The sequence below is a fragment of the Bradyrhizobium sp. IC3123 genome (assembly GCF_020193625.1).
Classification (GTDB): Bacteria; Pseudomonadota; Alphaproteobacteria; order Rhizobiales; family Xanthobacteraceae; genus Bradyrhizobium; species Bradyrhizobium yuanmingense.
Genome location: NZ_JADYVF010000017.1, coordinates 57,672 through 115,342, shown reverse-complemented (window position 1 = coordinate 115,342; position 57,671 = coordinate 57,672). Strand labels below are relative to the sequence as shown.

Annotated in this window: 39 protein-coding genes and 4 pseudogenes (2 of these 43 cut by a window edge); 20 read left to right on the top strand and 23 right to left on the bottom strand. The window is 59.9% G+C overall.

The features are described from left to right. From I6F20_RS33535 to I6F20_RS33525, 3 genes are all read left to right on the top strand, one after another. A protein-coding gene (locus I6F20_RS33535; RefSeq protein WP_225130118.1) for a Glu/Leu/Phe/Val family dehydrogenase crosses the window boundary here: on the top strand, positions 1 to 577 show its 3' portion. The gene continues 683 nt to the left of window position 1, outside the view; 577 of the gene's 1,260 nt are visible here — the last part of the coding sequence; its start codon lies beyond the left edge, outside the window; the stop codon is at positions 575 to 577. A gap of 297 nt (positions 578 to 874) precedes the next feature. Beyond that, entirely contained in the window at positions 875 to 2,908 is a 2,034-nt protein-coding gene (locus tag I6F20_RS33530) for a methyl-accepting chemotaxis protein (RefSeq protein ID WP_225130117.1), read from the top strand. Positions 2,909 to 3,048: 140 nt separating this feature from the next. After that, positions 3,049 to 3,711 carry an aquaporin gene (locus I6F20_RS33525; protein WP_225130131.1) on the top strand — a complete coding sequence of 221 codons (663 nt, stop codon included), beginning with the start codon at positions 3,049 to 3,051 and terminating at the stop codon, positions 3,709 to 3,711. 150 nt (positions 3,712 to 3,861) lie between these two features. On the opposite strand, the gene I6F20_RS33520 is transcribed toward I6F20_RS33525, so the two are convergent. Together I6F20_RS33520 and glmS are read right to left on the bottom strand one after the other, a co-directional pair. After that, positions 3,862 to 4,290: a hypothetical protein gene (locus tag I6F20_RS33520; RefSeq protein WP_225130115.1), complete on the bottom strand. Its 429-nt coding sequence runs from the start codon at positions 4,288 to 4,290 to the stop codon at positions 3,862 to 3,864. Positions 4,291 to 4,296: 6 nt separating this feature from the next. Next, positions 4,297 to 6,129, bottom strand: a complete 1,833-nt coding sequence (gene glmS / locus I6F20_RS33515; protein ID WP_225130113.1) for a glutamine--fructose-6-phosphate transaminase (isomerizing) — start codon at positions 6,127 to 6,129, stop codon at positions 4,297 to 4,299. A gap of 1,078 nt (positions 6,130 to 7,207) precedes the next feature. Between glmS and I6F20_RS33510 the strand changes: the two genes are divergently transcribed. The 4 genes from I6F20_RS33510 to I6F20_RS33495 all read left to right on the top strand — a co-directional run bounded on the left by I6F20_RS33510 (position 7,208) and on the right by I6F20_RS33495 (position 10,436). Next, positions 7,208 to 7,531: a RedY/HapK family protein gene (locus tag I6F20_RS33510; protein WP_225130111.1), complete on the top strand. Its 324-nt coding sequence runs from the start codon at positions 7,208 to 7,210 to the stop codon at positions 7,529 to 7,531. Between the two features lie 119 nt (positions 7,532 to 7,650). After that, complete coding sequence (locus tag I6F20_RS33505) at positions 7,651 to 8,424, top strand: class I SAM-dependent methyltransferase (RefSeq protein ID WP_225130109.1); 774 nt, start codon at positions 7,651 to 7,653, stop codon at positions 8,422 to 8,424. Then, positions 8,421 to 9,593: a peptidogalycan biosysnthesis protein gene (locus I6F20_RS33500; RefSeq protein WP_225130107.1), complete on the top strand. Its 1,173-nt coding sequence runs from the start codon at positions 8,421 to 8,423 to the stop codon at positions 9,591 to 9,593. The genes I6F20_RS33505 and I6F20_RS33500 overlap by 4 nt, the downstream gene beginning before the upstream one ends. Before the next feature lie 456 nt (positions 9,594 to 10,049). Continuing rightward, positions 10,050 to 10,436 (top strand): tetraacyldisaccharide 4'-kinase, encoded by a 387-nt coding sequence (locus I6F20_RS33495; RefSeq protein ID WP_225130129.1) that lies wholly within the window; start codon positions 10,050 to 10,052, stop codon positions 10,434 to 10,436. A 238-nt stretch (positions 10,437 to 10,674) separates the two neighbouring features. Here I6F20_RS33495 and I6F20_RS33490 read toward each other — a convergent pair whose 3' ends face one another. Further along, a complete protein-coding gene (locus I6F20_RS33490) occupies positions 10,675 to 10,902 on the bottom strand; it encodes a hypothetical protein (RefSeq protein ID WP_225130106.1) in 228 nt (75 codons plus the stop codon). A gap of 926 nt (positions 10,903 to 11,828) precedes the next feature. On the opposite strand from I6F20_RS33490, the gene I6F20_RS33485 reads away from it, so the two are divergent. Continuing rightward, positions 11,829 to 12,089, top strand: a complete 261-nt coding sequence (locus I6F20_RS33485) for a hypothetical protein (protein ID WP_225130135.1) — start codon at positions 11,829 to 11,831, stop codon at positions 12,087 to 12,089. A gap of 667 nt (positions 12,090 to 12,756) precedes the next feature. On the opposite strand, the gene I6F20_RS33480 is transcribed toward I6F20_RS33485, so the two are convergent. Then, complete coding sequence (locus I6F20_RS33480) at positions 12,757 to 13,182, bottom strand: SET domain-containing protein (protein WP_225130104.1); 426 nt, start codon at positions 13,180 to 13,182, stop codon at positions 12,757 to 12,759. Between the two features lie 191 nt (positions 13,183 to 13,373). Between I6F20_RS33480 and I6F20_RS33475 the strand changes: the two are divergent. Next, positions 13,374 to 13,734 (top strand): annotated as a pseudogene (locus I6F20_RS33475) (integrase core domain-containing protein); the annotation flags it as partial. 534 nt (positions 13,735 to 14,268) lie between these two features. On the opposite strand, the gene I6F20_RS33470 reads toward I6F20_RS33475, so the two are convergent. Next, positions 14,269 to 14,463 (bottom strand): hypothetical protein, encoded by a 195-nt coding sequence (locus I6F20_RS33470; RefSeq protein ID WP_225130102.1) that lies wholly within the window; start codon positions 14,461 to 14,463, stop codon positions 14,269 to 14,271. Between the two features lie 529 nt (positions 14,464 to 14,992). Between I6F20_RS33470 and I6F20_RS33465 the strand changes: the two are divergent. Next, a pseudogene (locus I6F20_RS33465) lies at positions 14,993 to 15,661 on the top strand (transposase); the annotation flags it as partial. A 309-nt stretch (positions 15,662 to 15,970) separates the two neighbouring features. On the opposite strand, the gene I6F20_RS33460 reads toward I6F20_RS33465, so the two are convergent. Then, a complete protein-coding gene (locus tag I6F20_RS33460) occupies positions 15,971 to 17,329 on the bottom strand; it encodes a hypothetical protein (RefSeq protein ID WP_225130101.1) in 1,359 nt (452 codons plus the stop codon). Between the two features lie 324 nt (positions 17,330 to 17,653). Here I6F20_RS33460 and I6F20_RS33455 point away from each other — a divergent pair, with 324 nt between their 5' ends. From I6F20_RS33455 to I6F20_RS33415, 9 genes and pseudogenes are all read left to right on the top strand, one after another. Next, positions 17,654 to 18,952, top strand: coding sequence for an AAA family ATPase (locus I6F20_RS33455; RefSeq protein WP_225130099.1), 1,299 nt, complete (start codon positions 17,654 to 17,656; stop codon positions 18,950 to 18,952). 97 nt (positions 18,953 to 19,049) lie between these two features. Continuing rightward, positions 19,050 to 19,712: a hypothetical protein gene (locus I6F20_RS33450; RefSeq protein ID WP_225130098.1), complete on the top strand. Its 663-nt coding sequence runs from the start codon at positions 19,050 to 19,052 to the stop codon at positions 19,710 to 19,712. Positions 19,713 to 20,333: 621 nt separating this feature from the next. Further along, positions 20,334 to 21,710, top strand: a complete 1,377-nt coding sequence (locus I6F20_RS33445) for a hypothetical protein (protein WP_225130096.1) — start codon at positions 20,334 to 20,336, stop codon at positions 21,708 to 21,710. A 24-nt stretch (positions 21,711 to 21,734) separates the two neighbouring features. Further along, the gene (locus I6F20_RS33440; RefSeq protein ID WP_225130094.1) at positions 21,735 to 22,208 is read left to right on the top strand and encodes a hypothetical protein; all 474 of its coding nucleotides are present in this window, start codon (positions 21,735 to 21,737) and stop codon (positions 22,206 to 22,208) included. Between the two features lie 41 nt (positions 22,209 to 22,249). Continuing rightward, positions 22,250 to 22,576, top strand: a complete 327-nt coding sequence (locus tag I6F20_RS33435) for a hypothetical protein (RefSeq protein ID WP_225130092.1) — start codon at positions 22,250 to 22,252, stop codon at positions 22,574 to 22,576. 1,389 nt (positions 22,577 to 23,965) lie between these two features. After that, positions 23,966 to 24,352, top strand: a complete 387-nt coding sequence (locus I6F20_RS33430; protein WP_225130090.1) for a hypothetical protein — start codon at positions 23,966 to 23,968, stop codon at positions 24,350 to 24,352. Beyond that, the gene (locus I6F20_RS33425) at positions 24,349 to 24,984 is read left to right on the top strand and encodes a DUF6036 family nucleotidyltransferase (RefSeq protein ID WP_225130089.1); all 636 of its coding nucleotides are present in this window, start codon (positions 24,349 to 24,351) and stop codon (positions 24,982 to 24,984) included. Before I6F20_RS33430 ends, I6F20_RS33425 begins: the two co-directional genes overlap by 4 nt. A 472-nt stretch (positions 24,985 to 25,456) precedes the next feature. Continuing rightward, positions 25,457 to 26,048, top strand: a pseudogene (locus tag I6F20_RS33420) (DUF6088 family protein). Further along, positions 26,038 to 26,253 (top strand): annotated as a pseudogene (locus tag I6F20_RS33415) (nucleotidyl transferase AbiEii/AbiGii toxin family protein); the annotation flags it as partial. The pseudogenes I6F20_RS33420 and I6F20_RS33415, both read left to right, overlap by 11 nt. Positions 26,254 to 26,332: 79 nt before the next feature. On the opposite strand, the gene I6F20_RS33410 reads toward I6F20_RS33415, so the two are convergent. The 5 genes from I6F20_RS33410 to I6F20_RS33390 form a co-directional block, all read right to left on the bottom strand. After that, the gene (locus I6F20_RS33410; RefSeq protein WP_225130087.1) at positions 26,333 to 26,644 is read right to left on the bottom strand and encodes a hypothetical protein; all 312 of its coding nucleotides are present in this window, start codon (positions 26,642 to 26,644) and stop codon (positions 26,333 to 26,335) included. A gap of 73 nt (positions 26,645 to 26,717) precedes the next feature. Further along, positions 26,718 to 27,365, bottom strand: coding sequence for a hypothetical protein (locus I6F20_RS33405; RefSeq protein WP_225130085.1), 648 nt, complete (start codon positions 27,363 to 27,365; stop codon positions 26,718 to 26,720). Between the two features lie 23 nt (positions 27,366 to 27,388). Continuing rightward, positions 27,389 to 29,224, bottom strand: coding sequence for a hypothetical protein (locus I6F20_RS33400; protein WP_225130083.1), 1,836 nt, complete (start codon positions 29,222 to 29,224; stop codon positions 27,389 to 27,391). An 83-nt stretch (positions 29,225 to 29,307) separates the two neighbouring features. After that, positions 29,308 to 35,970 carry a hypothetical protein gene (locus I6F20_RS33395; RefSeq protein WP_225130081.1) on the bottom strand — a complete coding sequence of 2,221 codons (6,663 nt, stop codon included), beginning with the start codon at positions 35,968 to 35,970 and terminating at the stop codon, positions 29,308 to 29,310. 27 nt (positions 35,971 to 35,997) lie between these two features. Next, complete coding sequence (locus I6F20_RS33390; RefSeq protein WP_225130080.1) at positions 35,998 to 43,110, bottom strand: methyl-accepting chemotaxis protein; 7,113 nt, start codon at positions 43,108 to 43,110, stop codon at positions 35,998 to 36,000. 156 nt (positions 43,111 to 43,266) lie between these two features. Here I6F20_RS33390 and I6F20_RS33385 point away from each other — a divergent pair, with 156 nt between their 5' ends. Further along, a complete protein-coding gene (locus I6F20_RS33385) occupies positions 43,267 to 45,072 on the top strand; it encodes a S8 family serine peptidase (protein ID WP_225130077.1) in 1,806 nt (601 codons plus the stop codon). Positions 45,073 to 45,525: 453 nt separating this feature from the next. On the opposite strand, the gene I6F20_RS33380 is transcribed toward I6F20_RS33385, so the two are convergent. From I6F20_RS33380 to I6F20_RS33325, 12 genes are all read right to left on the bottom strand, one after another. Further along, a complete protein-coding gene (locus I6F20_RS33380) occupies positions 45,526 to 45,795 on the bottom strand; it encodes a T6SS phospholipase effector Tle1-like catalytic domain-containing protein (protein WP_225130076.1) in 270 nt (89 codons plus the stop codon). Positions 45,796 to 45,824: 29 nt separating this feature from the next. Then, positions 45,825 to 45,998, bottom strand: a complete 174-nt coding sequence (locus tag I6F20_RS33375) for a hypothetical protein (protein WP_225130074.1) — start codon at positions 45,996 to 45,998, stop codon at positions 45,825 to 45,827. Positions 45,999 to 46,057: 59 nt separating this feature from the next. Further along, positions 46,058 to 47,614, bottom strand: coding sequence for a phospholipase effector Tle1 domain-containing protein (locus tag I6F20_RS33370; RefSeq protein ID WP_225130072.1), 1,557 nt, complete (start codon positions 47,612 to 47,614; stop codon positions 46,058 to 46,060). Further along, the gene (gene qatD / locus I6F20_RS33365; protein ID WP_225130070.1) at positions 47,614 to 48,402 is read right to left on the bottom strand and encodes a Qat anti-phage system TatD family nuclease QatD; all 789 of its coding nucleotides are present in this window, start codon (positions 48,400 to 48,402) and stop codon (positions 47,614 to 47,616) included. The genes I6F20_RS33370 and qatD overlap by 1 nt, the downstream gene beginning before the upstream one ends. After that, a complete protein-coding gene (qatC, locus tag I6F20_RS33360; protein WP_225130068.1) occupies positions 48,399 to 49,673 on the bottom strand; it encodes a Qat anti-phage system QueC-like protein QatC in 1,275 nt (424 codons plus the stop codon). The genes qatD and qatC overlap by 4 nt, the downstream gene beginning before the upstream one ends. Then, the gene (gene qatB / locus I6F20_RS33355) at positions 49,670 to 50,308 is read right to left on the bottom strand and encodes a Qat anti-phage system associated protein QatB (protein WP_225130066.1); all 639 of its coding nucleotides are present in this window, start codon (positions 50,306 to 50,308) and stop codon (positions 49,670 to 49,672) included. The genes qatC and qatB overlap by 4 nt, the downstream gene beginning before the upstream one ends. Positions 50,309 to 50,516: 208 nt before the next feature. Further along, the gene (locus tag I6F20_RS33350; RefSeq protein WP_225130064.1) at positions 50,517 to 52,379 is read right to left on the bottom strand and encodes a KAP family P-loop NTPase fold protein; all 1,863 of its coding nucleotides are present in this window, start codon (positions 52,377 to 52,379) and stop codon (positions 50,517 to 50,519) included. 598 nt (positions 52,380 to 52,977) lie between these two features. Then, positions 52,978 to 53,361 (bottom strand): hypothetical protein, encoded by a 384-nt coding sequence (locus I6F20_RS33345; protein ID WP_225130062.1) that lies wholly within the window; start codon positions 53,359 to 53,361, stop codon positions 52,978 to 52,980. Positions 53,362 to 54,217: 856 nt separating this feature from the next. Further along, positions 54,218 to 56,350 carry a hypothetical protein gene (locus I6F20_RS33340; RefSeq protein ID WP_225130059.1) on the bottom strand — a complete coding sequence of 711 codons (2,133 nt, stop codon included), beginning with the start codon at positions 56,348 to 56,350 and terminating at the stop codon, positions 54,218 to 54,220. Positions 56,351 to 56,438: 88 nt separating this feature from the next. Continuing rightward, entirely contained in the window at positions 56,439 to 56,933 is a 495-nt protein-coding gene (locus tag I6F20_RS33335; protein ID WP_225130057.1) for a hypothetical protein, read from the bottom strand. Between the two features lie 245 nt (positions 56,934 to 57,178). Next, positions 57,179 to 57,442 carry a class I SAM-dependent methyltransferase gene (locus I6F20_RS33330; protein ID WP_225130056.1) on the bottom strand — a complete coding sequence of 88 codons (264 nt, stop codon included), beginning with the start codon at positions 57,440 to 57,442 and terminating at the stop codon, positions 57,179 to 57,181. A gap of 57 nt (positions 57,443 to 57,499) precedes the next feature. Continuing rightward, positions 57,500 to 57,671: the 3' portion of a hypothetical protein gene (locus tag I6F20_RS33325; RefSeq protein ID WP_225130054.1), read on the bottom strand. 26 nt of this gene lie beyond the right edge of the window; only the last 172 of its 198 coding nucleotides appear in the window; the start codon falls outside the window, past its right edge — the gene reads right to left on this strand; it ends in the stop codon at positions 57,500 to 57,502.

Below are 57,671 nucleotides of genomic sequence, written 5' to 3'. Positions count from 1 at the left end.
GCTTGAGCTGCATAACATGGGAGTGAAAGTGATCGCGGTCAGCGATCACACCGGCGCGCTCTACCGCCCTCGTGGGCTCGACATACCACAACTGGTCCGGCACGCAGCCTCGCAAGGAAGCCTTGATGGCTACTCCAATGAGCTCGCTCTGGATCCTGCAGAGATCCTGACCGTGCCGTGCGACGTGCTTGTTCCGGCTGCCGTCGAACGGGTCATCGACGCTGGAATGGCCGCTAAACTGCGCTGCCGGATCCTTGCCGAAGGCGCCAACGGACCGACCACGCCGGAAGCTGACCGAATTCTGGAAGGACGCCAGGACGAGGTGTTCGTCATTCCCGATATTCTCTGCAATTCGGGAGGTGTTGTCGTCAGTTACTTTGAATGGGTGCAGGACCTTCAGCGATTGTTCTGGGAGGAGGAGGAAGTCATGCGCCGGGAGTATCAACTCCTGGATCGTGCTTTCGAGCGTGTCCTGGCGCGAAGCAAAGGCGAAAATCTGTTCAATCGCACCGCGGCCATGGCAATAGGCGTCGAGCGTGTTCGCGGTGCCAAGGAAACACGCGGCCTGTTCCCGTAAAAACCTAGTTCTTCCCTCGCGTGGAGCCGCCGTAGGCCCCCTATGCTGCCGCTAACGAGCCACTTGAATGATGAGCCCCAACTGACCTGTGCGCTCGTCCTGATGGTCTCCTTGGCGAGCACAAATGCACCCAATCCACTGGCAGATCGGTCTGTCTGCCAGTTCGCCCTAGACTTAGCTGGGCCGTCGCCGACAAACGGCAGCGGCATGTTTAGCGTTGAGTGATAGTCTCACGTCTTACAGTTTTTCATCGGCCGCAGGATTGGCAAGCCATGCGCCATTTAAGGAAAGAAAGCATTGTTCTCAGCTCTCACACTTCGCGCGCTCTCGTTCAAACGCACCCCATTGTGGCGCTTGCTCAAGCTGCAGATTCCGGCCAGCCGAACATTCAGTGCCTCCTTGCGATTAAAGATCGGCCTGCTTGGCATCATCGCGGTCATTGCGACCGGCGCGATCTGCCTGGTCGGGTTGAACCACGCGGCGCAGGTCCAGGGTGATGCGGACGAGGCCGCTCGCGTTCGTGACCGGTTTGCGGCGCTCTCCCAGAGCTTTCTGGAATCGCAACATGTGACGACCGAATTCCTGCGTCGGCGCGACGAGGCAATGATTGAGCGCCATGCCGAGCTGCTCAAGCACGAAATGGCGATGCTCGGCGACATCGAAGGCATTGCGGCGCGATTGCCTGAGGGCGATCCTCTCAAGAGCTCTTCCGGACTGCGGAGCGGGATCGACCTCTACGCCGCTCGCTTTCAGAACATCGTCTCGGCCGAGCGCGCGCTTGGTTTTAACGCCGAGGAGGGGCTCCAGGGCGGGCTGCGCACGGCCGAGCTTCAGCTGGAAGGGCGGCTTGCCGAGCTCGACCAGCCAAGGTTGACCGTTCTCATGGAGAGGATGCGCGGGTATGAAAAGGATTTCATGCTGCACGGCGAAGAAAAATACGGCCAGGATTTTGACAAGTCTGGCGCCGAATTCGCCGGGCTGCTGGCCACCTCAGATCTCTCACCGGGTATTCGCCCCGAACTTGAGAGGCTTCTCAAGTCCTATCAAGCCGCATTTTCTGCCTTCATGTTGGTCCAGCAGTCGCTGAACGAGGAGATGGAGGATATTGCCAAGGTTTATGGCAGCCATCGACCGGCATTGGCACAGGCAATTGCAGAAGCCGATCGCCGAAGCGCCGCGGCTGGCTTGCGCGCGGCAAATGCCCGCGATCTCCTGTTTTGGCTGGTGGTTGGGGCGATGGGCCTGGTCGCGACGTTTGCGCTGCTGTTCGGCCGTCGCATTGGCGGTGCCATTTCACGTATGACGGTGGCGATGCGTCAGCTTGGTGCCGGTCAGTTCGAGATTGTTCTGCCGGGTCTTGATCGTAAAGATGAGATCGGGGACATGGGACGGGCGGTCGAGGACTTCAAGCAGGGCATGCGCCTGAAGGCTGAGCGCGACCTTGCCGAACAGTTGGAACGCGACCGCCTGCAGGGCGAGCGAAGCCGCGCGGAGCTAGAGCGGCTTGCTGATGCGTTCGAGGCGGCCGTCGGTAACGTCATTCAGACGGTGGCTAACGCCTCCCGCCAGCTTGAAAGTGCGGCTCTTGGCCTCACTCAGTCGGCCAAGCACACGACCGGCGTTTCGAGCCACGTCTCGGCAGCATCCGACAGCGCCTCTTCCAATATCCAGCTCATTGCTGCCGCGACGGAACAGATGATGACCTCTGCCTCCGAAATTGGGCGGCAGGTGCAGGAATCCTCGAAGATTGCGCTGGAGGCGGTCCGCCAGGCGGCGCAGACTGACAGGCAGATCTCCGAGCTCACTGATGCGGCCGAACGGATCGGCGACGTCGTTCGGCTCATTGCGCAAGTGGCACGCCAGACCAACTTGCTTGCGCTCAACGCCACGATTGAAGCCGCACGTGCGGGCGAATACGGCACCGGCTTTGCGGTGGTCGCGCAGGAAGTCAAGGCTTTGGCGGATCAGACTTCTGATGCCACCTCGCAGATTGCTGCGCAAATCGGCGCGATGCAGTCGGTCGCCCGCAAATCGGTGATTGAAATCGTTTCCATTAGCGCAACGATCGACCGCATCTCGCAGATTTCGGGTGCTGTGTCGGAGTCTGTTGAACAGCAGCTGTTGGCAACGCGCGAGATTGCGCACAACATCCAGCAGACCGCCGCGCGAACCTCGGAGGTTGCGAGCGGAATGAGCCAGGTCGCCCATGGCGCCGCAACCACGGATACAGCGGCAGGCGGCGTCCTGCAGTCGGCGCAGGCGCTGTCCAAGAGCAGTTCTGAGTTGACCGCTGAATTGAGCCGCTTCATTGCATCCTTGCGACGAGCGTGAGCGGCCCAAGCGGTCGAGCAGCCAAAATGTCCCTTGTGCAGGAACACTCAATGCAACCCGATGACCGGCGAGATGAAATGGCGCGAAAGAGCGGACTTGAGGAGATCGGTCCTACGAAATGCGCCGCTCGGACAATTCTGATGCCGTCCATGGGACGACGCATTGTGTCGGAGGGGCTCGGCACGGCGTTCCTTCTCGCTGCCGTGGTCGGGTCCGGTATCATGGCGCAGCGGCTCGCCGGCGGCAACGTCGCGCTCGCGCTTCTCTGCAACACCATCTCCACTGGTGCGATCCTGGTCGTCCTGATCCTGGTCTTCGGGCCGCTGTCGGGAGCGCACTTCAATCCCGCGCTGAGTCTGGCCTTGACCTTGCGAGGCGAACTGACGTGGCGAGCCCTGTGGGCCTATATTCTCGCGCAGATTGCCGGTTCGCTCACGGGGGTCTTTGCGGCACATTTGATGTTCGATATTCCGCTCTGGCAAGTCTCGCTCACACAACGAACCGGAGCAGGACAGTGGATCGCAGAAGCCGCCGCAACGTTCGGTTTGCTCGTCACGATCTTCGGCTGCGCGAGCCGAACTCCCGCTGTGGTTCCTTACGCCGTTGGCTTGTACGTAACGTCCGCCTACTGGTTCACCGCATCCACTTCGTTCGCCAATCCCGCGGTGACGATCGCACGATCGCTGTCCGACACCTTTGCCGGTATCGCTCCGAGTAGCGTTGTTCCCTTCATCATCGCGCAACTGATTGGGGCCCTTGCGGCCACAACGCTCGCTGCATGGTTATTTAGGAACACCGCCTGAAAGGGCGATGAGATTAGGAAGAAATCGTCATTGCGCTTTAGGTAATTGTTTGAGCATGATCTTTTCGCAAAACACTGCACACGCAGAATGAAGCGAAAGGGTCCGGCGCAGCTGACGTGATCGACAATCTCATTGACGTCAGTCGGCACGTCAATTCTGTCTTCTTGAACTTGCGCTCTGGCTGCTCCTCACACTTACCAACAGGTCGATCGTGCAGCCAATGAATGACGGGGAGGTCGTCGCCGCCCAGATGAGCACGCCACAGCCGCGGCGCCGGCAAGTTCCTGCATTTGGGAAGAAAACCGGAAGATCTTGAGCGCCGTTTGAAAGACGGCGCCCCGATGCCATGAAGCGTTGGTCGTTATGCGGGATGGTCACGCCAAGAAGGGTTGGCGCGATGCTGATTGCGTCACGTAAAGTGCTGAGCGGGGTATCGCCCAAGGCCGGCGTCTTGCAGTTCAGCTTAGGTTCAAAGGGAGAGTCAAGCTGCGGCGCGCTCGACGCAACTTGACCGATGTCACCAACCCGCTCGAAGTACGCCGATATTCTGGTGGTGAGCGTCGGGTCGGCGATAATCAAGGCAACCTATTCGACAATGACCGACTTAGACCTAGCGAGATTGCGTGGCTGGTCAACATCTGTGCCCATCAGCAACCCAGTATGATACGCCAAGAGCTGCATCGGAATGTCATAAACTATCGGAGTAAAGCTTGCCCCCATGTCAGGCAATACGATGGTCGCGAGCGAGTTCACAGAGGCCGCCTCGGCTCCCTTTGGATCGGTTATTAGGATGATGTTGCCACCTCTTGCTGCAACTTCCTGCATGTTTGAGACCGTCTTTTGGAACAGCGAGTCGGAAGGGGCGATCACCACGACAGGCACACCATCGCTTATCAACGCAAGCGGACCGTGTTTAAGCTCGCCCGCAGCATAGCCGTCGGCGTGGATATAGGCGATTTCTTTCAGCTTCAGCGCTCCTTCCAGCGCCAGCGGAAAGGAGCTGCCGCGACCGAGACATAGCACGCCACGCGACTTGGCGACCTCCCGCGCGAGCTTCTCGATTTGCGGTTCGGTTGCAAGTGCAGCTGTCATCAGGCGAGGAACTTCGAGCAACTCCTGTACGAGCGTGGCCTCGGTGGCCCGGGATAATTCACCACGCGCTCTCCCGTTGGCGATCGCAAGAGCCGCGAGCACGATCAACTGGCACGAGAAGGCTTTGGTCGAGGGGACGCCCATTTCGGGGCCGGCCAGCGTCTGCAGCACGGTCTCGCTCTCTCGCGCAATTGTCGAGCTCGGCACGTTGACTACGGAGAGCGTGCGCAGTCCCTGAGATTTGGCAAAACGCAGCGCAGCCAGCGTATCAGCCGTCTCGCCGGATTGCGAAATGAGGATGGCGAGATCGCGCTCGCGCAAGGGCGGTTCCCGGTAGCGTAATTCGGAAGCGACATCGACCTCGACGGGGATGCGGGCCAGCCGCTCGAACCAGTATTTGCCGATGTGGCCGGCATGGCGTGCGGTGCCGCAGCCGGTGATCAATATTCGGCCAATGTCATTGAAGTCGAATGGCAGCGTCTGAGGGAATGCGACGCGATCGGCCGACGCGTCGACATAGCGCGCCAGCGTATGGCCGGCGACTTTCGGTTGCCTGTGGATCTCCTTGAGCATGAAAGGACGATAATTTGCCTTTCGGATGAGAGCCGGCGAGGCTCTGCATTTCAGTACCTCGCGATGGGCAATGACGCCTTGCATGTCGTAGATCGTGAAGGAGTTGCGGGTCAGAACGGCCCAGTCGCCGTCTTCCAAATGGGTAATGCGCTCCGTGAAAGGCGCAAGTGCAATCTCATCCGACGCCAGATACATTTCTCCGTCGCCATGGCCGATAGCAAGCGGCGACCCATTGCAGGCCCCGATCAATAAATCGTCGTAGCCCTTGAACAGAAAAACCAGCGCGAACGGACCACCCAGTTTGGGCAGCGAAGCCTTCACCGCGTCCTGAGGCGAATAGCCCTTGATCAAATGGGATTCGACTATGTGAGCGACTACCTCTGTATCCGTCTCGGAGGCGAATTGTGCACCCTTTCGTTCCAACTCGGCGCGCAGCTCAGGATAATTTTCGATTACGCCGTTATGAACGACCGACACATTGTCAGTCGCATGCAGATGGGCGTTCTTCGCGCTCGCCTTTCTGTGGCTGGTCCAGCGGGTATGCCCGATGCCGGTATGCCCCCACACCGGCGCGGCGCGCAGGCGGTTCTCTAACGCCTTGAGCTTGCCCTCGGCACGCTGTCGGTAGAAATGACCGCCTTCCAGCGTTGCCACGCCTGCAGAGTCATAGCCACAATATTCTAGCTGCTTCAGGGAAACGATTAATTGCTCGGAGACCGGACGGCGTCCCACAATGCCGACAATTCCGCACATGCAGGTCAATATGCTCCGCAACTAGCGTTGAACCACATCGTCTTTCGAGTCAGGCGGCAAGCTAGAGGGGTTGGCAGGTCAATGAATCCCCCCATTTGGCTAGCCACGGAGCTGGCAATTTGCATGCCAGTACCGAACGACTTTACAAGCTATTTGGGCCGGTTCCCGGACACGCTGCTAGACGTATATCATCACGCTGATCAAGCATTCCGGGGGACTTCTGCTGACGATGGCTCGGCGCCTAAATGGAGCCGCGGGGCCCAGAATGTTCGCTCACTCGGCCAGATACTGACATTCCCCATCGACCTCGTTGCCCGATCTAACATCGCTCCGGTGTGGTGAGTAGCCGAGAGGAATTCACATTCATCGTGTGATACATTCGGTCCACCCATTTCGCCTTGTTATTTTATCGGCGTGGTGGAAGCCCGCGAAGAGGGCGCTGCCGCGCAGTCGCCGGCTGATCATATTCAGCCGTGTGTGGATCAAGACGTGCATGTGCGAAATTCGACAAGACCGCAAGTATTCCGCCGTACGGCGTGAAGTGGTTGTTTTGTCCGCCTGCTACGCAAGTGGCATAAGCCGTTTGTGGCACGCACTTTGCTGAGGTCCTGCGCAAACTCGTTTCAATGTGGCCGTCTGGCAGATAGCGCAGCCCGGAGTTCATATGGCCCTTGCTCGGCTAATCACATCAAGGCCATCGACAGGCCGTGAATTGAAAGCCCGCCGGGTGCGGCGCGATTGCCTTTGTCGTTCGTGCTGTACAGCACTTGGCCCTTATTCACGCCCTGAGAGTGGTAGCGATGCTTAGGAGTGCGCCGAGCATCACGGACGGCAATCGGCAATCATCGAACGCGTGCCCACCATCGCTCATGTTCTCGGAGCACCCTCACCGATGTGTTCCCTTAGGGCACGAGGCGCTCTGCGCGTTTGGTGTGAGCATTTTCGCCGAGCGATGTCCATCAGCTAAGGGGCCAGCGCAAGTGCGCCCTGGAATGCACTGAGGCGATCGTTGCCGACTCTCTTGGCTCAGAGCTGGCCACTTGGATTTTGATATGCCGCGACACGAGAAGGATCGAAAATGGCTGTTGTCCGATTTGTATTTGCCGCACTGAAGCCGGGTGTCAGCGCAGCGGAGTATGAACGCTTCGAACGCGAGGTCGACTATGTCGTCGCCAGTAAATTGAAGACTATCGTCAGCTATTCGACGCACCGCATCACGGAAACCGGCGTCGGCATATCAGGCGGGCCGTGGGACTATATCGAGCGCATTGAGGTGACCGATCGCAAAGCCTATCAAGCTGAGCTCGCCGTCGTCGGCAAGAAAATGCTCGAAGAACTCTACGAAAAATATCTCGACAGATCTAAGACAGTTTCGGTCTGGTCAGAACGGATCGAAGCATGAGTCTCGCATCCTCACCGTTCCCAGCCAAAGTTGCGTTGTCCGGCGGTTCTTGCCCGTCACCCGAAGAAAAAACACTGGGTTCGTGCCAACACGGGGACGGCGCCTCGAGAGGCGCGTCCGTGTCCGACAGCGCGGCCCAATTCGATGAATTTGCAAGTCTGCACGAGAATATGACTGAATGGCCCCTTCAAAAATACATCGAAGTGCCGAGCGTACTAGAGGTGATGGGTGACGTTGATGGCTTCTCCATCCTCGATTTTGGGTGCGGCGCGGGGGCATATTCGCGAATACTTAAGCAACGCGGAGCAGCCTCTGTTGTAGGATATGATCCGGCGCCAGGCATGCTAAACTACGCGCGGCGTCGCGCAGAAAAAGAGGGGATCAATCTCTCCTTCGTCACTCATCTCCATGCCAACATGGCAGCCCAATTCGACTTGGTACTTGCATCCTATGTGCTGCCCTATGCCGCCACCAAAAGTGAGCTGGACAGCATGTGCGCCGAAATGGCCGAACTGTTGCGTCCTGGCGGGCGCTTGATATCGTTGTCCACTCATCCAGCTTACAATCCACATCCAAACTGGTACGAACCCTGTGGCTTCAGGCTCGTCGTAGACGATCCTGAGAACCCATATTTAGAAGGTGGGCGTATTAAGGTCGAGTTCTGCAAAAATGGAGAACAAGGCGGCGTATTTGCATGGCATTGGCCCGCTCCCTCTTTGGAGAGTTCATTAGCACAAGCCGGGTTCCGATCATTGAAATGGAGAGAACTGTTTGTGCCCACATGCGCCCGTATAGATCAGCTTCCCACGGAGCTACATGCATATCTCCAAAGCCCGCACGCGATCATCATTGAAGGCGTCCGTGTCCCACGCCATGCGGGGCGACACCCATGACGTTTGTACCATTCAGGAGCAAGTTGTTAGTCCCGTTCTCCTCAGCGGTCGCGGAAGGTCTATGCGGCTTTGACGAGCATGAATGGGATGCCCTCGTCGGTGATAACAATTTTTATAACAGCTACCGGTGGCTGCGAGCGCTCGAACATTCGCTCGGCGCAACGGACGTGCTTGCGGTCCGCGGGGCGGCCGGAGTCGTGGCTGCGTGCACGCTTTGGGAGGGAGACCAATCACCTGGTTTGTTCTTCCTGCCAGATTGCATGGCTGGAATTCCCGGCCCTTGGCAACAAAGTTTTCTCTGGCTGGGTGGTCGGCGCAACACCCACAACGAGATACCCTGCATTCAGGGCAGGCGAAGGTATGAGGCTTTAGGCGAGTTGGGACGCAGCGCTCTAAACTATGCTCAGGAGCGGGGATATGCCGGCGTTGTAGTGCCGTACATGCCCTACCCGGCGGCGGTGGAATTCGCGGAGCACATTGGGGGTACGGTCGTTTTGCATTCTGCCGAAGCGTATCTAGAAGTGCCGGATACAGGGGTAGCCGGGATGATGGCGGCCTCGTGCGCGCATGATCGTAATCAAAGCAAGTCTGAAGTCGCGGCGTTCCGGCGAGCCGGGGGGAAGATCGGATGGGCCTCAGCCGAAGAACTCGATGACTCCATAGTCGCTGATCTCATAACCCAAAACAGGTCTCGACACGGAAGCACCCAGGGTCGCGACTGGATGGAAAGGATACTCGCCGGGCAGAGAAAGGCGGGTGTGTCGCAGTTCGGTGCCGCAGCAATTTCCGAGTGCAACAACGAGATAACCGGGCTTGCTGTTTTCTATCGCTTTGGAACGGCACTTCACTTGCGCTACTTCGGGGCAGACTACAGTCGCGATCTCAAGGATTACAGATATTTCGTCTTATGCTATTACGAGCCCCTCGATTACGCTGCGGCGCGCGGTCTCACAACATTGCGGCTTTCTACCTCCTCGTTACGTGCGAAAGTGAACCGAGGGGCAAAGATCGAGCCGCAGGCGATCGTCATCAAGTGCGTTGGTGAACAGCACATCTGCGGCTCCGACGTCAAGCGGCACAATCTGCGTATGATCAGACAATATCAGAATCAGTTCGCAGGCCATCTTTGCAGGGATTGGGAGTTGGTCGAGCGTTTGCTGGGTGAGTAACTGCGAGATTGAGCAAGATTCGCCGAGGTCTTTGGTCGGGTACGGTGCCCCTCGGCCTAACGCCAGGACTTCGACTGAAGATGCCGCGCTGGTTCTTCAAGCCGGAGCACGACGAAGGCACACTCAAGCAAAAACTGCTGCGCACATTCTGGGATACGGTGCCCGATGACGTCATGACGGCTGACTCCGGGTCTCGAGGGTCGGCAGCGAGCGCTTTTGTGGCACGAAAATTCGCGAGATTTCCGAACGAAACTGGGTAGAGCACGGCAGTCCCGACGACACTCCCGCGTGGCGAGTTGATGGAATCCAGCCTAAGCGAGTTTTCCGGCTTCAAGCAGTGCTTCCTCTCGAGAGGACGTCGGCGCGGCCGGACCTTTTTATGAATTTGGCAAGACGAGAGCCAGACTCGCCGCCAACGATGTCGCCGCCGAGGTCGCCAAACGCAACGAGCCCAAGCTGCGCGCGCGCCTGAAGCCGGATGCGGCCTCGCTCGCGCAGCTGCTCGGCGAGCGGGTCTTCGCCTTCGCCGGAATCGGCGATCCCCAGCACTTCCTCCGCACATTGGAGGCCAGCGGCATCGAAGTCGCGCGCACGCGCCGCTTCGACAATCATCACATGTTCTCGCGCGAGGAACTCGCCGCGCTTGCAGCGGAGGCACAGCGCGAGCAGCTCACGCTGGTGACGACGAAAATGATCTTGCGCGCCTGCATCGCAGCGATGGCGTGCCCTACCGGCATCGTCCCATTCGCTGTCCAGCTCGAATTCGACGACCGGGCCAAGCTGCGGCAACTGATCAGCGACCATCTCTACAAGGCCCGCGAGCGGCGTTTTTCCAGACGCTGATCTCGTCCGGTGGGCAAAGCGAGGCGTGCCGACCAACTTCGTTTCGCACTCGCTAAAGCTACCGCTTCAGCAGACAGTCATGCTCACCACACCCCAACGACCATCATTCCTATGATGGTCAGGCACGAGACGCAGGTCACCGTGAAGGTATAGCATTCGGGTGTGTTCATCGCTGTCTCCCAGACTGTTGAATTGCTTGGCCACTACCACGCGGGAGAGATTGCCGGTCTTGGCTGCTTCAATGCGGCGCGCCGCGATCGGTCTTGCGGTATGCCGCCGCCCTCTCGTCGTCACTCTGATCCGAAATAAGGTAGTCCGCTTCGAGTGCTTCAAAGCGTTCAGCTGCGATCAGAAGCTGCTTGCGCATTTCAGCGAGACGGGCGCGGCAATATTCGCGATAGAGCAAGTCCAGTATGATGGGCATGATCACCCCCATCGATTGACTTTGAATTGACAGATATTCCACCGCGGATTTTCGAGGTGATCGTCGCCCGTCAGATGGCTCTTCGATATGAGCCCGTTCACAGACTGCGCCAATTCCAAAGCTCAATGGCCGTTTGGTTGACTTGATTGTCTGTGCGATAAAAAAGAACAGGGCTAATTACCTAACAGGAAGTTTAGCGGCACTGTGTTTCAGCAAGACTTCGTCAAACAACTTAAGGGCGCCGGACCGCGACGAAAATTCCAACCACAAAGCGAAATGACTTACCTCGGAGTGCAAGCACGATTCGATGCAACGCGGATCGACGCGACTGCCTGAAGCAGGCGATCGATCAGAAGGTCGTTGGGGAGTCCAGGAGGAGTTTCATCAAGAGGTGCGTAGGCGGAGATACCACGGAGCAGTGAACCGGTTCGAAAGGCCGGTCGGGGGGCGGTGCTTGCTCTGCGCAAGCGAGAGATCACACCTTTCGTTGATCAGGCTTAGGCGTGATCGGGTGCTCCCGTGAGACGGCGGCAAGGCTGCCAAGCATCGTTCAGATGATCGGATTATGTCGGGTTAGGATGCGAGCCGGCGGCTCCGAATTCCAGCGGGGCTGCGCGTTTGTCGTTAGGCGCCATTGAGGTCGTTTACTTGGTATCACGTCGATAAGGGCCGTGACTTCCTCTCCCGCTGCATCACCCGGTGGTGTCTCCGCTCCAGCAATGCTTCCGGAGCAATTCCATGATTCCGACCACGCGGATCGAGCATTTTAGGGTCAGCTACCGCCGCCGAGATCCGTGAGGTGAACAAGGTTGTACCTCAAACCAGTCCCCTAGCTGAAATAGCTCAAGGAAGATCACCTGAGGCCTCCGTTGCCGGATTGCTCGAGCTCGATACTTCTTCGTCGCTTAAGGCGCTGCCTAACCGTTCCGGCGCCACTCTCCGCCTTGAGCAGCAGCAAAGGAATTCCCGTGTGGGGCCAGCAGATCGTTGCTGAGAGATCTGCTGATGGCACGAGAATTGTTGCCATAAGCGGAACTGCCGCCTACGATTTAGGTCTGGCCCTGACCGCGAAGATCACCAAGCAGCAGGCGCTTCCTCGTAGCCAACAAGCTTGTCAGCTTTGTCAGCTTCTGGGCAAGCCTTGTCTCCTTCGCGGCCAGCGCCTCCACCGGCTCCTGGCGCTTGGTCGCGTCGAATTGACTCAGCGCGCGACGCTCTCCTCCAACTGAGCACGCCGTCGCTCCATCTTCGTGCACGTGAAGTTCCTGTCCCGGCTGTTCACGGCATTGAACTTGCTGCCATCGGTGGCGGCGCCTCGTCGTTGCCAATAAGTCCATCTCTTGGCAGAGTTCGAGGAGCAAAGTGGGGGCGCGACGCTGCCCGCTGGCTCCGCAACCTCGAAGCGCATCTCAGCCAAACCGAGCGAATCGAGAAATACGTCGATCACCCGAACAGGGCCGCTCTCGTCAATGGCGTCATCGAAGTATTCGGGCTAAGCGTTCGCTTTCCAGGATCTACTTCTTCATGAAGCGCCTCATCAATTACCCCGGAAAATCACAGGAGAACATAACAGCAGCCCAGTGTTGTCACTGCCAGGACTCGTTGCCGACATTCGCGGAAAAGCGCGCCGGTAACGAAGTCTTTGACTGGCGCTACACATTTAGAGGACTCCACATGAGGGGACTACCAACCTCATTGAAAGCGCGTTGGCCAGCGCGTTCCGGCGCACCGTTCAAGGGATGTCTTTCGAACAAGGCTCGCTACGATCCTCAAGCTCGCCGAGGCCGCCGAGAAAAGCTGCGTCGCGTCGATGGCCACAACCAGTTGACGCAACTCTCCCGCGTTAAATTAGCCAACGGGAATCGAAGTCGCAGACCCGACTCAATCCACTGTCGCCTAGCCCGCTCCGGCACCAACATTCGGCGATAGCACTTTAACCCACGATAAGTCGCACCTTGGATCGAAAGACAAGTAATCGCAAGTTAGTTCTTCACCCGGCTGTACGTCTCGGGCTGTGAAAATTCGGCAATGATCGTCTTGGTATGTGTTTGGTTGATTGCTGTGATTCATGAAACGAGCGTTGTCAGCATTGTACTCTAAAACACCATCATCAACGTCGAGGTCTCTTGGATAGGCGTGCTTATCAAGTAAAGCTTGAAATGTTCGAGGTAAAGTTGCGTACTGTTCAGGTGTCACGGCAATGTCAACGATTGGGTTATGAATCCAAATCAATGCACCTTTAGGCAAAAGAGTAGCGGAGAAAAGTCCAATACCGCCAAACTGGTCTGGCTTCAAAATAGTTTCAACGATCAACACTGACATATCTCCCCAAAGTCGCTAGCACCCTGCAAGCTAACTAACCTGAGCCGTGCAATCTCCTGCATAAATTGGTGGGGTCGTTTAATCGCGTCTCGGTCACAACCTCGATTTTTTTTCAATCTGTGCATCCCTTTCGGTAGCGGCTGCTACCGATGAGGATCTCGGCTGTCGCTCCACGAGGAGATGCTGCAGGACTGGCGCCACGGTTCACCTTCCGCGGCAGCGACGTCGTGGCGATCCTGGAAAGCGCCTGCAAGGAATTGGGGTTCCCGGCAACGATCCGCGTCGATGAAGGCAGCGAGTTCGTGTCGCGCGATCTGGACCTCTGGACCTACCAACGCGGTGTCACGCTGGACTTCTCCAGCCCGGTAAGCCAACCGACAACGCGTTCATCGAAGACTGCGCCTTCCGGGTCGAATGCCTCAACACGCACCGGTTCCTCAGCCTTGCGGACGCCCAAGAAAAAGTGGAGACTACAACGAAGAACGGCCCCATGGCGCCATCGGCAGCAGATCGCCGATTTTGCTGCAAAACCACGTCGGCGCATCCAGCCCGGATGGTCCAAAGGTCGGCCTCGCTGCATCAACCCGAGACTGTAAGCGCTGCTGGATGAAAGTTGAGTGGCAGGTGCGGGACGATTCCACGGCGTATCCAAAAACGCCGACGCGTGACCGATCTGTCGCTGGCGCCGCGTTCGTAGAGCTCGTGGTGATCATCGAACGCTTCCGCTGCGACGCCGTCGTGCGGACGCCAGATCTTCACTGAGCGTTTCGCCGACGGGATATTGGCGTCATCCGCGCGACGCACGGCGCGGCTGGACTCCATGGTCCAGCATCTCGGTCTGGTGCTTAGCGGGTGACGGACAGGCCTTTGCAAAACGGCTGATGCTGCCAGAAAGCAAGGACAAGCCTGTGGGTTTGTCCGACGCCCCAGCTGTTCGCAGGCCGATTTTCTCAAGATCATCGCCAAACTCACCAGGCCCGGCTGGGGGGCATGAACGAATGGCTATGTTCTCCGCGTGGAGACCCCAGAGCGGAGCTGAACGCAGGATAGACTTTCATTTTCCTAAATAAGGCTCACCTCAAGGGATCACGGCCAGCAGTTAATCGAACCATCGACCAGTGCCTGCCTTATTTGTTCGGCCCGTTCCTTGGACAGCTTCTCGGCCAAGCTGTGGTCCTTTAACAGCGCCGGCCCCTTGCGTTCTCGATCATAAACCATCCAGCCGGTGGTCCCCCTTCGAACGAGGAACCTGGACTGTTGCGGAGGTAATTCGTGGATCAACAGTTCCTCCTACATTGACCTGTTACGAAATCGCGTCGGGTGTCCCAAGGAAAGACGACACTCGTGTCACGAAAATACGCCGCGCCCTTTATGCCTGAGCCGGGACACTGAAATTTCCCACGCAACAAACGCACTGCACGCCCTGTGCCACTGGCCGAGGCATCTTTCGATGCGGCGTTCATCTATCCTCACCGCCGCAGACGGGGACAAGCAAACGCCTCGTGAAATTGATCCCTCGCCCGAGGCCAGACGGGCCTATGACCCCGGCCGGGTGGCCGGATCGGCCGTGAAGGCTTGGATCAGCTAAGGCATAGATTTGGTGCTGCGATCGTCAATTTAGGCCGGCAGGAAGTCCGAAACGCCTCGCCGGCTTGCGTAAACGAGCTTTGGTCTACGACTTGTCTCGGATCAAGTGCGACGTGAAGGCGTTCACACATGATGAACGATATGACTTAGATGGAGGTAGCAGTTTCGGTCGAGATCGCCGAAAGTTGGTGACGGCGGGAATCGAAAAGGCGGCATATCGTGGGTGCTTGACGCCTCCACTTCTTCACCGAAGGACCGATATGCCCTATCCAAAGACAACATTATCAAGTTGATTCCGCCAGGAACCGTCGCCGATCAACTCACAAAAGTCTTGCGCAACTGGGCACGTCCATCTCGCTCAGGCGATCGAAGCCGAGGTCGCGGACTATCTCGGCAAGCATCCCGATTTGAAGGACCGCGGCCGGCCACCAGCGCATCGCCCGGCACGGTCACCTGCCAGAGGGGGAGGTGACGACCAGTATCGGTCCGGTCGCTATCCGCCAGCCGCGCGTGCGCGATCGCCAGGGGGTCGCCTCCGATTCCCGACCGCATCCGGTTCTCACCGTCGATGATCCTTCCACCCTACATACGCCGTTCGAAGTTGATCGAGACGCTGCTGCCTATCCTTTACCTGAAGGGGATCTCGACTGGCGACGCCTCGGAAGCGCTGGCTGCGCTGCTCGGCAAGGATGCTGCCGGATTGTCGGCCTCGGCGATCGGTCGCCTAGGGATGGCTAGCTCGACGAGCACACCGCGTGCCAGAAGCGCGTCGGCGAAACGCTACGTCTACATCCGCGCTGATGGCCTCCATCTCGAGGCCCGGCTCGAGGACGAAAAGCAGTCACGCGTGTTCAACAGGGCGCCGGAAGCAGCCTCTTTACTCCGAGGATTTCCCCTGTCTCGGGACTTGAGGAGGCCCTGATTAATGGCAATGCTGTAAAACGCAACGGCAATAACACCGTAGGTGTTCTTCGCAGCTTGGTCCCGGCTCTCGGCAAAGATCAAAGGGCGATGGCTATGCGGCTCGCCGAGGAGCCGCACAGCGATGATGGCGCAAGTTAATCGGGCCGAGTAGCGCTCTCCCGCACAGCCGGTCCCGAGCCAAGCACGCAATCGTCGCTGGAGCAAGCTATGGCCCATTAACAAGCCCAATACCGGACCTATGTGGACGGGCTGCTAGCGTCGGGAGTGTGCGCGGCGTCTACTCTCGTGGGTGATGGATGAGCCGAACGTCATTGGGCCCCCCCGGCCCCAGGAGGGCGGTGTAGAGCTCGCCGCGAATGTTGTATTGCTTTTCCGGCTGCGCCGCGTCCGGCAAGAGGCCCCAGCGGCCGAGCTTCGAACGCATCGTGTCCGAGGCGGGTTGGGTGCCGTGCGAAAAATTCTCGGGAACAGCGAATGATGCAGCATAAATTTCGCGGGCCGCCGGGGATGTCCTGTCAGCCCTGGAGGACGCCGGGGCGGCTTGCTGCATCGAACGTCCAAGCAGCGCTGGTGAGACTCGATTCGCTGGCTGTGCGCTGGGCTGCGGAACGTATTCCTGTCGAGATCCGAGAGGAATGGCAGGGCCTGGCGCATTGAGTGGGGTGCTTGGCCTCATCGCCGCCGCGGGCACGAATAGCGCCGTGTAGCGGTCATTGTGAACGATAAAGCTGTTTGGTCGGCTGTCCTGACTCGGCGGGATGCCGCTACCGTCAAGCGCAGCCGACGCGTGCTGGTTGCCCTGCCTGAAGTTGAAGGGATGGACAACCGCTCCTAAATTCAGGGTCTGCTCATGGCGCGCGGTTGGCTCGAGAGACGATGATGGGCCGGCGTCTTGCACCATCGCCCACAGCTGATCCTGATCGTAACCTTCCTCAGGAAGGATCAATGGTGAACCGACCGCTGGCCCGAAAGGCGACGGTGCGCCGGCGTTTTCCATCAGCACACGAGCCATTGAATTGCCCGGCTCGCTCAGCTGGCGCTCAATGGCATCCAGTTCCGCATGGCTTAGCGTCCTCTGCCTCTTCGCAGGCCTCAACTGCCCGCTGTAATCCTCACCCATGAGGGGCGCGTGACTTGAAAGGGGGGCGCTCCCGGTCAGCTCGTTCGGAGCCGGCTGGTAGCCGTCGCTCCAGTTGAAGTGACGAACGGCTTCTCCGAGATCCGGTGCTTGGTGATCGTGCGCGGTTGGCTTGAGAGACGATGCTAGGACGGATTCGCCGATCATCCCTCGCAGCGAATCCTGATCGTGACCTTCCGCAGTCAGCTCGCTCGGCCAACTCGAAGCCTCCCGCGCGTTGTGCTGCGCAGCGACGTGCCCGACGCCTCTGGTGACTGCGTCTTCGGGATGAGGACCGCTGGCCCCAAGTTCCAACGCCTCGGTAAGTCTACGGTCTTCGTCAGGCAGATGAGGATAGTAGCGATCTGGAGAAACAGGAACCCCTGCGACGGCAGTGGTATCAAGCTGCGGGACTTCATCCAAGTACGGCTCAAACTCCGCTTGCTGCTGTTGCGGTTGTGTCACCGCGTCGTTGTAAGCAGCCCGGTCGAATGGGTTGATGCTGTTAAATGGGTCCATATCCCCTCCCTTTGGGTCGGTTCGCAATCCTGAGCAGATCCGCTCTCTGTTCTCCCTCTATTAGGATCAGCTGTCGACAAGCTGACGCGCTTGGAGACTTGAGTGAGCCAAAATGGCCAATCCGACTGCCACACTCACCCGAGGCACGCGCCAAGGATCGCCGGATTGCATTTTTCCGAAACACTGGCTGGGTGAGTCGGAGCTGGCACCAACAGATTCTATTTCGTGGAGTAGCATCATAGGGCCTACTAAAGTGTGTACTGAGCTGCGAAGTGTTCTGGACGATGCGTCTGGATGGTGCCCGAACCGAGGCGGACCCCTCCGATGAAGGCATGCCTTGCCAAGAAGGTCTTAATTCTGGCGGCAGAGGGTGAATCGGATCCCGGCCATCTTGGCGCGTGTCGCGGTGGGACAGTGCAGGAATCCTTTGCGGCTGCGACCGATCTGAAGGAGGACGCGACGTGCGACATGTGCGGTCGCCAGGAGGGGCTTGAATTGATGCACTCGCAAGGCATCATCCATCGAAACCCCGGTCATGGTTGGTTCGTCGCGCGGCGAAGTGAATATGTCAGCGCCACGGTTGCGCCGGGCGCTCTCGGCAAATCGTCGCTCATCATTACCGAAATGCTCTCGATGGTCTCAGGCCAGGCGTTACTCGGCACGGCTTCAGAGCAGCTTCGCGTCTGGCACTTCAACCTCGAAGACCCTGCCATGGAAACGACGCGCCGCATACAAACCACCGCTAAGCAGTTTGAACTCTCTGAACATCATCTTGGTGATCGGCTGTTTGTCGATCACGGCCGCGAACGCCCCCTCGTCATCGCCAAAACGGAAGGCCGCGACACCGTGATCTGCACGCCAGTCGTGGACGCGCTGATTGCAGAGATCGAAGAGCGCGGCATCGACGTGGTGATCGTCGATCCGTTCATTTCGTCGCATAAGGTTCCGGAGAACGACAATAACGCCATCGACATGGTGGTGAAGGAATGGGACAAAGTCGCCGACAAGGGCAATTGCGCCGTTGAGTTGGTCCACCACGTTCGGAAGGGCGAGCAGGAGGTTACGGTGCAGAGCGCGCGCGGCGGCGTCGCGCTGACGGACGGTTGCCGCTCCGCCCGCGTGCTCAATAGCATGACCGAAGCTGAAGCTAAGAACGCAGGCGTCGATCATCATGGATTGTATTTCTCAGCCTATGCCGACAAGGCCAACCTAACCGAGCCAGCCGACAAGCGGGATTGGTTTGAGCTGGTTTCGGTCGATCTCGACAACAACCCGTTGAGCCGGGTCAGCGGCAATCCGTTCGATCATCTGAAGGGCGACGATATCGGCGTTGCGACGCGCTGGGAGCGGCCTGACCTGCTGGCCGGGGTTACGGCGTCGGATTTTGAGCGGTGCGCGCTGGCGATCAAGCAGGGCCAGTGGCGGGCCGACCAACGGGCGGACGGCTGGGTTGGCATCGCAGTCGCGAAAACGCTGGGTCTCAGCCTTACCGACAAGCAGGACCGGGCTAAAGTCGTGGCGCTGCTCAAGACATGGCGCGAGACGGGCGCCTTGGTCGAGGTCGAGCGGCCTGATGAGCGCCGCAAGCCGAAGAAGTTCATTGAGGTGGCCGACGACGACTAGGGGCGCTGGCTGCTCCAGTTGACCGGAGCAGAACCGGAGCGACTGGCGCACCTGATCTGCTCCGCTCCAGTTAAATCCCTTTAGGGATTAACTGGAAGTGGAGCAACAGATCGGGGGCTGGATGACTGGAGCAGATTGGGCGTCGGAACGAGAAATCAATATAGGGGCGCGCGCCGCACCTTGGCTGGCCGAGACAGGATGCCGTTTCTCGCCCCCTGAAGTGCCAAAATTGATCCAAAAATCGCTTGAAGGCATTCATCGTTTGATATTCAGTTGGCCTACCAAGAACTGGAGGGCCATCATGGAACTGGTAACGGTACATTTTGACGATCCCGCCTTAGCGAGTTCGATCTGCATTGCTGTCGAGAGCGCCGCTCCAAACGCGTCGATCCATCATTTTACCGGCGGACTGAAGCCTGAAGCGCCCCCGGCGGCGGCAGGCGACTTCGATCCGCAGTTGATTGAGCGGCTGGTAAAGATCGTTCAAACCGTGCCTAAGCACATCCGACTTGGCCTGCTGTACGGAGACGACTCATGCAGCATGTCTCACGGCGACGCGCGGTACAGCATTCGGCCAGAGACCATCGCCCTTTCGCGCAGGCTCAAACCCCTCTTCCCACATCTCGCCTCGCCCATTGACGCGCTGGTTGTGCGACGGCGCGAGTACTTTTTTGAAGGAAGCTACAAGGGCATCCGATACATTCCGACCCCGCTCGGAGTGGCGGTGCGCGAGGCCTTGAAGGCTCAAGAGGTCGCGTAATCACATTCGCCGAATGCAAGTCAAAAGAAACGGGGCCGGTCTCCCGGCCCCGTATACCTTATCGAAGGTGAACCCTGACTGCCGAAAGCAGCAGCAGGAAAATCACCGGGTCAACTTCAACATGAAGCCAGATCATCGGATTGCTTTCCATGTCAGGCTCATAGCCACGAGCAGTTAAGACCGTGGTGGTGCACTCACCCTCGCTGACGTCCATCTGCGCAAACGGACGGTTTTGTCTTTCGCTGGCGCTGCTCTTGGCGTGGTTGGCGTGCGGGCTGTTCGAGCTTATCCACTCACTGCTGGACGAAGGGGCCTAGCTGGCAGGACCCGTACCGCGATCGGTCCCTCTCGCCGCGAAGGACATGAATGCGGCACGTACGATCCAAGATGCGACCAGCACTCCAATCGAGATAGCAACGGCAAAGTACCAAGGTTGGTAGAAAAGGGCACGACCATCAGAATAAGCGTTGCCAGCGTCAGGAGCTGGCTCTCTGCCATGTAGCTTGCAAAGTTGTGCATAATCGTTTCCCCCAGTTAGCGACTATGAGCTTCGCTGAACGCCAGAAGCGAGGCAACTGGTAGTCTGCGCGTCCGGTCGTCTTTGCCTTGTCAGGACACTTCATGACCCTTGAATTGATGCCTCGACTGGCTCAACTGACGAAGGTCCACGGCGCAATTTTGGACGCCGAAGACCTTGTGATCCAGTGCGCCACGAATGCCGTACAGCGCGCCGATCTGAAGATGCCTGTCTTGGATGCGCTGAAGCTCTTTGAATGGCTTTCGCGACTTCCTTATTCGATCACGTTGGACCCGAACGAATGTTTCGTAACGTACGATTACATGCCGCTATTGGCTCAACTCACCAAAGCCCACGGCATGGTCCTTCACGGCAGTGAGGTAATAGTTCAATGCGCGACCGCGACGGCGGGGTGGGCCGATGTAATGATGCCGGTGGAGGAGGCGCTCAAACTGCGTGGAGTACTTGCGACGATGCTGGATGCGTTCGCAACTCCAAAGAAGGCAAGCGTCGGACGGCACGAGCACGTTCTACGTTTCCCTCGACCAATCAGTTTGGTTGCTATTCTGGAGATTAAGAGATTTCATTATCGTGCCAATCGATACATGCAGGCTCTCAGCCGAGAGGAATTGGAGCAACGACTGCATGATGTAATAGCAAACGTTATCACGCTCGGTGATGACGGGAAATACACCTTGATAAAGCCAAGGCGGGATGGAATGCATTCGCCGACCCGCAATATTGATTTCCTGTCTCTCTATACTGAATTGGCCGAGGAATTTCTCATTCGCGGATTACTTGACGGTGAGAAATCAGCTAACCCGCCGGAAAAAATCAGGCGCTTAGCCGACGAAAGCTGGTGTCGTAGGGCGGATTGGGTGGATGCTTCCCAGTATTCTCGCGAAAGCTATTTTAATGCGCCAAAGATGCTCTTCAAATTTGGAAAGGCCGAGCACATGCGCGCCCTGTATGAAAGAGGCGAACTGCTTGTCCGGCCTGCCTCATATTTCGCAGGCGCCGAGGGCTTAGCACGTCAGGACAATGAACTGACGATGAGTTGGTATCGTGACGGGCGAAAGCTAGAGTTTTCTACTAGCGATTATTATTGTTGGTGCTGCGCTTCCGTTTACGACTATCGCTTGTTTATGGATTTCCAGAGCGACGCTTGTGTGGCAATAAATGACCTCGACAGCTTCATCGAGAGATTTGCGAAAGCAGTGGCGGCACAGGTGTCAGGCGTGGAACGCGTGCGTCTCATACCGGCGTACTACTACGACCCGCTTTCAGTTTCAGATGACCCGGTCGAATTCGCTGCCGTTCAAGATGAAGCAATCCAGTGCGCGAAGCACTTTCGGTTTGCATATCAGTGGGAATTCCGAGTTGTCATCACGCGGTCCACTCCCGCTCCCATGCAAGCATTCAAGCTTGATATGGGGTCGCTGCGGGACATCGCGGAGTTGGTCGTTGCGCCGGGTTCATGAGCGCCGAAACGGCAAGGAGTAATTGTGAAGCCAGAATATTTCCTGAGCGTGGTTGTCGGCCGAAATATTGATTTGCTCAGGGAGAAACCCGGTCGGCTGGCCTCGGCCGTGAACATCTTGCTTACGCTCGATGCATTTGTCGGAATTCTTCATGCAGCCTTGGTGGCCGCTGGCGTGTCCGTACCGGATAAAGACGATGAGTTTCGGGACGTTCTTGCAGCGCAAAATGAGGATTATCGCATCGTTCGCGATGCCGTGTTCGCAATTAAGCATGGTCAGTTAACTGGCAGAAAATCGCGGATTGTCACAAACTCCAAACAGATGGCGATTTACGGAGCTGTTTTTGAAGAAGCCGTTTTTCAGGACGGGGTTTTCGAAATGGGCGCAGCTCGCATTGAAGTTGACAGCACGAGCGTTGACGTGGTGGAAGTCGCCGAGCGTGTGATCACATTCCTGTATGAAATTCTAGAGCAGACAAGCGGCGGACAGCGCCAATAGTCGCTTTTGAAATGATTTAATCGAAGGGGAGAGTTGGTCCTATGCAGCAATTGGACACGAAAGCGAAACGTAGCGAGTTTCAGCAAAAGGCAGATAAACGCGCTCGTCACCATGCACCTCAAATCGAAGAGATCGTGCCGATCGTGATCGAGGCTGTCTACGAATTTGCTGATCCGGGGAGTGGAAGGCTAGCCGGACGTAGCGGCTGGGCGGCGTTTGGGGGCCGTCGCGTGTGGGGCGGCTACAAAAATAAGAAAATCGAGTTTCGCGAGGAAAATCGCCTCGGCCGCGCCGTTGCGCGGTTTGATAATGGTTCCTCAAAGAGCGAGGTGGAGCGACAAGTTCGCGGTTTTCGACGCCGAAAGTGAGGGCGGTGTTCGGACGAGGAGAGAAAACCTCATGCGTCCAATGGTGTAGGTCGGCTACAAATGTCCGAATAGCCATTGTAATGTTGCGCGGCCGACACCCTTCCAAGCTAAAGGCCCGTCGCTTGAATTGGGCCACCGGGACCGTCGCAAAAATCGTCGATAGCGCGTCGTCGAGGCCATGACGGATATCTCAGCGCCTCGTTATCCTGGAAGCCACGCAGAAGGGCGATCTCGACATAACGGAATGGCTAGAGTGGTTTCTCGATTGCCTTGATCGCGCCTTCGATCGCGCCGACGTCATTCTTGGATCGGTTCTCAGGAAGGCCCGCTTCTGGAAGAAGCATGCCGATCAAAGCTTCAATGACCGCCAGCGCACCATGATCGAGCGTCTGTTTGAGGGCTTCGAGGGCAAGCTCAACTCATCAAAGTGGGCCAAGCTGACCAAGTCCTCATAGGACACTGCCCTACGCGACATCGAAGACCTCGTTGCCAAGGGGATACTCGTGAAAGACCCTGCTGGCGGCCGTAGCACGACCTATTCGCTCTTGGATGGAGATGCGTGATAGACGGACGGAACTGGCCTCCGGCGATACAGCTATTTGTGCCCGTGAACTAAGGGCGCAAAGAGATTTGCCAGATCAGTATCACTAAACTTGTCGGGCTCTTGCGTGCTTTGGAATTCGAAAGGCACTATGACCTTCAAGCGTGTTCGAAACGGATACGTATTGGGTGCCAAGGAGACACTTGAAGTGTCCGTGACATGTTCGAGCGCGTCATCAAACGGTTTCAGGCGGCTCTCAGCAGGTAACGAGCTTTTCCACCACAACTCTCGCCGTCCCGATTGTTGGTGCAAGCCCTGGTTTCCAGTCGGGGGAGGCTTGGGGGGCTCTGCCGTTGCTCAAGCTGCTTCCGGAGGTGGACGGAAAATCCAAGTCCGATGACCCCTTTACAATCGGTGGGCTTCCAAAAGCTCCTCAAACGACAGCGTGTTGGGCTGGGGCGGGGGGTGGTTCCAGGGGCGGCAGCACAGCCACGCCGTGGCGTTTGGCGGGGCTGGTTGCAGGCCTGGATGAGCAGGATGGGGAATGCCAAGAAATGCTGGGGGCGCCGCCGAGGTATCGGCCATTAGCCGTTGTGGAACAGGCTGCATAATGAATAACATATTGATTTCGCTTGCTATTTTCTACAAAACCTTGGAGGGGTGCTTGCGGGTCGGTCCGTTAATCTTGGCTCTCGTTCGAGCTGTCCGCCCCGTTGCCCGGGCTTATGGGAACTGCTAACTTGAACGGATAGGGAACATACCCCGTCCAAGGGGATTGGTGAGTAGCTGGATTTTTAAGGGTAGATGCCCTATTTTCCGTCCTGAGAAGTAGGTACTGGTCGAGAGCCATGAGCGTCCGGATCAACCGGGAATACGTGAACGACACCGCGAAGCTGATCATGCATCGGCTTATCGCGCGGCAGATCGGTCGCGACCCGTCGCTGGTCGAAAGGGCCAAGGATTCTTTGGCCCATAACTCGCAACGTTTCGAAGGCTACACTTTCGTTCGCGAGTGGTCGGACATGCTCGGCTTTCCTCCATCTACGGTACGCCGCCGTCTGACGAGCCGCGACGAAGAGATGACGCGTTTGCGTCTGTCCTCACCTTTCGTTTTGGCGGAAGGTATCAATTTTGAGGACGACACTCTGCGCCGTCGTATCTGGAAGGCGGCGAAGCGGATTGCAGAGAGATCTGCGATCCATCAGACCGCGGCACTTCCGCGGATGGCGGCGTGACACAAAACTCGTTTGTTCGAACTATTGAAGATCTTGTCGAGACAGTCAGGGTGATCGCCCGGCTGTTTAAAACCGACAAGGTCTTCATCATTGGCAGCCAGAGCATCTTGCTTTCATGGCCTGATGCGCCCGTCGTCCTGCGCACTTCTGGTGAGATCGACGCCTATCCGGAAAACGCGAAAATATGGGAAATCCAGCAGAAGGAGCTGGATCCCGAAGATGATCCCGAGGCCTCAGAAGAGATCAATGCTCTCTACGGCGAGGGCTCTACATTCCATCGGGAGCACGGCTTCTATATCGACGGTGTCGACGAGAATACCGCACGGCTTCCTGGGGATTGGAATAAACGCGCGATTACCAAAACTGTCGATGTTGACGACAGGAAGGTTCTTGCCGTCGCACCATGTCCTGAAGACATTATTGTATCCAAGCTCGCTCGCTTGTCGGAAAAGGACAAGGAGTTCGTGGAGGGTTACCATAAGGCGCGGCCATTCAATCGCGATCTCGTCGTTGAGCGTATCAAGGCGACAAAGCTGGAGGCCGAACTTCAGGAACGAGCCATAAGCTTCGTACGCGGCCTTCCGGACGAGCCCAAAGCAGACGCTGCAGCAAGCAATTCGCCGGGATCCTAGCGGCCGTGGCTGCGATCCTACATGTTGCGGCAAACCTCTCGGCTGCGTCTAACGATCCTCGCGCAAGGGCTGAGGAGCTCCTCGCCGGGCACTCGCTGAAGCGGCCCGGCGGCAAGCCGCCGCCGCTATCACTGCCGCGTCAGACGGGTGCCACAAGAGTCCGGTCTTGTCGCTGCACTCGGCCCGCGTGTCCCTCCGCTTTCGCCGAGGGTCGCTATGCTCACGCGGCCCGGGTGCCATTTCGCTGCGGCGATGCGCTGCGCGCACGACGACCAGTTATGGGATGTCAGGTGTTGACCCGCTTGCGGTTCATCTTTGCGGCGCGCTCTTCTTCTGGGTAATTCTCGCGAAAATGCGATCGCGCTCGATGCGCCGGAAGGGAAGAGGCAGGAAATCGTCCTGCTGGAAAAAGAGAGATCTAATAAATTTGTGTCAGAAGTTCTCTTATATTTCTGACACCGGAGCGTGAGCCATGACCCACCTGAGCACCCGGATTTTGGAAGCCACCAAAGAATTGCCCGAAGGCGCGCCGATCGCTGCCAAGGCGCTTTTGCATCTTGGAAAGCGTGCCGCCGTCGATCAAGCTCTGTCGCGTCTTCGAGCGAGGAAGACTTCTGCGCGCGAGACGAGGGATATATTTGCGTCCAGTTGAAAGCCGTTTCGGAATTAGAGCCCCGTCAGTCGAGAAAGTCGTCGAGGAAATCAAGGTTCGCAGCGGCGAAATCATCGTTTCCAGCGGCGCGGTGGCGGCCAATCATCTTGGTTTGACGACGCAAGTACCTGTCCGTCAGGTTTATCTGACCTCTGGTCCTTCCCGCAGGCTCCGCCTTGGTAAGCAAGTCGTGGAGCTCAGGCATGCACCGCGTTGGCAGCTTGCCCTGGCGAACCGACGTGCAGGTGATGTAGTGCGTGCGCTTGCCTGGGTGGGACCACAGACGGCAGAACGAGCGTTGAGATCCGTCAGTCAGAAATTGACCCTGACCGAACTGAAGGAGCTGAAGTCCGCTGCTTCTTCCTTTCCGACTTGGCTTGCCAAGCCGGTAAGCGAACTCCGTGTCGGATAGAGTTCTAAACCTGGCTGGCGCCGAGCGCCAAGAGGCGCTCGGCGTTGCCGCGTCCAACTCAGGTCGTCCGGCACATCTTACTCGAAAAGGATGTCTGGGTTGTCTGGTGCCTGAACGCACTCTTTTCTCGCCTTTGGGCGAACATCTTGTCTTCAAAGGCGAAACTTCGCTATCAAAGGCTTACGGTGCGATCCGCCGTTTTTCGACATTCGGACGATAACCTTTCGAGGCAAGCGCCTGAGCGGGAGGTCAGCCTAGGCCGTCGAGACGCCGGCGCGCCGGAGCTACAGGCTATCCACGTGCCAATCGATCGCACGGGCTGTTTCATAGGCGTGCCCCTGACCCCGATCTCCCATCTTCACCGTCGACGGGTCGAGGTTGCGAAAGAAGAACACGACCTTGCCGGCTGTGTCGTTTGCATACACGCCCTTGTCGGGGATTGGCTTGGATAGCCACTTGCCCTGTTTCGTCGTCGATACGTTGGTCGCATTCCCAGGTTCGCCGGACTGCCAGGTGCTATCTGCGGCGAATAAATTAATCCAGTACCTATCTGGATCGCCATCAATGGCTTTCCCGCTCAGGCTTATGTTTGGCATTGTTGCTGCTTCTCCTCTAGGTAAATCGTTCTAGGCAATGACGGGAGTGGAGGGCGTGTACGGCGTGCCGTGTTCAGACGTTCTCTTTCGAGGTCGTTTTGCGGGGAAGGAATCCATCTCTTCCGACGGGGCCGGCGCGACCGTAGCGCGCGAAAAGGCGAACGACAGAATTGAACTCATAGGCTCGAATGTACTCCCAAAGCGCGGCACGCCCCTCATTGGAGAGATGATTGATCCTGTCACCGGGTTGCGGGATTTCGCCGAGCAGGACCAGCCAATACGAGAAGAGCTCGCCGAAGCCGATGGTCCCGATAACGTCGTAGCGAATGAGATGTTCGATCCGCTCCAGCCAGAGTAAAAAGTTATCGAAAGCGGAGCGGACGGCCAGATTTTGGTCCGTGAATGTTTTCTTTTCGATTTCTTCAGTTGGCTTCCAGTGGACGGCGAGCGCGGTGGGCAGGTCACGGACGTCGAAGGTCTGGCCCTTCAGCGTGTCTTCCTTCCAAAACTGGGCGTTGCCGTAGTCCAAAAGGCGCATGACGAAACGCACGTCCCCATCTTCGAAGAATTCCTTTGTTTGGTCGGATGCCGCCAGCGCGCGATCGCGCTGCCGGGTCAAGTTCGCCTGCTCACTATTCATCCGATACTGATAGAGGCCGAAGGCAAAACCGGCCGCGGTCAAAGCCAGACCTATCAGTGCTGCTGCATTCGAGTCGGGCATAGCAGGGTCCTCAATGGTGAACGCTAGTGAGCTGTGTCGCCTTTCCCGCTCCCCTTGTAGGCTTTCGTCCCTAGGTAAGTCGCGTGACTGATCAGCAGCACCGACGTGAAGGCACCTCCGGGGTCGGGCAGGCTCTGGATTCCAGTCAGCAGCACGTCTGGTGCGATTCCGCGGAGTTGCTCGACGAGCATCGCGAAATAGCCCAGGACCAGGGTGACGGTGAGCACGACATTCTGCAGCCGGGAAATATCGACGTCGCCCGAGTCGGCCACGTGTTCACCCACGAAGACGTCGGCAAGAGACGCCATCGTCGGGTCCGAACGGACTTCGACGGCCGAAGAGTCACTCGACCCCGTCAGCAGGCCACGATCGGACTGGTCGTTACTGTTCTTTGGCCTCCCACCGATCGTCGTGATCTGATCCGACGGCGAGCCGGCCATTCCGAATGCCTTCGTATTCAGGATTAACGCGGAGATCATCGGTGAGGCAAAGGCGATCCCGAGTGCGGCGGCGATGGATGCCGGGACCTGTGGGAACGTACCTGGTCCGCCAAGGCCAACATTGAAAAGCGCCGCGGTGGCGAAGCCGCCAAGTGCAACGATGGTCCAGAGCGTCACCTGCGCCCGCGCCAGGGATACGCGGTTACGCTCGTCGACCCAGATGCCGACCATGCGCCCCTTGGTCCCCAGGCCGAGCGCGATGGCGAGTCCGGCAATACCGAGGGTCATCGCCAGAAATTGCACGATGATCGACCGCGTGCCGGGAGTGTCTCGCAGTCCGAGAAGCGCATTCGCGATGCCGGACCAAATGGACGTATTCGGCGTGACCGCGATAATGCCGGCATCGACTGCGCTACGCACCACAAGTTCGCACGACAACGTCGCGTCCGTTGCGGCCGCGCCATCTGTTTCTGGCGGCTTCTTCGACGGTGAAGCAGCATTTGTGTCCGGCGCGGAAGGCCCATGGTCGAGGCAGCTCCGGATCGTAGCGAGAGCCATTCCGACCTTCGGTCCGTACGGAACGATCGGCTGGGCGGGAGCGGCCGGCGCAGGCGATGGGGCGGCCGGCGGCACTTGAGCGGCCGGTGGGGCGGCCGGCGGAGGCGCGGCAGGGGCAACTGCGGCTGGCTTCACGTACTTGCCGCCGGCATCAAGGAAGCTGCAAACGCTCCGCTTCCAGTTGGGAAGCAGAGCTGCATCCGAGATGCAATTGTCGGCCAGCTTGTCGAGCACACGGTACTGGATGTCGAGATTTCGGAGTTGGCTCCCTGCATTGCCGTCGCTCTGTCCCGACCATATGGCCGAGATGCCACCGAAAACGAAGATCAAGGCCGCGATCGAACCGAGCCACCATGCGGCTATCCTCACCGGCTTGGGAACGCTCCATGATCGCGGCGCCAGGCCAGTTAGGCTATACGACGAGGTGAGGCCAAGTTTGCCGGGAGCCTCTTCGCTCGTTCCATAGAGGCGGTACGTCAGGCCTGATTTGTCCTCGAATTCGAGGCCCTCGGTTGTGCCGGTCTTGTAGATCCAGTCGGGCGGCGTGCCGACGTCCTTCGATGGCGCGCCATTTCGGTCGATCTGCCAGAGCGTTGCTTGCTTGGGCAATGCGACGGCACCGTCGTAGCGGTTCTGCGAGATCTTTTCGGCAACGGCCTTCATGATCGTGTAGTTCGCCGCTTCGTCGGCAGACAGCATGTTGCCGGCGATTTTCATTTGATCCTGAAGCCCGTTCCAGCGCGCAGTTACTGCAATGCCGGCGACGACCGACCAGAGGCGTTCCAACGATTTTGCTGAGTCCGTTCCCTTTGCGGTCAATCCGCTCGTTTCTCCCAAAATAATTTTGGCGAGCCTTTCCACGTCCCCCTCAACCATTTGGTCCCCCGATGATGAGCATTCTGCCACTAGTCTCGTAAGTCACGATTGACGAATGCCTGGACGCGTCACACGTGCTTCCACGGAATCGGCATCGACATTCCGAGCACCATTCCTTTGGCGTCCGGAGGATTCATGTCGAGGTCTCCTTCGATCGTTTCGTACTGAAAGAAATCCAACGGAAACGACGGCGCGGTCTCGAGATAGCCGCCCATCGCGCGCGTCTTTGGACGCAGAATGCGCAGGAAGCGGATCTGCCCGCCATCGCCGAGCTTTGGCCCCTCGTTCGGATCCTCGAATGTTGGCCAGTCTGGTTTGACGAGGTTCAGCGATGTGGACGTCCCGTCCCAGAGCTTGACCGCGACCGGGCGCTCCCGAACGCGATCGAGCGCATCGTGGATGTTGCGTGTCAGCACCAGCACGAGGACTTCCTCGAGCTCTCCCGCCTGCTGATCCGCCGCTGGCGCGAGCGATTGCAGTTTCTGCAACGGTCCTTGCGCCGTGGGCTTGCGCTCGATTGAGACTATGGTCCCCGTCACCGAGGCGATGAGATCATCCGTCGACACCGTCGACGCAACTCCGTCGATGACGGCGTCGAACAGAGACATGGGCTCGGCAAACTGCCACCACAGCGATGGTGTAAACGTAGAAAGCCTTGCCGGCGAAACGGCCGCCTGAGCTCCCGTCGCCTTCATGACCATCGTGAGGGGCTGATTGATGGGAACCTCGATTGCACTGGTCAGCGGCAGGCACGCCACCGATAGCCAGCGATTTTCGCTCGGTGACAGAATCTCATCCGTCGTATCGCGTGCGATTCGGGCGCGCACCGCGATGTCACCGGCCGGCTTGTACGTTTCGCCTTTCTCCGGTTTGTCCCGGGCCGACACGATCAGACGTAACCGCACGTCGCCGCCGGCCGGGACGTCCAGCGTCCAGGTGCCGGCATCGCCTAACTGCGTGAAGAATTGGAAAGCAATGCTCCGTTTTGCGCCGTCGTCCTTCACGCTGAATGTGATACGAACGAACTCGCTGTCGCTGTCGTCAGTGAATTGAAACCGGATCGCCGAGCCGTCCAGGTCTTCCGTGCTGGCAATGTCGATCGCGAGCCCTTCGTGCTCGGCGGGGAAGATGCCCTTGCCGACGACGTCCTTGAGGTCTTTGAAGTCTTCCGGCGCAAAGTCCCGCATAATCTTGCGGCTGTTGGACAGCCGGAAGCGGTTGGACCCATCGTTCATCGCCAGAAGGCGCGGTTCGCAATAGAATTTATTGTACGATGCTGGAGCCAGGCCCTGGCCGGTGAGGGCGGTCGCAGGGTCGATGCTCTCCGGAGCCTCGAAACGACGAAACTTCAGTTTCACGAACGACCAGGGAACAATGTCGGGTTTGACGGGTGTAATCATTAAACCGGCGTGATCGAAACGCCCGGCCTCTGTTGCGAGGTCGAAAGTGTAGCCGATGGGGCCGTCGATACGCAGCGGTATGATCGCGCCGCCGGAGCCGGTTGCGCTCCGGATCGAGTCCGGGCCGTGCTCCTGCCAGTATTTGAGGGCATCTGTCGGCCCGTCGGTGCCGGCGTCGATATTGCGTTGGAGGGCGGCTCGTTCCGCAACCAATCTGTCGAGCGCTTCTCCGGTCGGCGGAGGGGTGCCGTCCGATGGATTCAAAAGCTTATCGATCGTCGCGACACGCGTTTTTCGTTCGGCTCGTGTCATCGGATGCCGGGCCATTTCGACCATGGCGTCGATGCCATCTCCGACATGGAAATTCGGATAGAGCGGTTCGTTAAACAAGGCCAGGAGCGGAGGAACGGTTCCCCACGCCATGGCGCGTTCGGTCAGTGGCAGAACGATCGCCAGACCCGGACGTTTGGGACGACGGTCGTTGGAACGATCGGCCAGCACCTTGTTCTGCCAGATCGCGCTGCCGTTGGGCCCCCGATGACTGGAGCGCATGAATTCCGGCCGTCCAGGCCGCATAGCCTTGTAGCGGCTTACGATGCGAAGACCGAAGCGCCACAAATTCATGCCGCCACGCCAGTCGAGGCTCTTGTCGAACAGGCGCGGAATGGGGTTGCTTGGGGCAGGATCGCTGCGCCGCCTCAATCCGCCATAGACATGGGCACGCTCGATGCGACGTTCGAAGATTTCGCCAACGTCATCGTTGCGACGGTCCGAGAACGATGTGTCGAACAGCTCCCGATACCGGGGTTGGTCGATTGCCTCAGCTCCGGTCGTGGCCAACCGGTACCATTGGTCGTCCTGCGGCCTGCCGCGCCAGCTCCAGCGTTGCGATTCGAGCGCAGCGAGATGGCAATAGCGCAAAGCCGGATACGTCGACGTTCTTCCTGTGAACGCCGCCGTCAATGAAATCCATGCCTGCTCGGCATATTCGGGGGCGCGGCGCAGGTCGATGTTCAGCGGCTGTGTTCCCAAGATCTCGGGCACGGCTTCGGTCGCAACTTCGAGCGTCAGCACCAGGGGGCCCGCCAGCCGCATCTTCGCGTCGATCGGACAGTGTCTGAGCGTGGCCTTAACGGCGGCCGAAAGCCGCTGGTCGCGCGTGAAAGGGCAAAGCTTGTCTTGCTTGTCCGGCAATCCTGCATAGACGCGCAACTCGTAGATACGACCCGGCAAGAGTGTGGCAGTATCGCCGGTCAGACCTTCCCGCCCGTTTGGATCGACCTTGATGGTCATGGACGGCATCGGCGCGACATGGCGACGGCCAGAGCCATCGAAGCCGAGCACGTCCTCGAGGGAGGTCCAGGCAGCTCCGACTGCTGCCATCTTGAACTTCCGAAAAGTTGGAAAGATGCATACCAGTTCACCGTACAACTGTGTCACGGCCGGATCATCGAGGGACCGATCGTCCTTGGTCTTGTTTGGGCTCGTTGCTACGCCGAGCGCGGCGTCGAGCGCCTTGGCAACGACCGGTCGGTTGGCCACAACTCGATCGTCGAACAGGGGAGGGTTGACCCATCGCCCGTAAGTACCAAATTCCACCGTCGGTCGTTGCAATCGGATCGTCATCTGGCGAGCGCCCGTCGCGGCGCCGACCTGGATGCCGTCGAGCACGTAGGTCGCGCGCATCTGATGGCCCGATTCCGGCGCAATTCGCGGCTTACCGACAGCGACGCTTGCGAAGTTTCCCGTACTGTCGAGCTGACTGACGATCGGTGTGACGATCGGGGGTTCGATGTCGACGTCCTTGTCCGTCGCGATAATGATCAGGACGTCTCGCCATTGCGCGATGTCGCTGGCGGGCAGCTGCAAGTCTTGCGTTGCCGCCGCAAAATCAAACTCATCCTCGGCCCATTCGGGCTCGTCAACTCCCGCGGCGATCGTCGTTACGGTCGTGAACGCTTCGACCCGGATCGCTCCGCTTCTGCCAACGTCGTGCGTCAATGTCAGCAGGTCGGTGATGGCTTCGCTCGGCCCCGAGCGGCCCCGGAACGTGATGGACAGCTTACGCGCTTCGTTTGTTTCAGGCCACTCCATGCGGCCGATGTCGATCCGCAAACCCGGGTCGGGACCGGCGCGGACTTCGAGGACGCCGGCACGTCCTTGCCGATCGAGGAAGAAACGTCCTTGCACATCGCCTCCGATGGTCACGGGGGCTGGCCGTATCGGTAGTTCACCGGCGAGCGGCACGACGCCGTCGGGAATCGCTTTGGATCGGTCGCCCGCAAGCCTTGGCGCGCCGATTGGACGTGTTCGTCGGTAGAGCGCTGACCGACGCACCGCATCCGTGTTTGTTGCGATCTTGACCTGTCCCTTGAGCGGCACGATCGTTTCAATCGGCCGGATCGTCAATGGATCATTGGGATCATTCCGCAAGATCGGAGGTAGGGTCCCGCCGTGACCGATGACGTATGGGACGACGTGGAAGGCATAGCCGAATGATAGCGCGAACAGGCGATAGTCGGTGGCGCCATCGCCCGTGGTCGGCGGAAAGCGATAGGCTTCGATGCGGCGCGCGTACGAGGATGGAACGTTGTCTAGCGCGGCATCGGTGGCCATCTCGGCCACCGGCGAGCGATTGTCGTATGAAAGCAAGGCAGCGCGTATGCCGCCGATCTCTCCGACCTGCAGCGGGACCGGATCGACGATAGCTCCGCCGGCCCAGGCAAGATTACGGACCATCACCGCATTGGCTTCACTGAGCGCAGCTCGCGCCGAACCTTGCGACGAAGTGTCGGGGGCATGCAGCGTGGCAACGTTGAGGCTACGCCACGCTTGGATCGGATCGCTCAAGGTGTCGGTACGGGCCATCAGGGCTCCCACACCAGACAGCCGGGTCCAAAGGTCGGCGGCACCGGCAATGCTCTGGAGCTGGTCGAAGCGGAAAACCAGTGGAGGCGAATCGACGGTGAGGCGGCGGCTGGAATCATCGCCGCCTCCTGACTCGTCTGTGGCTGATGGCACGAGGCGGCCGGCGAGACGAACGGCATCGCGGCGAGCGGCCTCGACGACGGCTTTCAGCAAATTGGCAAGTTTCTCCTCATCACTCCCGGGATTGGCAGCCGCGAGTCCCGCGTCGGTGAGTGCTGCACCGATGATCAGATCATACAATGACGCGGCGGGACGGCTGCCGTCGGCACGCTCGGCGCCGACGAGGGCGGCAACGCTGGCTATCAGCCGCTCGTCGAGTGGAAGCTCCGCAGCCGCATCTTGCTCGTTCTGGGGCTGGGGCGCGTCCCATGTCAATCGTCCGGCCGTCAGTCCAGGAATGTACGGCCCGATCACGGCCAATGCGAGATCGGCGCGAAGGCCGGGTCCGGTCGTGATGCGGTCCAACGCGGTACGTAGCGGCGTTGCAGTCGCGTCGGGCATGACGATGGCAACGTCCGGAATGTCTGAAACCTCTGCCTTCATCGACAGATAGAAGGCTGCCCCGAGCAGACGGTCGGCCGGCACAGGCGTGGAACCGCCGGCCGATAGCGTGACGGTGACCGCCGCATTTGCGTCAGGTCGGATGATCGCGATCTCGACGCGGATCGTCGCTCCACGCGCGAGCGTCGTTGCGATGACGGAGGCGCCATCCTGAAAAATGGCAACGTCCAACGTGGCAGACGCCGCCGTCCCGGCGATACGAATTTCGGGTGGGATCGGGCGACCTGGTGCCGTCAGGAACGCGACGACTAGCTTGAAATCGCCTGCAGGTGGCGTGAGAGCGAGATCGAACGCCACTTTCGTCGGTGCCGCCGGCGCGATGGGGGCCGCGGAAGCGGCTGGCCCGAGATCCAGCACGGCGCCCGAAACTGGTTGGGTGGCTCCAGGGCCGAACGCTTGAGCGTCGGGGGGAAAAGTCAATGTCCGTGCGCCGATCACGCGAGGCGCAGCGATCAGCAGCGGATGAGGACCGTCGGACGAAAGATCCGGTCCGCCGAGCCAATTGCGTGCCACGAACTTCCGCAGGCCATCGTCTGACTCGATGCTCTCGATTTCGGGGGCGATGGCCGAGCCGGGCGGATCGAGCGGCAAGCCGAGCAGCCCCTTCAACCTGCGTGAATTGATGGAAGCAAAGCGGGCGCGGCGCGGATTGTTGCTGACGCTTCCGGGGTCACGTTCGGCGGCGCCCAGGATCAGGGCCGCTGTGAGATTCCAGAAGTCGGCTTGGCGGAGGGAGAGGCCTTCCAGTATCGAGAAGCCGGGTGGCAGCGCAATCGCGGAAGCGGCGCTGCGCCTGCCCACGACCCACCATGAAATCGAATCAAGCGCCACGAGAAACTTTGGCGTCGGTTGTGAGGCGAGATCCCGGGCAAGCGCGCGTCGCAGCTCGTCGCCGCCCGCCACCTTCGTGATTTCGCTCGTCACGGTGGCATCCAGCACGCCGAACACACGGGCCCACGGATCAACGACTTCGGCGATCCGTCGTGAGAGGGAGGCGGCCCAGTCCTCATCGGTCAAGCCGTGCCCGACGGCTGGCCTCTTGATCAGCATGGTCTCCATGTCGATGAGCCGCTGGGGATCGCCGGACGGACTGAGATCATCCCATGACAAGCTCGGTCGCATGTCGACGGACCCGTCCGCGAACATGGGCGCGGAACCAGGACCAGGCGTAGGTACAAGGTCGACGCGACAGAAGTCGCCGTTTTGATCCGACATCACGGTGGGACCGGCCGGATCGAGCGTGTAGGTACCGCCGCCGGTCGGACCGAACAACGGTGCCGCGATGAAAGTGGTGCTCTTGTCAGGCGCGGGGTCGATCGTGAATACGGTGAACACCTTGTTGGCAACCGGAACCGGGTTCGGCAATCCCGTCAAGCTTTCGACAAGCCCAAACACCGTGCGCCCAGTCACCTCTGCCGTACCCGCCGGCATGCACAGGGCAGCTTCGAGGCCACTCGTGTTGACGATCGAGGTGATTTCCTCCTCGAGCCGGCGGTGAAAGCGCCTGCTTCCGTCGGCGCCGGGAAGATCGAAATCCGCCGGCGCGTTGGCGGCCGCCGTGACGATGGTTCCGGCATCCAGATCCTGGATGGTAGGAACTCCGGTCACGTCGACGATGCGCCAGAATCGCCAGGCGGTGACGTCGTGCGGATTCCAGGTCCCGCTGCCATCCGCCAGGCGCCACTTCCAGGGCAGGATCTCACCGATCGCGTCCGTCAGAAGCGCTCCGTCGGATCCATCGATGACGGCGCTTACCCGTAGCGAGATCTGAGCCTTGTTGCTCACGTCTGGCAGACGATCCGCCTGGACCTTTATTCTGAGATTGCGCGGATCGGAAGCCATCGACGAACGGTCCTTGGTACGACAAAATCAAGCGTAAGAATCGGAATAGCCTTCAGACTGCTTCTTCTCGCCGGCGAATTGATATTCGACGTGCTGGGAGACACGCAGCGTGTAGAAGACGCTGATCTTGAAACTGAGCCGGAGCGTTCCGGACCCGATCATCAGCGCGCCGTCGTAGGTGACCTCCAGCAACAACGAAATGGCCGCCGTGATCAGGCCTGCGACGTCGACGTTGCCGCGCGCGAGTATGAAGACTGAAATTGCAGTGGTGTTGCCACCGGCGCCGGTCGACCACGTCATCGTTATTGAGCAGCCGACCTGAAGCCAGACGCCACCCGAGACGACGCCAAAGTTGAAGCCTAGTCCAACGCCGGCGACGATACCTACCTCGAGCGAATAGGTCAGGATCGGGTGAGGTTTGGCGACCGGGAGGAACGATAGCCGCTGCGTCAGGAATCCGCCGCCGTTCAGGATCCAGACGCTCAGCGTGAATGGCATTGTCTTGGTGGCGACCGACAGTTCGCACATCAACTCGAACTGAGGAACCGCGGCGATGCCGAACAGAATGTGCAACGAAAGGTTCGAGATTCCGAACACGCCGAGCTGCAGGTCCGGCAGGTCGATGTCGAGCGTGGCGGCGATGCCGGCGGGCACTCCGCCGCGCATCAGCGGTTCAATGACCAGCCCGTCCCCCTCGCCGGAAGCGGCGAGAAAATCAGTCAGGAACGCGAGCGCGTCGGCGAGTTCTACCCGTTCCGGGTCGATCTTGAAATCGATCTTGCCGGAGTCGTCGAAATACAAGCCAGTCTGACGGAAGGTGAGGATGTCCTGTCCGCCGGTCACGACTCTCCAGTCGCCGAAGATGCGGCCATTGAATGTCTTTTGGGTCCCGTCGCGGCCCACTGACATCCGCGCCTTGGCATTGAACTTGGCTTCGTCGACGACGATCTCAACGGGGCCGAACGACAGGAGGGGCGCGGGCTCGGTGAAGGGGACGTCGATGTCGGTCTGAAGCCAGGCGCGCATCTGGACGTTGTCGAAACCGTGCTGAACCTTGATGGCCTTGGAGTCGTCAAGATCCGGGAAGGCAAATCTTTGAAGCAGGCCGCGGAAATCGATACCGCCCATATTCGGTATGAGATCCGCGACGGACAATTGCTTCAGTTTGTCGGGAATGAACTGCTCGGCAACGCCGCTCGAGGGCAGCCGCACGCCGAACGACTGAAGCATGTCACCGACCGCCTTGCCGGCCTTATCGGCCGCCGCAAGCGTATCCGAAACCCGGTTGACCAGCGCAATCGCCGGGGTCATGTCGACGACCTTGTTGGCCTCGGCGAGCACGTAGGCGACTTCTGGTCGATTGAAGCCGAGCCGATCCGTTTGTGGAGGGTCGCCGACGGCACGAAGGAGCCGTAAGGTATCGCTGCCTTCCTGATAGAGCCGATTGGCCTGATCGGCTAATTTTACTGGATCTGTTCCCAGCGCATCGCGCAAAGTCTCCTGGACCGCGCCGGAAATCTGTCGTGCACGATTTTCGACCTCGCGCGTGACGCGTTCGGCTTCTTCCGCGGCACGCCGCTTCAGGTCTTCGATGGACCCCTGGGCATCGTTGATGGCTTGCTTTACCGCATCGTCCAACCGTTTCTTGTAACCGTCCACGTCGAGGGCGTTCTGCAGCCAATCGGCGACCTTCTGCGCGTCCTTCCGTATCTCTCCTATAAAATTGTCGAATACCGCGCAGGCATCCTTGAGTTCCTTCCCCACGTCAACGATCGCGGCGGTGATGCCGGCAGCGAGCGCGTCGAGTGTCTTCCGTAGAACGGTTGCGACAATTTCGCCCTGCGCAACCACGGCCTTCTCGATCAACCCGCTGGTGTCAGCTATCGCCGTCAGCGCCCGATGGATAGCGCCGGTGGAATCGGCATCGTCGTCGGGATCTTCGGGAGCCGAGAGGGCAATGATCGCATCGGCTATCCGATCGAAGATGCTGGTTGCCTCGGCAAGGCCCGCGTCGATCGTGTCTTCGAGAAACACGACGAGGCCGCGCGCGGCATTCTGCGCCTCGGCGATGATTTGATCGAGTTTGGTGGCGAGCGCTTGGAGTGATCCGCCGGCGGTGCCGAGACGGGCTTTCAATGCGTCCTCAAACTGCTTGAGCGACGCCTCGTAGGAGGCGAGAGCCGTCCTCACGTCGTCACTGATCGCAGCACCGACGTGAGTAAGACCGTCGGCGAGCGTGATTGCCTGCCCCAACGTGTCGTGGATGGCCGGCAGGATGCGGCGCGCTGCCATGAGCGCTGCCGTATCGTCGATATGCGAAAGTTCAGTGTCGATTTGCTGCGCTTGCTTGCGAAGCTCGTCAAGCGTCGCGCGTGCGGACGCCGCGATCAAATCGTTGACCACCGTTGCCGCGCCGACGTCGTCCTTCAGCGTCTTGAACGTATCGTGGATCTTGCCGAGTGCGGCCGGAATTGCCACGTCTTGCGCTTCACCGAGTGAGGCGCCGGCTACTGCCTTAATGGCCTCGAGATCCGCCGTCACCCGCTTTGACAGCAGCTCGATGTCCGCTCTCCTTTCGTCCGCGATGGTGGCGATCCGGTTCTGCAGTCCTGACAGCTTGTCGATCAGGTCGGCGCGTTCATCCGGCGATAGCCATGCATCCTCGCTGTCGAGGAACACGCTCACGTCGCGAACGATGCCAGCGATGTTGCGGATCGGCCTCAGGCCCCCATCAAGTGTGGAATCGATCGCCTCGCCGGCGATCTTACGCAGACGTTCGACCTGTCCTTGGGCAGCATCGTTCAGGCGGTCTGCGAGCGAGGCGCAGGGCGATTTTGGGTCGATCTTGCTCAGATCGATTGACTTGAGCGAGTTCTTGACATCGGAAGTCGCGGCCCTGAGATCGCCGACGAAACTCGGATGGCTGAGTGCGGCGCCGATGGCTGCGACGGCGTCGTTTTTGACAGCGGTGAGAGGCTTCTCGGGGTCCAGTTTCTCGAGGACGCCGAGCGCTTGGCCGACTTTGGCATCGATGGCCGCCCGCAGGTCGGAACTGTGTTGCGTCAGTGACTGCCCGAAAGTCGTCAGTGGGCTTGGGGCGCCGACGGCGGCCCGTGGTGCGGCGCGGGCGATTGTTATGTTCTTGAGTATCGTGCCGGGGCCGCTCGGAGCCCGGCCGTGGGTGAGGACAGCCGGCTCCTTCGCACGGACCAGGCCGATGGTCATCCGCTCGAAACCAGGTGCGTGCGCCGGCTCTGACGGCATCATGGCGTCGGTGAGATTGGCGCTGTTGGGCTTCATGCGGCCCGCGGCCGGCGGCGGTAGATCGATGAAATCGATATCGCGCACCGATCGCCATGCATCGGTGTCGTCGCCGCTTTCGCCGTCGACCACGGAAGTGTAGAAGACGAGCTTTTCCGGCTCGTCGACCTCGACGGAAATTTCGCCGCCGCCTTCTCCCGCCAGCAGGAAACGAATCTGCGGCTTTGGATAGATCAGCGAGGGATCGTCCGGATTGATCGGGCGATCGCCTAGCCTGGTGGGGGCCAACACCGGCGGGAGGCTCGCGAAGGCCTTGTTCCACAGAGGCACTTGCCAGCCTTCGCGGCGCACATCGCCGCCCCAGCGGCTATCGACACGGATTTTGCCCGACTTGAACTCCACGCCCACGAGAAATCCGGCGGCCGCGATCGATTTGCCGTCCTCGGGATAGCGGCGCACCGGCTGCAGCAGCTCGACGTACTCCTCGACCTTGCGAAGGATCGGGCGTCCGGCGTGTTCGTCCTGCAACAGGCCGATCGGGTCGAAATTGAAGAATTGCGCGGAAGGTACGACGGACCGCTCATAGATGATGACGTGTTTGGCTCGATTCCAGAGGCCGCCGATGCGTCCGATGCGCTCGAGCTTGTAACGGTGGACGCGGCCCTGGCCGGTCTCGGTCTCGACAACGGTCTTCTTCTCGTCGAACAGCGCCCGCTGGCCGCCATAGCCGCCGTGCGCGGAGAGGTGGACGCCTTTCGTCGAACCCCCGTCCGCGTCCGGTCGGCTGTAGACCTTCATCAGGATATTGGCGCTCTCGAAAGCCCAGGCGACCCCGCCGGGAAAACTCTCCCGGTCGTCCTGGCTGGTCGAAAACGTCTGCGCGAGCTTCTTGGATTCGATCAGACCACCGGTATCTGCCGGGATTTCGCCTTGTACAGGCCAGCGAAGAGGGGTCGCGGGTCCATGTGCCGGGTCCGATCCTCCGGTGCGTAGCCTGAAACTTACGCCGTCCTCGATCTTCAGCTCGGCATCGGGGCGACCGCTCCAGAGCTTGTCGACGGCAAGTCGCCTGCGCTGGGCCCGCAACACGAGGCTCGCGAGTTGAAGATGGCTCTTCAGTGTCGCGCGAGACGCGCTCGCCGTATCGGACACGGGAGATACAGGCGCTCCGATCGTTGCGCCGATCTCGGTGACGAAGGCGTCGGTGCTCTTGTCGGTGGTGCTGATCCGGGTCGTCAAACCGTAGAGCAGCTCGAGCCGAAGCTCCTTCAAGCGGGAGCCCGGCGTCCGCATGGTCGGATAGCCCATGTTACGACGGAGGTTCCAGCCTGGCTCGCGGAAGTTGGTGTCCGCAAAGGTGGGGTCGACCTCGAGGCGTCCGTGCGCACCAAACCGCGCGGCCGCCGGGCGGCCTGGTTCGACATCTTTCGGTGCGCCGGCGATTGCGGTTGCGTTCTTCTCCATCGCCTCGCCGATGACCTGAGGCGGCAGTACCATCCGTACCGCCTCGGAAGGATCAAGCACGCGCCAGGACACGTCACCTTCGTCGCTCCATATCGCGACTTCGTTGCTCTGATCGGTGGCGGCCCGAGCAGGCTCGACATACTCCACGGCGGCGACCCGGAACGGGGTCGGGTCGATCACCAAGGCGAGCCGCTTTGGAGCTGCGCTGGTCGTCGTCGTCGATCTGATCGCGCGCAGCGAAAGGGAGACCGACTGATTTTCACCGGGCGCGAGTGATTCCGTGGCGACCAAGGCCTGAATGAGCTTTTCGTCATCGGGTTGCTCGGAGCCGCTGCGGTAGTCCAGTTCGAGCAGGAGCGGCTCGTCAGGGTCATCCGAAATGGGCGTCGGGCGACCGAGCAACTGCCTGCGGATCTGAGGAGGCAGGTCGTCCTGGCCGATTGGCTTAACGCACTCGATCGGGAATTTAACGACCGCCTGCAATTGCGCATCTGGCAGCTCGTCACCACCGGATCGGGCAAGAAGCCCGGTCAGATCGGCCTTGGTGACCATCGTGAGGTCCGGGGCTTTCAGAAGCGAGAAGCCCAGCGCGCCGAGCGCTATCTCGGAGCCATCGGTGCTTTCGAGCGAGAAGCCAAACTTGATCGTCGGCACCGTGCCGAGATCGTCGGTCTGCGTGATAGCGGGCTGCCATGCCGGTCCGTCCGTGCACGCGCCGGGTTGGACATCGGTGCTCGCGGCGACGAACGGCGCGGAGATGCGCGCCTTGCAGACCGGCGCCGTGCCCTCCGTTGCGATCATACGAGCGAACGTCGCCGTACAGGGCGAGGCGAAGCGCGGATCCTCGTCCGACTTGCCTTTCTCGACGAGCTCGAATGCGGTGACCCCCTGCCACATATCGGGGATGAACCGCGGCTCGAAGGACAGGAAAGCCGTTTGACGCCGCTTATCGGCCGCATCCTTGACGGTGCCGGTGGTCGGCACGATGACACGGCGCCAGGCGGAATTCTCGCGCAGCAACCCGACTGCGTGCCACGGCATTCCGCGTTCCGACTTGCGTTTGGCCAGCGCGGGCATGACGCTTAGTGGCGTCCCGTCACGGACCTTACGCAGACTGTCATGCTCATCGTCGATGACGACATCGAACGCGTCGATGACGAAATCGGTTATCTGATCGGGTCGCTGAAGCTTTGGGTCCGCTTTAGGGTCGACGTTGAGCGGATCGAGGCGGGCGGCGACGATCCATTGCACCGGTAAGAACGGCTTGAGGCCGCGGGCGCCGATGTCACCGACGCGTTGCTCTTGGGAGAAGCGGACCCGGCCTTTGACCGGCAGGAGCTCGGGTTTGGAAAAGAACCGCTTGAGGATACTGCCGATCTTGCCGCTATAGTTCCAAAGGGTTAGCTCGAAGCGCAAAGCGACACGGATGATGTCATGGGAGCCCGTGTCCTTGTTGAATTGGTGCTCGACCGCACGAAGCCCGAATTCGCGGCGCGGACGGTTGGGCGGTTGACTGGGAATGCCCTGATCGACGAACAGGGGTATTACGTCGACCTGATCGGTGGAGAGATTGCCGTCATCGGGTTTGACGATCGCGTCGATGAAATCGCTATTTGCATAGCGTAGTGGAATGATGCTGAGCGCGGGTTCTCCACGATCCCATGGCCCGATCGTGAGCGCGATCTGGATAAGCCGGCAAAGCGCGCCTCTCGGCGCGGCGGCGATTTTCCACAAGGATTGTGTCGTTGTCGCCTGGACCAAATCGAGGCCCACGTGAAAGCGGCTGTCATAGCGGTCGCCTGAGGTGGCGACTTTCGGCCTGATCCAGTGGCCGTTCAACGCGAGGCGAACTTGAAGCCTGATCGCGAGCGCTTTGAAGCTGCCGGGTTTTCCGGTCGCCGGCGTAATGACGAGCTTCGAAACCTGCCATCGCGGCGCCGGATTGTCGGCCAGCGTGCGGGCCAGGGCGATCGTATCGAAGCGGGCGAGCGGACCTTCGTCGAAGACGTCCCAGGCTTTCTGCTGCCGCTTGACCGGATCCTTCTCCGCCGCATAGTTGGTCGGCGCGCGATATGCCGTGAACAGAGCGATGCCGCGAAGTTCGATCGCAGATGTTGGCGGGGTTGGGTCTTGATCGTCATCGACGGCGACGTGACCTAGATGCGCGTCGTTCGCGTCGCTGCCGTCGTGATAACGGGCATTCGCCGCGTAGAGCGGGTTCTTCGGGGCGAACGGGTTGTCACGATCCCTGAGAAGGTTTTTGAAGACCGCAAGATCGTAGCAAACGTAGCGCCAGTCGGTTCCGTCCAGATCGTTGGTGCCGATGACGACGGCCTCAAGCGGGCCATCCGACCTGTCTTCCATCGCGCGAATGGCGATAAAGGAAATTCTAGCCGGCCCAGCGACGCCCGCCATGGTCCAATCCCCTAAGCAAAAACGTCGTGCCCGAAAATAGGAAGTCTAGAAATGCGGTCGGACGAAATGGTCCGTGACCCTCTTGCAACTTGCCGTAGAACGCTTGATCGGTCAATATCGAACGTGTCTTACCCTCCACCGATTGCGAGAAGCGACATGACGATCATCGATCCGCATCTGCAATGGATGTACGACGACACGCCCGCACACGAGCGGGCGACGACACGGGTGCCGGTCACGTTCGAATGGCATGGCGATCTTGATGAACTTGTGGCCTTGGGAATGCGGCTGCACGCGACGGCCGGCGGCATCATCTCTGCCGAGATGCCCCTGTCGAGCCTGCCCGAGGTCCACCGCCTGGGCATCGAATACATAGAGCTCGCGCGCACGCTATACTCGCCATTCGACGTTAGCCGATCCGACATCAAGGCCGACGTGCTGCAGCCCGTGATCGGAAGCGAAGTGGGGAAGGGGGTGATCATCGGCATCGTCGACACTGGCATCGATTACACGCATGCGAGCTTTCGCAAACCCGATGGCAAGACCCGAATCCTTTCGATCTGGGACCAGCGCCTCGAACCCGTGCCGGCACGACCGGGTCGTCCGCCCCGCTTTCCCTCGGAAGGTTCCCCCGGAAACAACGTTGACGGTACGGCTCGCAGTGGCGTGGAATTCACCGAAACCGCCATAAATGACGCGTTGAGAACGGGTGGACGGCGGCTGCGCACCAAGGACGTGCCCGACGATCCACACGGAAGCCATGTCATGGGAATTGCCGCTGGCAACGGCGCCGTTTCGCCCGGCAGCCCGGCGGCAGCTTTCGTCGGAATGGCTCCGGCCGCGGATCTGATCGTTGTCGCCACCAAGTTCAACTTTGCGCTGATACGGCAGGGGATCGAATACATCCAGGAACGAGCGAGAGCGCGCAATTGTCCCTCCGTTATCAATCTCAGTTTGGGCCAACCGCTGGGCGCGCGCGACGGTCGTAGCCTGGATGAAAGGGCGATTGATGCTGCGCTCGGGGCCGAGGGGCGCGCCATCGTCATCTCGGCCGGCAACGATGGAAACAAGAACAAGCACGTTCGGGGCAGGATCGCGCGCGGCGCCACGGATCGGATCACTTTCCGCATCTATGACAGGCAGATGGCCAAGGAGCTGGACATCGAAATCTGGTACGGTCTGAAGTCGACTGCGGAAAGGTTCGATGTCGTTCTCACCGATCCTTCGGGCGTTTCAATGTCGCTCGCGGCCGGCGGGGGCTCGGTGCGGCGCACGCTCGGCCGCTCGACCGTTAGTCTCGCATCCGCCATTGCCGTTCCTGCCCACAACAAGAACCGGATCAGCATCGCCATTCGTCGGGACGGTCTGCGGATTGCTCCTGGGACATGGTCGATTACCTTGTCGGGTGTCACCGTGGGGACCGGTGCCGACGCTGGCGTTTATCATGGTTATCTGCGTGCCCCGAAAGGACGCAAGGGGACTCCGGCAACCGCGTTCACCTCGTCGCAAACGAGCGCCGCGAGTACCGGTACGATTCCGGCGACCGCGCTCAAGGCCATCTCGGTTGGAGCATACGTTACGAGACCGTCCGCAGATCTGCACAAGCCCGCGGCGTTCTCGAGCCAGGGACCGACGTTGGACGACCGTCAATTTCCCACCCTGTGCGCGCCCGGTCAGTTGATCATTTCGGCGAAGGCCATCAACGCCGAGCCGCACCCGGAGTTCGATGTTGCTGGCAAGCCATTTACGGCCAAGCAGGGTACCAGTATGGCGGCTCCGCATGTTGCCGGCGTGGTTGCGGCGATGCTGCAGGTGAAGCCCACGCTCAAGCAAGATCAGGTCGCCAAGCTGCTCGGTGACCACGCCGACGCCCCGCCTGCGCCATTGCCGAACATTTGGGGGCGCGGACGCGTCAATGCGCTGAATTCCGTGACCGCAGCGAAAGCACCGGTAGGAAGTTGATCGCAACACGAATTTGGCGCGACGGAGCGAATTCGACCTTGCGGCACGCTCGAGCGTGCGGCGCCGAACACAGCCAAAAAGCTATAGACGACCGCCATAGTTGGCCTTCTCCCATTTGAGCTCGATATCGTCAGCGACCAAGTCTCGGCGGTGCGGCCTGATCTGATCGAAGTAATGCTTGAAGTCGACGTGTACGCTCATGTTGTCGGGCGATAGTTTCCCGTCCAGTCGTACAGCAGGACCGACCCTGCCGCCAAGCGTGCATTGACGGGTGTGCATTGGCGGTGGACTCGCCCGTGTTCGGATCCACGGGGAGGCGACGCATGCCGGCCTTGAGCAATCCACCGGCCTGGTTGTTGGGCTGGGGGCCGGCCGGGTCCGGCGAAAGCTGCAGGACGCTTTTGTCATGCTTGAGCCCGTCCGGGATAAGCGATGCGCCGGCAACCATCCAGTTCAGGGCCACATCCGACACGCGGCTTCGTTTTCCAAATAGCCGCCGCCGATATCGGCGTGCACGCCCGGGAAACATACCTGCTCGAAATACAGGTTGCCGTGGACGTCGCGTTCGCCCGCTTTTTCCGCCGTCGGGGACCACGGGAAACTTCTGAAATCCGCACGGTTCTCGTCGATCGAAATCGCATGCTTGGCGTAGATCGCGAGTTCAGTTTGGTGATGTTGGCGAGCCGGATTACGATGTGGTCCTCTCGCCAAAGTCCTGGCCATCAAACGCCGGGTGCAACTCGCCGCTCCGGCTAGCTATCTAATGTCTCGCCGTCCCGATGCGTCGCAACCCAGACGTCCTGAATCACTTTGGGGCGTTCGATCCCGTGCTTGTTCAACTCCGCCTCCGGAACGCTTTGCATGAAGGTGAGGGAATAGACCCGGTGGTTGTCGTCGAGAATGCTCAGACCGCCCTCGATCGGCATTGTGCGGTCCTTATCCGATAGGCCCACCAGCGATTGGTTCAAGGGGTTCGCGCGGGATTTCAGCTGGGTGGCGTTGAGTTCGCCGCAGTTCCGACCTGGTGATAGTACTGCTTGAAGGCGTTGTGGTTTGCGAGTGCATCGGGACGATAGGCGCCGACCCGCGTGCATTGAAGGACGCTGGGCAGGTCGAAGCGCGCCCCGACGGTGGGATGGACCTTGGCCGCCGGGTCGATATTGCGGATCTTGGTCTCCCAGTTTTGGCGTGCGACGTACTTCTGCAGCCACGACCATTTCGGAAGTTTGGCGGCGTAGCCGTCAATCGTGTCGCGCATGCCGGCGACCTCGCAATGCTGCACGCCGTCGGCCGCAGGGTAGACGTTCAATGCGGGGCCAAAGTCGCCGGTGTTCGGCATCTTGACGCCACCCACGAAAATGGGCCCGGTCAGGAGTCCGTTCGGAACCGAAACGGCCTCGTGGCACATCCATTCGAGCGCGACGTCAGATAGCCGAGATTCCGGCTCCGGATAGGAGCCCCCGACGTCCGAATGGTTACCGGCGAACCACCATTGGCGGAGCCGCTCATGCCCCGGAAAGTGGGGAGAGCCTTCATCGCCTCCGCCCCATGCGACGCGGTCGAAGTCCTTCCGGGTTTCGTCGATCGCGTTCGCCGAGCGAGCGAAAGCGACGTGTTTGCTCAGCAGACGATCGAAGTTTTCTCCCTTCCATACGGCCTTGTGGGATCGGAACTCCCCAGGCTTTGGATAATCGCTGATCGTCTTGGTATCGGCCTTGGTTTGCCAGTACCAGAACGCGCCAAGGGCTGCGCCAACAATGGCGACTTGCGCAACAAAGCCGACCAGCATGAAGTTCGTGCCGAACAAGGCGCTGTACAGCACAGCGAACAGCATGGACGGAAGGAAGCCGGCAGCGAAGGCGACGGCGGAGACGCCGGCCGCGAGGCCGGCCTGAATAACCAGGTAGCGCATGCCACTGGCCCCCAAGGCGGCGACGGTGTCGAACACACCGATGAAGTATGGAGCCACGTTGGAATCAGTGCCATCGCCGGACCGGTACTTGAGCTGAAACCGTCGCGCCAGTTCGAGCCGCTCGTACTCAAATTCAGCTCTTGGATGGCCCGCGCCGTGCTCCAGCACGGTATCGACGGCCTCCCAGGCGATGTCCTTGGCGGCCTTGCGGTGCCGCATGAGCGGACCACCAGGGGTCTCGGTGGGCACTCCGCACAGCATCAGCAAGTTTGCCAAACTACGTACCGTGTAGGCGCCACGGCTGAAGCCGAATAGAAAGATCCGGTCGCCCTCTTCGTAGTGATTGATGATGAATTCGTAGCAGTCGGCGATGTTGCGCTTGATGCCAGCGCCCGTCACAGAGCCGAGCAGTTTCTGGACGAAGCGGACAGGAGCAGTGAGGGCGGTGGCGCCGATATCGGTGCCCAGCCCAGCATCGTAGAACACCACTTGTTTCGACGGATCGATGGCTGTGTCGGCGTGGTCGCGCGAGATCCGGTACATCTTGTAGATGTTGCTGATGCGCTGCTCTGGACGAGCACCCCCGTCCTGACCGGTACCATCCGAAAATACGACGACGTTCTTGCCCACTATATCCTCCCCACTCTACTCCCTGGTGCCGCGCGGGTGGCATCCGGCTCAACCGGTGGGGCCGCGCTGGTCAGGCGTCTTAGGTTCTCCATCAATCGATCCCGAACGTCGTCCTCGCTGACGCCCCAGATAGCGGCGAGCGTTCCCTCCGCCATTGCCGCATCCCAGGGCGACAGTGGACGACCGTCGACTTGTGCGAAGGGTCCATCCGTTTCCGTGAGCACCTGGCTCGGTGGCATCGCCGCCGTTATCGCGCGACCTTTCTCGCTCGCCAGCATCGCCGGTCCCACGCTGAACCAGCATCCCTGGTCGATGGCGCGCGCAAGCTCGTTCTTGGACCCCGAGAACCAGTGCAGCACGGCCACGCCGGCATTGGCGTTGGAGGCGAGCGCCTCCAACACGGGTGTGGCCGCACGTCGGCTGTGGATTGTCAGAATGCGCCCGCCAGCGGCATCGCACATGCGCAGGATCTGCGTGAACACGCGATGCTGGACCGTCCAGGTGCTTTTGAGTTCAGGACCTCCATCCAAGCCGATCTCGCCGACGTACCTCGACCTAGGAAGAAGGTCCTCGAATAGTGCCAATTCTCCCTGACGGTCGTTTGCGAGCTGCGGATGCAAGCCGAGTGCGGTGCGGATGCGCGCTGCGTCTTTCGCGAGGGCAGCCGTGCCCGACCAGGCCGATGGGGTCGTCGTCACGGACAGGACAAAAAGTCTGCGATCGATGCATTCCTTTGTAGTTGCGACCGCATCCGGATAGAGATCGAGATGAGCGTGGAAATCGATCACTTGACACCGTGTTTCGCATGCAGGGCCCCGAGCTCTGCCAGTCCTCGTCGTAGCATATCCTTGAGCGCCTCGCGCTCGTCAAGGCCGCGCCATGAAAGGGCGCTTCCCAGCCAAGCGTCGAAACCACCATCTTTCGCGGCGGCCAGCGCCATTCCGACCGATCGCACGTCATCGAACCCGGCGTGATCCGGGTCGTCTCGTCCCAGTTCTTCAAACACGTATTCGGTCGAATCGGCGCGCCCCCATGCCAGGAACGCCGCTCGCCGCACCTGGCATGGGACGCAGCGGCCGCAATGATGGTAGTTGTAGCGCTGAAATCGTCCGCAACTCGTCGAGCTCGCCGCCAGCCTGCGCAGCAGCGGCTGATCTTCGCATTCCTTCAGCATCTCCCCCTTGGTTTTGGCGGCGTAGGGAGTGCGGATTCTCACACCAAGGTTTGCTGCGTTCAAGATGCTTTGAAATTGCGCCAGAAAGTAGGGGTGGGCGGTACGCGTGCTCAAGCTGCCGATGCGGCTTCCCGTCAGCGGCGGGTTAACGGCGATGAAGCCATTCTCGCAAATGTAGAGCGGCAGGTCGCCGCCGGGTCGATATGGCTTCAGGGCGGTGGCGACCAGGACGCCGAAGGCCAGAAATATGATCGATCGGGCCCTCTGCGACGTATCCTCGACCCCCGGCACCACCGCGTTGTCATTCAACTGAAAATGTTTCAATCCGCCACCGATCAAGGACGCGAAGTGAAGCTGCTTTTCCGCGTCTCCGCGGACTATCTTGCTGATCGCGACAAGCCGATCCCCATCGGCGCCAAGATCGATCGCACCGCTCAGGCTGTCGAGACCGCCCGAAAGAAGCACGACGGCGTTTTCCGGGGGCCTAACGATCCGTTCGGGCGGAACCGGTGTGCGACCGCCGGCGATGAAGTGAAATTGCCAGCGGTCCGTCGTTAGAAAGGCCAACGCGTCCGCAAGCAGGCCGGCCAGTCCATTCCAGAACGCGGGCTCGGCGACTGCAATCTCCAACTCGAACTCGCGAGTCCACCCATCCGGACTTTCGGTCCGCAAGCCGGCGGCGTCTGCCGCCATGATCGACATGGCGATCGATAGCAGATCCCAGGCTCTCCGAGCCGGGGCAAGCCGCTCCCTCCGGATCTCGTTACGAACAGCGGCACCGGCGCTGCCACGGTCGTCAGCGCCGGCCTGGCCGAAGAGAATGACCCTAAGAGCTCCTTGTTCGTTCAGCCGGCCGACGTCGGCCGGTGCGCACAGCAGCTTCATTCTTCGTACCCTTCGAAGACTTCGAACGTATCTCGAAGCGCGTCCTGAACAATGCGGGCGACTCGTCCGGCGGTCAGCGTCCGTCCGTGGTCCTTCAGCTTGCGAAAGGATGCGGCAACGGCCTCGACGATATAAGTACGCATTTGCTTCAACCGCGCCATCGCGACTGTGGCGGTCGCCGCCTTCTCGAGCAAATGCTTGCCGACATCGAGTTCGAAGCGGCGCGCTACATCTATTGCAGAGAACCTTTCGATGACGAAGTCGCGCTCGATGTTCGACAGATTGAGCAGGTCGGCGTCCGGATATTGGGCAAGCAGGTCGGACATGGCGTCGTGTATCGCCGCCCGTTCGGCTTCCGCGTCCTGTGTTCCGTCGACGGGCCTGACCGCTTCTATGATTGCGGTCGCGATGTCCTCGGCGGAACGCCCGGCCAGAGCGGTCGCGTCGACCGGCGCATCCGCGGCGCCGTTGGCGGTTGAGTACAGCGCATGGCTGAGCGCTCCTGCCGTCTGCGCCGTGCCACCGAATCGACTGGTCGTAACATTGGAGCCGCCGTAGCCGCTACGGACGTAGTGCCCAAGTCCCCGCCTTAGATCGCGATCGTCTCCGGATCGCGCAAAATTGCCAAGGCTCATGCGGACGCCACCGAAGCGCTTTTCGGGCGCAAGTCGCGGCGGCGTGAGGACAGCCGGCGGAGCTAACGGCGGGGGCGACGAAGTACCTTCCGCCGGCGGCGCGTCGGGGTCGTCGGAAGGAGGCGGTGGAGCGAGAGGTGGTACCGGATCCTGTGGCGCGGCGGGCGTCCAGGGCGGTACCATCGGTACGCCCGGACCGGGCCCATCGCTAGACTGCGACGTTCCCATTGTCCCTCGTCTTCTTGATCGCGTTCTTAACCGTCCTCGAGATCGCGGGCGACGAACTCCATGCATCGAGAATTGTCGCTGACCACGCGCGATCGGCAATCTTGGGAACGATGCTTGGCTGAATTTGCTGGGCAGGGCGATCAGCCAAGAACGCCGCCAGCCTTGAACCCTGGACTGGATCCGCTTCAACCAAGGCAATACATGCGTTCAATATCGGCGGTGCTCCCCATTCCTGCTCTTTTCTAGCGCGTTCAAGCAAGCGGTCCATCATCACCGTGGTTTCGATGCGTGCGACCCGCGCGAGCCCATCCTTGAGAGTGGTCGCCATTTCCGGATGTTCGAGCAATGCGGCGAGCAGCTCCGCCGCGTCGGACGACAAGCGATCCTCGGGCGTAATCAACGGTGCATATTCGCGGCTGACGTAGAGTGCACCACGAAGATCGGTATCGTGCAGGGGCGGCGAGAGCGCCAACCATTCTTTCACGAACTCGCCCGTCCACGGCGCCTTCAAATCCAGATCGCGGCCGGCAACCGCGCCTTCTTCCCATTCCTTGAGAAAGGTGGGCTTGCCCTCGGTATCGATGCTGACGTTTTTGACCAGCTCGGCGTAAGCAGCAGTGTCGCCGATACGCTCGAACAAAAGCAGTTTGGCCAGCACGGCCTCATCAACGCCGACGCCCTGCGCTTTCGAGATCGTCAAGCGGATCGAGAGAGCGTTCAGGAACCGCTTGATCAGTCGCGGATTACCGAGAATGCCGGAGGCGGTCGTCATCAGCGAAGCGAGTCGTTCGGCCGTGTCGAACTGACCGACGAGAGATTCCGGGAACGCAATTCCGAGACTCTGAAGGAAGGCTCGATCGACCTTTTTCCCCTGCCAAGTCCGCCTGAGCTGCCCAATCACAGCAACCCGGACCTTCTCCTTATGGTCGTCAGAGAGCTCGCTGTTGTCGACAAACAGGAGCATCATGTAAGCGCGGACCTCCTGGGTGCCGAGCTGCGGCACCCTGATCGGAACCTGGATGAGCTTGTCGAAATAGTTGGTGATTAGGAGGTCGTCGTTGACGCCGACAAAATGCTTCTTCACCGCGTGCTTGATCATGTCGTTGTCGGCCGCGATGACGAAGGCGGTGTTTTTGAGGAACAGGAAGAGGCGGATCGCCTCCAGCGTCGAAATCGTCGTTTCGGGCAGACAGCGATCAAGATCGTCGATCAACACAACTAGCGTGATCCCGAGCTCCTCCAGCGTTTGTTCGAAGGCATCGCGTAGCGCCTGAATTTCCTTCGGTGGAGACGTTTCGTCCTGCGGCTTCAGGAGCTCGCTACCCTCTTTTGCCACATCCGCTGCAGCTTTTTTGGCGTCGGCGGCGGTGTCCTTCCCAAGGCCCTCGGCCAAAACCTTCTTGCCGAGCTCGAAAATCTCGCCGGCGGCTCCGACAGGAGGTACTCCGAAGTAAAGCGAGGTGGCGAGGAGCTTGGCAGCCCGCAACCACTTGATCCGCTTGGCGAGCGACTTCACCTTGTCGAGCGCGGTTGCACGGGTCTTGGCCTCTTCCTCAAGCCTATCGGCGATGACGTCCATAAGAGCCGCACGTGCATCATCGTAGCCTTGGTATAGCCATGCGTTGAACTCGACGAACACGTATTTGCTCGCGCCACTCTTCTTTTCGCGGGCCGTGACCGCGGAGCGGGTGAGCTTGATCATCGACGACTTGCCGATACCCCAAGCCCCCGAGACACCGATGGAAATTGGTCTGCTCTTGGCCTGGACGATGATCTCGGCGACCGTGTCAGCCACGCCGGAGAAGTTCAGGAAGTCGCGTTCGGTTTCGTTATCGGGCCACATCAGCAATCTCGCGCGTTGTCATGGCAGCTCTCACCTTGCGATCCGGCCTCACAAAAAGCGGACGTGCCTCAGGGAGAGCCTGGCGGAGCCGCCAAATGCAGCACATCGTACCGCAGGGTTGCCGAAAAACGCGACCACGACCCTTCTTCTTACGCGTCAAGGTTGAGGGAATCATATCGTGCAGACAAGAAAATCGTCACATATCCCAAAGTAAGACGGATGTCCAAGTGGTAGCCAATCCATTGACTCCAGCTCCAATGCTCCCAGCTGAGGCCGCCTTTGGCTGCCAGGGCAAGCTTGTCGAGCTCAGTGAAGGGGCGGCTGATGAGCGTTCTCCCCAGCACAAAGGCCGAGTATGCCCCCGCGACTACGTCCTGAGAGCTTTTCAAGACGGATCAGCTTCGGCAGGGCGACCGAAACTGATATTGTAGTGGGCGATTACCGTGGTTGAAAAGCCGCCGCTCCTCATTGCCTCGACACTGGTTCTGGCGAGCCCCTAGTCGTCGGGCTTCAGAAGGGCAAATTCCACACGAAATAGAGAAGCGCAGCAATGGCCCCCCAGAAAAGTATGCCGCGGAAGATGAAAGCGAGCGCCATGTTAATCGCCGTCTCGCCCAAGCCGCTGCGCCATCGCAATTCCATCGATCGCGTCTGCCAGTCCTCCTAAGAAAACCCGATACCATGCATCATCATCGGGAAGTTCCCACTCTCGTAGGCTGCCGACGTAACGGGTCAGAGCAATAACGCCCGCGATCGAGGTTGGCGTTGAACGGATGAGCACATTCGCATGCTCCGCGAGAGCATGGGTCCTTTGACTGCTGATTTCGTCGGCGGCATCAAACTCGGGCCCATCGAGCTTCGCCGATACGGACAAGGCCGCATCGTAATGCGCCGACAGCTCGCGATGACGCTCAATCACTACGAAGGTTAGATCCCGATCGGCTGCAGCAGTCGACTGGGTGGAAATTTCCTGTGACGACAATGTTGGCCCCGAGCAAGTAGCAGGCCTGCGTTAGCATGGCGGCCATGATGATAATCAGCGTAGAGGGTCGTTCATCTGCGGTATTTCTGCGCGATCGGATTGGGCATTCAGACGAGGTCACCGGCTCCATTGGAGATCGAGACGTTTCGGGGACAGGCGCGCGCCTTACTCGCGCCGGAAAACGGCTCGGCTCCAGTTGTTCCCGGCGTAAAGCTGCATATTTGCGCGTATCAAAGGTTGTTAGCACGCATCGGCTGCGCTTGGATACGCTTCCACATTCGAAAGGGGCGGGCGAAATATGAAGTTGATTGCAATAGTTGCCGGTCTGTTGCTGCTCGGCGTGATCGGACAAGCAAACGCACGCGGAGGACATGGAGGGCGCGTCAGCTACGGCGGCGGACATCACACGACCAGTCATGGCGGCAGCTATTTGGGCGGATCCGGCTCATCACACCGTGGCGGGACTTATCTCAATTCGAGAACTGGCAACCGTTACGGCACTCATCGATAACGAGCTCCGCGCGTGGTCGCCGATGCAAAGCCGATTGGTGTTGTTGCCCAGCGTCGATGAGGTCACGGCCATGTTGCCCCAGTCCCGGGCCACGGCGTTGGCACCCGGAGCAGCGAGGCGGACACGACAACGCGCATGCCTGCAGCTTACGGAAGGGGCGGGCGCTTCGTCCCTCGTCTGTTCAACAAAGTGGCAGGAGTGTTGCGCGCAAGTGCTTCAGTATACGCCGGGAGCCGTACATTCTTGTCAGGGCGCCGCCACTCGACGAATGCGATCGCGGTCTATCCTCAATACTCGCGAGCCCGATCGCAGGCCGCTCTTGAGGTGAAAAGAACGCTGAAACAGCTACCGGAAACAGGGCAGCGTTATCGGAGTTCGCGTGACCGAGACGAGCACATTGTTCACGTAATGCTCTGTCACAAGCTCTGCGCGAATGCTGCAAGAAGTCGCTCCCATCGCCGCCATGAATCCGCTTCGAGCCCGCGCTGGAGAAGCCTTGCGACTTTCAGCAATGAAGCGAGCGGCTGCACCGGGAGTGCCGAGCGCGTCGGACCGGGCGTTTTGCAAGGCTGCCACTAGCTCATTCAGATCTTTGCCCTTGATCTTGGTATCGCCGACCATTGACGGAACCATGTCACGAAGACCTTTATCAGCAATCTCGCCAGCGAGTAGTCCGGGAAGCGCCTTGCGGAGAGACTGCTGAAAGGAAGCGGTGGTGCGCCCGGCGAGCTCCTCGCACCGGAGCATCGCTGAGATGTAGCTGAGGCGGGTTCTCTCCGCCGAGTCGAGCCAGACCTGCTCGCAATTGTAAAGCAGGGTCATTCGATCGACAGGTCCGAGCTTCTCGATTGCTTCACGAATTTCGCCAAGCACCTCTGCGGCTGGCTTGCGCAACTCGTCGGGAAGACGACCGGTCGCCTGCCCCCAGACGGCTGCGAGACCGGCCCACCGAGGCTCGAACTGCTGGATCGATAACGCCTGCATGTCGTTCGGAATCTTGGATTGAGCGTCAGCTATGCTTTTCTCCATGGCATCGATCTTGGCGACGACCGCTTCAGTGCGCGCGCGGAGCTTGCTCCCAAACCCCTTGGCTACAGCGGCGGCCACGTAGTCCGTGAATCCTGATACCGCTGCTGCGAGCTTGCTCGCGCCGGTCGCAAGCCGTGCGCTCTGCTTCTCGATGCCTCGTTCGATAGCGGTCTTTACTGATTCATTGAGGAAGGCTTCCACAAAGCCGGCCAGGAAACCTAGCGGCAGGCCGAGGTCCTCGTTGTTCTTCAGAACATCCATCACGGCGTCGACGCTTCCCTCGTAGGCGGCGCCAATTGCGCGTGATCCCGTGGAGGCGAGAAGTTCTTCCGGAACAGTTCGCTTTTCTGCCGAGGACGCCTTCAGCTCCTTTTCAATCGCTTCGGCCGTTTCGAGCGACCATTGCGGACGCGTTGCCTGCACATCCGGGAATGTTACGGCGACCGAAGTCGGTTTGAGGGGAAGAGCCTGGTCAAATGGCTGGATCCGCCCACGATACGCGTACGCGACCGACTGGAGAGCGAGCGGTGTAGCGGTGGGAGCATCCAGTTTCGCGGGCGCAACACGGCGCTCGCTCAGCGGCTGGGATGCCGGTTTCTCTTGCAGCTTCTCCAGAGGCGGAAGAGGCCTGACGATCGGCGGTTCGTCGACATTCAACGGGGACAAAGCGACCGAAGCGCTCGCCGGCGGAGGTCCTGGCGGAAGCACGGGTGATGGTGTTGGTCCGTTCGGGGCGCCGTGGGGCCCGTCCAGCAGAGAGGGATATTGTCCTGGCAGATCGCCAAGCGCCTTTCGGAGCTTGTCGGCCAGGAGAACGATGTGTGGCCATTGCTGGTCATCATCATCCCTCTTTTTCGTCTCGTAGGTCTTCACGAGACGAGGCATCAGCTCCGCGAGAAGGACGGCTTTCGTTTCCAGAAGGGCCTTTGCATATCGTTCATCAATCCGTTCGATGTGGTGCTCGATCGTCGCTATTCGTTGGGCGAGCAAGCCATCAGGACCTGCAACGATGCCGCCGAAGAAGGTAAGAGAGGTCAGCAGCGTCAGCCAGACGTAGGCGAAGCTTACCGATCGAAGATAGCCGCTGAAGACGCTAATTACGGTCCGATGGCTGGCCCAGAAGGGTGCCACAAACAGAAAAATCAAGGCCAGATAAATAGAGAATTCCAGCGCCGGAGAGGGTTTCAGAAAGGTGGCCACAGTCCGCAAACGGGCCAGTTCCGTCTCCAATTCCCGGATGGTCCGGCTGGCTCCTTCGAGGTCGTCGGTGAGGGAGAGCCATATCTGAAGGCCGGAAAAGATAATGCCGGCGATAGCGAACGGCAGGAAGAAACGATTGAGGTTGCGCAATACTGCGCGCCAGAGTGAGCCTTCCCTGGTCTTCGCGGCAACGTACCTTGTCAGGAGAAACCCGAACACGCCGCCTGCGGCTATCAAATAAGTAATCATGCTTGTCTCCTTAATGGGCCTCGAAGGCACCCACCGGATCGAGCAGTAAAATGAATTGGGAAAACCTAGGGTCGTATCGATGCTAACGTCAATGCCCAAGATGGGGAACTTTTGGTCTAGCTGCGGGCGGCCGGCGACCGATCGTGAAATGGTCGATGGGCTGTCGATGTAGCTCCTTGGGTTGATCTGCCGCGGCTCTCCCGCGCGCCGCCGGGCCACGGTGGTCTCGCGGCGGTCCGCCCTTGGCATCGCTCAACGAGCGGCCCGATCGGCCGCGTACGCTCTGAGCGGCTGGTCTTGCCGGCACGCTGACCTTGACGCTGCAGAACTTCTCCTGAAACTCCGCCACCTTCGAGAGGAAGGCGTCTATCTGTCCCGGTGCCAGGTTGTTGAGTCGCACCTTGTTGCTGCTCTGGTCGCCGTATCGAGTGTGTACGGAGACAGTATTGGCCCCGCTGCGGGCCAGGTAGACGATGCCGAAGTTGCCCGACATCGTCGGTGCCACCTCCAGCCGGTTGAGCTTGCTGAGGTCGGCGGTGGTGGTCTGGGCATCGCGCTTGCCGGCGTCCACCGTGAACCGCAACTGGCAGTGCTCTGGCTCCTGCAGCTCGTACCGTTTCGGCCCGCAAGAGACGCGAGGATATTGGTTTGCAGAATCTGTCGATGAGCGGTTGCAGCATCTTCGCGGATTTCTGCGTCGGATGCAGACGATTGCCGGTGCAGACCTAGTCGATGACATCGGCCGGCGGATTTTCCGGCAGGGGCACGTCACCCTTGGCAAGGAAAGGCCTGTTCGTGATGCTATTTCACGAACCCGGAGGACGAGGCCTACCGCTTCGGAAAGATGAGATGGCCGACAGGCCAGGAATCCTGCAGCTGCCAGCAGTCAAGGAAGACATCGGCTCGGCCCCAGCCGTAGAAGGTCAGGCACAGGCCGGGGTTCTTCACGACGCGCTGCATCTCGCGAAATGCCGGTCGGATCCACGACGTGTTGTCGTCATTGCGGATGGTCTGCCCGCTACTCGATTGTATCGGCAGACATACGGGGTCGGTCAGGATGAAGTCCACCGACCCGGTTGCCATCTGCCGCATGACCTGGATGCAGTGGCCCTAGATAACGCGGTTGCGAAGGGAGCTTGCCGGCGGTGCTCACTGGCGCACCTCCTGAACCAGCGGCCGGGCTTTCCAGCCGAGATCAAAGCCGTTCGCTACACCGAAATTGTCGGCCCGGTAGATCGCCTCGGCCTTGCGGATCGCATTGGCGGAGCTGCCGGCCTCGACGATGACCGTCCACTCTTCGTAGTCAAACGCCTTGACGACG

Bases quoted from the DNA above. Each gene is read 5' to 3' on its own strand.
- qatC (WP_225130068.1), bottom strand. From the start codon at position 49,673: ATGAAGCTGCTGTGCGCACCGGCCGACGTCGGCCGGCTGAACGAACAA.
- I6F20_RS33455 (WP_225130099.1), top strand. From the start codon at position 17,654: ATGAAGGCATGCCTTGCCAAGAAGGTCTTAATTCTGGCGGCAGAGGGT.
- I6F20_RS33445 (WP_225130096.1), top strand. From the start codon at position 20,334: ATGACCCTTGAATTGATGCCTCGACTGGCTCAACTGACGAAGGTCCAC.
- I6F20_RS33430 (WP_225130090.1), top strand. From the start codon at position 23,966: ATGAGCGTCCGGATCAACCGGGAATACGTGAACGACACCGCGAAGCTG.
- I6F20_RS33385 (WP_225130077.1), top strand. From the start codon at position 43,267: ATGACGATCATCGATCCGCATCTGCAATGGATGTACGACGACACGCCC.
- I6F20_RS33340 (WP_225130059.1), bottom strand. From the start codon at position 56,350: ATGATTACTTATTTGATAGCCGCAGGCGGCGTGTTCGGGTTTCTCCTG.
- I6F20_RS33480 (WP_225130104.1), bottom strand. From the start codon at position 13,182: ATGTCAGTGTTGATCGTTGAAACTATTTTGAAGCCAGACCAGTTTGGC.
- I6F20_RS33375 (WP_225130074.1), bottom strand. From the start codon at position 45,998: ATGCCGATCGAGGGCGGTCTGAGCATTCTCGACGACAACCACCGGGTC.
- I6F20_RS33330 (WP_225130056.1), bottom strand. From the start codon at position 57,442: ATGCGGCAGATGGCAACCGGGTCGGTGGACTTCATCCTGACCGACCCC.
- I6F20_RS33410 (WP_225130087.1), bottom strand. From the start codon at position 26,644: ATGCCAAACATAAGCCTGAGCGGGAAAGCCATTGATGGCGATCCAGAT.
- I6F20_RS33395 (WP_225130081.1), bottom strand. From the start codon at position 35,970: ATGGCTTCCGATCCGCGCAATCTCAGAATAAAGGTCCAGGCGGATCGT.
- I6F20_RS33525 (WP_225130131.1), top strand. From the start codon at position 3,049: ATGCCGTCCATGGGACGACGCATTGTGTCGGAGGGGCTCGGCACGGCG.
- qatB (WP_225130066.1), bottom strand. From the start codon at position 50,308: ATGAGCCTTGGCAATTTTGCGCGATCCGGAGACGATCGCGATCTAAGG.
- I6F20_RS33405 (WP_225130085.1), bottom strand. From the start codon at position 27,365: ATGCCCGACTCGAATGCAGCAGCACTGATAGGTCTGGCTTTGACCGCG.
- I6F20_RS33390 (WP_225130080.1), bottom strand. From the start codon at position 43,110: ATGGCGGGCGTCGCTGGGCCGGCTAGAATTTCCTTTATCGCCATTCGC.
- I6F20_RS33510 (WP_225130111.1), top strand. From the start codon at position 7,208: ATGGCTGTTGTCCGATTTGTATTTGCCGCACTGAAGCCGGGTGTCAGC.
- I6F20_RS33350 (WP_225130064.1), bottom strand. From the start codon at position 52,379: ATGTGGCCCGATAACGAAACCGAACGCGACTTCCTGAACTTCTCCGGC.
- glmS (WP_225130113.1), bottom strand. From the start codon at position 6,129: ATGTGCGGAATTGTCGGCATTGTGGGACGCCGTCCGGTCTCCGAGCAA.
- I6F20_RS33380 (WP_225130076.1), bottom strand. From the start codon at position 45,795: ATGGCCAGGACTTTGGCGAGAGGACCACATCGTAATCCGGCTCGCCAA.
- I6F20_RS33435 (WP_225130092.1), top strand. From the start codon at position 22,250: ATGCAGCAATTGGACACGAAAGCGAAACGTAGCGAGTTTCAGCAAAAG.
- I6F20_RS33460 (WP_225130101.1), bottom strand. From the start codon at position 17,329: ATGGACCCATTTAACAGCATCAACCCATTCGACCGGGCTGCTTACAAC.
- I6F20_RS33500 (WP_225130107.1), top strand. From the start codon at position 8,421: ATGACGTTTGTACCATTCAGGAGCAAGTTGTTAGTCCCGTTCTCCTCA.